46 protein-coding genes are annotated in these 45,235 nt (G+C 70.1%); 29 read left to right on the top strand and 17 right to left on the bottom strand.

Annotated elements, in window-relative coordinates; all coding sequences use genetic code 11:
* Positions 1–114 (top strand): hypothetical protein (locus tag EPO51_RS22425; RefSeq protein WP_293346612.1); only part of this gene is annotated, 114 nt, incomplete at its 5' end.
* On the opposite strand, the gene EPO51_RS22420 is transcribed toward EPO51_RS22425, so the two are convergent.
* The gene (locus EPO51_RS22420; protein WP_293354886.1) at positions 95–907 is read right to left on the bottom strand and encodes an arginase family protein; all 813 of its coding nucleotides are present in this window, start codon (positions 905–907) and stop codon (positions 95–97) included. The genes EPO51_RS22425 and EPO51_RS22420 overlap by 20 nt on opposite strands.
* A gap of 117 nt (positions 908–1,024) precedes the next feature.
* On the opposite strand from EPO51_RS22420, the gene EPO51_RS22415 reads away from it, so the two are divergent.
* On the top strand, positions 1,025–1,660 hold the full coding sequence (locus tag EPO51_RS22415) for a hypothetical protein (protein WP_293354883.1): 636 nt from the start codon (positions 1,025–1,027) through the stop codon (positions 1,658–1,660).
* Here EPO51_RS22415 and EPO51_RS22410 read toward each other — a convergent pair.
* A complete protein-coding gene (locus EPO51_RS22410; protein WP_293354880.1) occupies positions 1,657–1,896 on the bottom strand; it encodes a hypothetical protein in 240 nt (79 codons plus the stop codon). The genes EPO51_RS22415 and EPO51_RS22410 overlap by 4 nt on opposite strands.
* 88 nt (positions 1,897–1,984) lie before the next feature.
* Between EPO51_RS22410 and zapE the strand changes: the two genes are divergently transcribed.
* The 3 genes from zapE to EPO51_RS22395 all read left to right on the top strand — a co-directional run bounded on the left by zapE (position 1,985) and on the right by EPO51_RS22395 (position 6,136).
* The gene (zapE, locus tag EPO51_RS22405) at positions 1,985–3,100 is read left to right on the top strand and encodes a cell division protein ZapE (RefSeq protein ID WP_293354877.1); all 1,116 of its coding nucleotides are present in this window, start codon (positions 1,985–1,987) and stop codon (positions 3,098–3,100) included.
* Between the two features lie 96 nt (positions 3,101–3,196).
* Positions 3,197–5,269, top strand: a complete 2,073-nt coding sequence (locus EPO51_RS22400; RefSeq protein WP_293354874.1) for an ATP-binding protein — start codon at positions 3,197–3,199, stop codon at positions 5,267–5,269.
* A gap of 132 nt (positions 5,270–5,401) precedes the next feature.
* Positions 5,402–6,136 (top strand): PEPxxWA-CTERM sorting domain-containing protein, encoded by a 735-nt coding sequence (locus EPO51_RS22395; RefSeq protein ID WP_293354871.1) that lies wholly within the window; start codon positions 5,402–5,404, stop codon positions 6,134–6,136.
* A 10-nt stretch (positions 6,137–6,146) separates the two neighbouring features.
* On the opposite strand, the gene EPO51_RS22390 is transcribed toward EPO51_RS22395, so the two are convergent.
* On the bottom strand, positions 6,147–7,028 hold the full coding sequence (locus EPO51_RS22390; RefSeq protein ID WP_293354868.1) for a LysR substrate-binding domain-containing protein: 882 nt from the start codon (positions 7,026–7,028) through the stop codon (positions 6,147–6,149).
* Between the two features lie 256 nt (positions 7,029–7,284).
* Here EPO51_RS22390 and sdhC point away from each other — a divergent pair, with 256 nt between their 5' ends.
* Genes sdhC through EPO51_RS22370 form a run of 4 tightly spaced genes read left to right on the top strand, consistent with a single transcriptional unit; the run spans position 7,285 to position 10,669 of the window.
* The gene (gene sdhC, locus EPO51_RS22385) at positions 7,285–7,692 is read left to right on the top strand and encodes a succinate dehydrogenase, cytochrome b556 subunit (protein ID WP_293354865.1); all 408 of its coding nucleotides are present in this window, start codon (positions 7,285–7,287) and stop codon (positions 7,690–7,692) included.
* On the top strand, positions 7,692–8,075 hold the full coding sequence (sdhD, locus tag EPO51_RS22380; protein WP_293354862.1) for a succinate dehydrogenase, hydrophobic membrane anchor protein: 384 nt from the start codon (positions 7,692–7,694) through the stop codon (positions 8,073–8,075). The genes sdhC and sdhD overlap by 1 nt, the downstream gene beginning before the upstream one ends.
* 4 nt (positions 8,076–8,079) lie before the next feature.
* The gene (gene sdhA, locus EPO51_RS22375; RefSeq protein WP_293354859.1) at positions 8,080–9,867 is read left to right on the top strand and encodes a succinate dehydrogenase flavoprotein subunit; all 1,788 of its coding nucleotides are present in this window, start codon (positions 8,080–8,082) and stop codon (positions 9,865–9,867) included.
* A gap of 19 nt (positions 9,868–9,886) precedes the next feature.
* Positions 9,887–10,669: a succinate dehydrogenase iron-sulfur subunit gene (locus tag EPO51_RS22370; protein WP_293354856.1), complete on the top strand. Its 783-nt coding sequence runs from the start codon at positions 9,887–9,889 to the stop codon at positions 10,667–10,669.
* A gap of 75 nt (positions 10,670–10,744) precedes the next feature.
* On the opposite strand, the gene EPO51_RS22365 is transcribed toward EPO51_RS22370, so the two are convergent.
* The gene (locus EPO51_RS22365; RefSeq protein ID WP_293354853.1) at positions 10,745–11,320 is read right to left on the bottom strand and encodes a TetR/AcrR family transcriptional regulator; all 576 of its coding nucleotides are present in this window, start codon (positions 11,318–11,320) and stop codon (positions 10,745–10,747) included.
* A gap of 197 nt (positions 11,321–11,517) precedes the next feature.
* Positions 11,518–12,792, bottom strand: coding sequence for a cytochrome P450 (locus tag EPO51_RS22360; RefSeq protein ID WP_293354850.1), 1,275 nt, complete (start codon positions 12,790–12,792; stop codon positions 11,518–11,520).
* Between the two features lie 200 nt (positions 12,793–12,992).
* On the opposite strand from EPO51_RS22360, the gene EPO51_RS22355 reads away from it, so the two are divergent.
* From EPO51_RS22355 to EPO51_RS22345, 3 genes are all read left to right on the top strand, one after another.
* Positions 12,993–14,225, top strand: coding sequence for an NAD(P)/FAD-dependent oxidoreductase (locus EPO51_RS22355; protein ID WP_293354847.1), 1,233 nt, complete (start codon positions 12,993–12,995; stop codon positions 14,223–14,225).
* A 23-nt stretch (positions 14,226–14,248) separates the two neighbouring features.
* A complete protein-coding gene (locus EPO51_RS22350) occupies positions 14,249–14,569 on the top strand; it encodes a 2Fe-2S iron-sulfur cluster-binding protein (RefSeq protein WP_293354844.1) in 321 nt (106 codons plus the stop codon).
* A gap of 113 nt (positions 14,570–14,682) precedes the next feature.
* Positions 14,683–15,192, top strand: coding sequence for a hypothetical protein (locus tag EPO51_RS22345; RefSeq protein WP_293354841.1), 510 nt, complete (start codon positions 14,683–14,685; stop codon positions 15,190–15,192).
* On the opposite strand, the gene EPO51_RS22340 is transcribed toward EPO51_RS22345, so the two are convergent.
* Genes EPO51_RS22340 through EPO51_RS22330 form a run of 3 tightly spaced genes read right to left on the bottom strand, consistent with a single transcriptional unit; the run spans position 15,189 to position 19,170 of the window.
* A complete protein-coding gene (locus EPO51_RS22340) occupies positions 15,189–17,162 on the bottom strand; it encodes a CHASE2 domain-containing protein (protein WP_293354838.1) in 1,974 nt (657 codons plus the stop codon). The genes EPO51_RS22345 and EPO51_RS22340 overlap by 4 nt on opposite strands.
* Positions 17,159–18,466, bottom strand: a complete 1,308-nt coding sequence (locus EPO51_RS22335) for a FecR family protein (protein WP_293354835.1) — start codon at positions 18,464–18,466, stop codon at positions 17,159–17,161. The genes EPO51_RS22340 and EPO51_RS22335 overlap by 4 nt, the downstream gene beginning before the upstream one ends.
* On the bottom strand, positions 18,463–19,170 hold the full coding sequence (locus EPO51_RS22330; RefSeq protein ID WP_293354832.1) for a response regulator transcription factor: 708 nt from the start codon (positions 19,168–19,170) through the stop codon (positions 18,463–18,465). The genes EPO51_RS22335 and EPO51_RS22330 overlap by 4 nt, the downstream gene beginning before the upstream one ends.
* 288 nt (positions 19,171–19,458) lie before the next feature.
* Between EPO51_RS22330 and EPO51_RS22325 the strand changes: the two genes are divergently transcribed.
* Positions 19,459–20,268, top strand: coding sequence for a PEPxxWA-CTERM sorting domain-containing protein (locus EPO51_RS22325; RefSeq protein ID WP_293354829.1), 810 nt, complete (start codon positions 19,459–19,461; stop codon positions 20,266–20,268).
* Between the two features lie 64 nt (positions 20,269–20,332).
* Positions 20,333–20,530 (top strand): hypothetical protein, encoded by a 198-nt coding sequence (locus tag EPO51_RS22320; RefSeq protein WP_293354826.1) that lies wholly within the window; start codon positions 20,333–20,335, stop codon positions 20,528–20,530.
* A 19-nt stretch (positions 20,531–20,549) separates the two neighbouring features.
* Here the strand turns inward: EPO51_RS22320 and EPO51_RS22315 are convergent, their stop codons facing one another.
* On the bottom strand, positions 20,550–22,070 hold the full coding sequence (locus EPO51_RS22315) for a M20/M25/M40 family metallo-hydrolase (RefSeq protein WP_293354823.1): 1,521 nt from the start codon (positions 22,068–22,070) through the stop codon (positions 20,550–20,552).
* Positions 22,071–22,211: 141 nt separating this feature from the next.
* Here EPO51_RS22315 and EPO51_RS22310 point away from each other — a divergent pair, with 141 nt between their 5' ends.
* Complete coding sequence (locus tag EPO51_RS22310) at positions 22,212–22,685, top strand: universal stress protein (protein WP_293354821.1); 474 nt, start codon at positions 22,212–22,214, stop codon at positions 22,683–22,685.
* Here EPO51_RS22310 and EPO51_RS22305 read toward each other — a convergent pair.
* Genes EPO51_RS22305 through EPO51_RS22295 form a run of 3 tightly spaced genes read right to left on the bottom strand, consistent with a single transcriptional unit; the run spans position 22,655 to position 26,711 of the window.
* Positions 22,655–24,112: an efflux transporter outer membrane subunit gene (locus tag EPO51_RS22305; protein WP_293354818.1), complete on the bottom strand. Its 1,458-nt coding sequence runs from the start codon at positions 24,110–24,112 to the stop codon at positions 22,655–22,657. The genes EPO51_RS22310 and EPO51_RS22305 overlap by 31 nt on opposite strands.
* Positions 24,096–25,637, bottom strand: a complete 1,542-nt coding sequence (locus tag EPO51_RS22300) for an MDR family MFS transporter (RefSeq protein ID WP_293354815.1) — start codon at positions 25,635–25,637, stop codon at positions 24,096–24,098. The genes EPO51_RS22305 and EPO51_RS22300 overlap by 17 nt, the downstream gene beginning before the upstream one ends.
* A 9-nt stretch (positions 25,638–25,646) precedes the next feature.
* Positions 25,647–26,711 carry an HlyD family secretion protein gene (locus EPO51_RS22295; RefSeq protein WP_293354812.1) on the bottom strand — a complete coding sequence of 355 codons (1,065 nt, stop codon included), beginning with the start codon at positions 26,709–26,711 and terminating at the stop codon, positions 25,647–25,649.
* Positions 26,712–26,862: 151 nt separating this feature from the next.
* Between EPO51_RS22295 and EPO51_RS22290 the strand changes: the two genes are divergently transcribed.
* From EPO51_RS22290 to EPO51_RS22280, 3 genes are all read left to right on the top strand, one after another.
* Positions 26,863–27,807, top strand: a complete 945-nt coding sequence (locus EPO51_RS22290; RefSeq protein ID WP_293354809.1) for a LysR family transcriptional regulator — start codon at positions 26,863–26,865, stop codon at positions 27,805–27,807.
* A 40-nt stretch (positions 27,808–27,847) separates the two neighbouring features.
* On the top strand, positions 27,848–28,357 hold the full coding sequence (locus EPO51_RS22285; protein ID WP_293354806.1) for a DOMON-like domain-containing protein: 510 nt from the start codon (positions 27,848–27,850) through the stop codon (positions 28,355–28,357).
* Positions 28,358–28,591: 234 nt separating this feature from the next.
* Positions 28,592–29,629 carry a hypothetical protein gene (locus EPO51_RS22280; RefSeq protein WP_293354803.1) on the top strand — a complete coding sequence of 346 codons (1,038 nt, stop codon included), beginning with the start codon at positions 28,592–28,594 and terminating at the stop codon, positions 29,627–29,629.
* 3 nt (positions 29,630–29,632) lie between these two features.
* Here the strand turns inward: EPO51_RS22280 and EPO51_RS22275 are convergent, their stop codons facing one another.
* On the bottom strand, positions 29,633–31,954 hold the full coding sequence (locus EPO51_RS22275; protein ID WP_293354801.1) for a sensor histidine kinase: 2,322 nt from the start codon (positions 31,952–31,954) through the stop codon (positions 29,633–29,635).
* 129 nt (positions 31,955–32,083) lie between these two features.
* On the opposite strand from EPO51_RS22275, the gene EPO51_RS22270 reads away from it, so the two are divergent.
* From EPO51_RS22270 to mmcB, 5 genes are all read left to right on the top strand, one after another.
* Positions 32,084–32,650 (top strand): hypothetical protein, encoded by a 567-nt coding sequence (locus tag EPO51_RS22270; RefSeq protein ID WP_293354798.1) that lies wholly within the window; start codon positions 32,084–32,086, stop codon positions 32,648–32,650.
* On the top strand, positions 32,643–33,065 hold the full coding sequence (locus tag EPO51_RS22265; RefSeq protein ID WP_293354794.1) for a metallopeptidase family protein: 423 nt from the start codon (positions 32,643–32,645) through the stop codon (positions 33,063–33,065). Before EPO51_RS22270 ends, EPO51_RS22265 begins: the two co-directional genes overlap by 8 nt.
* A 117-nt stretch (positions 33,066–33,182) precedes the next feature.
* On the top strand, positions 33,183–34,310 hold the full coding sequence (locus EPO51_RS22260) for a ferritin-like domain-containing protein (RefSeq protein ID WP_293354791.1): 1,128 nt from the start codon (positions 33,183–33,185) through the stop codon (positions 34,308–34,310).
* 177 nt (positions 34,311–34,487) lie between these two features.
* A complete protein-coding gene (locus tag EPO51_RS22255; protein WP_293354788.1) occupies positions 34,488–35,015 on the top strand; it encodes a lipocalin family protein in 528 nt (175 codons plus the stop codon).
* A 51-nt stretch (positions 35,016–35,066) separates the two neighbouring features.
* A complete protein-coding gene (gene mmcB, locus EPO51_RS22250) occupies positions 35,067–35,516 on the top strand; it encodes a DNA repair putative endonuclease MmcB (protein ID WP_293354889.1) in 450 nt (149 codons plus the stop codon).
* Here the strand turns inward: mmcB and EPO51_RS22245 are convergent.
* Positions 35,513–36,070 (bottom strand): ActR/PrrA/RegA family redox response regulator transcription factor, encoded by a 558-nt coding sequence (locus tag EPO51_RS22245; RefSeq protein WP_293354786.1) that lies wholly within the window; start codon positions 36,068–36,070, stop codon positions 35,513–35,515. The genes mmcB and EPO51_RS22245 overlap by 4 nt on opposite strands.
* 71 nt (positions 36,071–36,141) lie before the next feature.
* Positions 36,142–37,494 (bottom strand): ActS/PrrB/RegB family redox-sensitive histidine kinase, encoded by a 1,353-nt coding sequence (locus tag EPO51_RS22240; protein WP_293354783.1) that lies wholly within the window; start codon positions 37,492–37,494, stop codon positions 36,142–36,144.
* A 51-nt stretch (positions 37,495–37,545) separates the two neighbouring features.
* On the opposite strand from EPO51_RS22240, the gene EPO51_RS22235 reads away from it, so the two are divergent.
* The 3 genes from EPO51_RS22235 (at position 37,546) to EPO51_RS22225 (ending at position 40,399) form a co-directional block, all read left to right on the top strand.
* Positions 37,546–38,157, top strand: coding sequence for an SCO family protein (locus EPO51_RS22235; RefSeq protein ID WP_293354780.1), 612 nt, complete (start codon positions 37,546–37,548; stop codon positions 38,155–38,157).
* Between the two features lie 86 nt (positions 38,158–38,243).
* Positions 38,244–39,575: a polyhydroxyalkanoate depolymerase gene (locus tag EPO51_RS22230; protein WP_293354777.1), complete on the top strand. Its 1,332-nt coding sequence runs from the start codon at positions 38,244–38,246 to the stop codon at positions 39,573–39,575.
* Between the two features lie 71 nt (positions 39,576–39,646).
* Positions 39,647–40,399 carry a M48 family metallopeptidase gene (locus tag EPO51_RS22225; protein ID WP_293354774.1) on the top strand — a complete coding sequence of 251 codons (753 nt, stop codon included), beginning with the start codon at positions 39,647–39,649 and terminating at the stop codon, positions 40,397–40,399.
* Here the strand turns inward: EPO51_RS22225 and EPO51_RS22220 are convergent.
* Both EPO51_RS22220 and EPO51_RS22215 read right to left on the bottom strand, forming a co-directional pair.
* The gene (locus EPO51_RS22220; protein ID WP_363201220.1) at positions 40,396–42,393 is read right to left on the bottom strand and encodes a transglycosylase domain-containing protein; all 1,998 of its coding nucleotides are present in this window, start codon (positions 42,391–42,393) and stop codon (positions 40,396–40,398) included. The two genes, EPO51_RS22225 and EPO51_RS22220, sit on opposite strands and share 4 nt — an antisense overlap.
* A 135-nt stretch (positions 42,394–42,528) precedes the next feature.
* A complete protein-coding gene (locus EPO51_RS22215; protein WP_293354771.1) occupies positions 42,529–43,170 on the bottom strand; it encodes a PEPxxWA-CTERM sorting domain-containing protein in 642 nt (213 codons plus the stop codon).
* A 284-nt stretch (positions 43,171–43,454) separates the two neighbouring features.
* Here EPO51_RS22215 and EPO51_RS22210 point away from each other — a divergent pair, with 284 nt between their 5' ends.
* From EPO51_RS22210 to EPO51_RS22200, 3 genes are all read left to right on the top strand, one after another.
* A complete protein-coding gene (locus EPO51_RS22210) occupies positions 43,455–43,799 on the top strand; it encodes a CC_3452 family protein (RefSeq protein WP_293354768.1) in 345 nt (114 codons plus the stop codon).
* 286 nt (positions 43,800–44,085) lie between these two features.
* Positions 44,086–44,640 (top strand): F0F1 ATP synthase subunit delta, encoded by a 555-nt coding sequence (locus EPO51_RS22205; protein WP_293354765.1) that lies wholly within the window; start codon positions 44,086–44,088, stop codon positions 44,638–44,640.
* Between the two features lie 5 nt (positions 44,641–44,645).
* A partial coding sequence (locus EPO51_RS22200; protein ID WP_465246622.1) for a F0F1 ATP synthase subunit alpha occupies positions 44,646–45,235 on the top strand: 590 nt, incomplete at its 3' end.

Here is a 45,235-nt window from a genome sequence, read left to right as displayed (position 1 = left end):
AACCAGCACGGCATGGAGGGCGTCCGCTTCTACACCAAGACCAAGACCATCACCGCCCGCTGGCCCGAAGGCGCCGTCGAGGACTCCGCCTTCGTCATCCCCACGATGCAGTAGCGTCCGTGCTGATCCTGGCCACGAGTTCCTTCAGGAGCTTGGCGGCCAGGACGGCGGTCATGCCATTCACGTCGCGGTCCGGGTTCAGCTCGACGATGTCGCCGCCGACCACCGGGCCGGGCGTCTTCCAGATCACCTCCAGCACCTCGCGGGTGGTCAGCCCGCCCGGCTCGTGGTGCGACACCCCCGGCGCGAAGGCCGGGTCCAGGCCGTCCAGGTCGATGGAGATGTAGGTCGGTCCGGTCGGCAGGGCGGCCAGCCCCGCCTCGTGCTCATGCGGCGCGAACACCTTCACCCCATAGCGCTTGGCCTGGGCGGTCAGATGAGCGTTGGGGGTGCGGATGCCCAGCTGGACGATCCCGGCCGCCAGCCCGTTCTCCATGATCCGGGCGAAGGGCGAGGCGTGGCTTAGGGGATCGCCCTCGAAGTCCTCGTAGAGGTCCGAGTGGGCGTCGATATGCACAATCTGCGGCGGCGCGATCCCGGCGGCGGCGACCCCGACGAGGATCGGATAGGTCACCGCATGGTCGCCCCCCAGCATCACCGCCGGACCGGCCGCGAAAGCCTGGCCCGCCGCCTCCACCATCCGCTCGAAGTCCTCGACGTCCTCGCGCAGCGGCGCATCGCCCAGGTCTCTCAGGCTCTCCGCGTCCAGCATGAGGCCGTTGGTCGCCGTCAGGTGGCTGTGGCTGGAGTACAGCGCCTCGCGGATCGCGGGCGGCGCCTTGGCCGCTCCCCGGAGGAACGATGAGTGCTGATCGGTGGGCAGGCCCAGCAGGGAGACGCGGCGCATCCGGCGAGGCTAGCCGCCCCGCGCCGGCGAAATAAGAGGCGCTGACGCCCGCGAACGCTTTTCCACATCGCGAACAGCGCCGAAGCTGTGATGTTGATGGCGGACGGAGAGCTCCACATGACCCGAACCCGCGCCCTGGTCGCCCTTGTCCTGGTCCTGATCGCCGCCGCCGTGGGCGGTTGGGCCTTCTGGCATTACGAGGCGCGCTGGTGGCCCAAGACGGTCACCCGCCACCAGGCGCAGATCGTCCGCATCCTGGAGAGCTCGGGCTGGGCCTCGCCGGGACTGCAGGGCAAGCGGCTCTACATGGTGTCGTTCCGCACCTGCCCCGACTGCATCCGCTTCACCGAGGAGGAATTCCCCAAGCTGCACGCCAAGGGGGTGGACACCCGCGTCATCGAGATCGCGCGCCGCGACCGCAACGGCGTGTCGAAGTCCACGCCGGCCGAGCGCGCCACCGTTGCCCAGCTCTGGCTCACCCATGACTGGAAACTGCTGCAGGCCTGGGAGGCCGCGCCCGCCGACGCCTGGAAGGCCCAGGGCATCCCGCCCGCCGACGGTGACATGGCCCGCACGGCCGTTATCGAGGCCGGCCGCAAGATGGTCGATGACCTCACGCCGCTGATGAAGGCCAACGGCGTGAAGTTCGCCTACCCCCTGCTGGTCTGGTGGGACGACAAGGGCCGGATGCGGGCCTGCGCCTGCGAGAAGCGCGAGACCTATCGCTTCGTGCGCCGCGAGCTCGACATCTAGGTCCGCCGGCTGATCTGGTCCTTGGTGGCCTGGCGGGTCTTGGAGCCCTGCCCGCGGTCGAGTTCCGGACGATCCTCGCGCGCGAGATGATTGGCGCCCGACTGCGCCTCGCCTTCCAGGGGTTCGCCCCAGTCCGCTTCGGGCGTGTCGGGTTGGCCCAGCTTGGCCGGATCCACCTTGGCGAGCGGATCGTTATCGGGGTCGGGCTGGAAACTGCGGTCTTCTTGATCGGCCATGCGCGTCTCCCTGGGGTTGGACACCTTCAACCCGCCGCGCGGCCGCCCGTTCCTTGCGCTCCGCCGTCGGCGCGGCTAGGCGGGACCGATGGCCTCCGCCCTGCAAGCCGCCTACGACGCGCGTATCCGCGAAGGCTCGATCCAACCGGACCCGGCGCAGGCGGCTGCGCTCCAGCGGCTCGTCCGGCTGGAGGCCGACCTGGCCGCCGACCCACCCAGGACCGGGCTCAAGAAGCTGTTCCACAAGCCCGAGGGCCAGCGCGGGGTCTACCTCGTCGGGCCCGTGGGACGCGGCAAGTCCATGCTGATGGACCTGTTCTTCGAGACCTCGAAGGAGACGTCGAAGCGGCGCACCCACTTCCACGTCTTCATGGGCGAGATTCACCGGCTGATCGACGCCTGGCGCAAGGGCGACGCCGCGGCGCGCAAGGCGAAGTTCGGCCAGCACAAGGGCGACGACCCCATCCCGCCCGTCGCCGACGTCGTGGCCGGCCAGGCGCGCTTGCTGTGCTTCGACGAGTTCCAGGTCACCGACATCGCCGACGCCATGATCCTGGGGCGGCTGTTCTCGGCGCTGTTCGCGCGCGGGGTGACGCTGGTCGCCACCTCCAACCGCCTGCCCGACGAGCTCTACAAGAACGGCATCAACCGCCAGCTCTTCACGCCCTTCATCGAGCTGCTCAAGAGCAAGGTGGACGTGGTCACGCTTGCCGGTCCCCATGATTACAGGCTGGACCGCATCCGCGCGGCGGGCGCCTGGTTCTCGCCCATCGACCCGGACAACGACCGTTCCTTCGACGCCCTGTGGCGCGAGATGCTGGGGCCGGAGGAGGAAAGCGGCGAGACCCTCGAGGTGCTGGGCCGCAAGGTCCACTTTCCCCACGCCGCCGGCGGCCTGTTGCGGGCCAGCTTCGCCAGCCTCTGCGCCGTGGCGCTGGGACCGAACGACTATGTCGCCATCGCCGAGCGCTTCCACACCGTGTTCCTCGACGGCGTGCCGACGCTCGGCTCCAACCGGCGCGAGGAAGCCCGGCGCCTGGTGATCCTGATCGACGAGCTCTACGAGGCCCGAACCCACCTGATCGTCCTGGCCGACGCCGAACCCACGAAGCTCTATCCCGAAGGCGACGGCGCCTTCGAGTTCGAGCGCACAGCCTCGCGCCTGCAGGAGATGCGCTCGGCCGATTGGCTGGAGGATCGATAAGGGCCGCCGAAGCTTCGCCGCGCCCGCGTCCTTAAGGCTTCGTTCGGGTCCGCCACCTAGGGTCGCGCCGCGTCAATACGCTTCAGGAAAGCTTTCGTGTCCGAGACAGACAGGCGTCGTGCTCCGGCGATCGTCGCCGCCCTGCTGTGCTGCGGCTACAGCCTCAACCTGTGGCTGACGAACGTCCTTCGCGTGGAAGTGGGCGGCGTCGACACGATCTGGACGGCCAACGCCTTCGTCATCGGCGCCATCCTGCTGCTGCCGCGCCGCTGGACGCCGGCCTGCCTCTCCGCCGGCTTCGCGATCCAGACCGCCTGTGTGCTGGCCTTCAGTCATTCCTGGTTCGACTCGGTCGGCTTCTCTCTGCTGAATTCGGTCGAAGCGGTGGTGGTGGCGACGCTGGCCCGCCGGCTGAACGCCGTGCGCCTCACGACGCCGGGCCGGTTCGCGCGGCTGATCTTCCTGGCCCTGCTGCCGATGCTGGTGGTGGGCACGGTTCTGCTCGGCCTTGTCGTCATGGCGATGAAAGGCGAGTTCCCGCTGACCATGGTCGCGAGCCGGCTATCGGCGAAGTTCCTCGGCATGTCGGTCGTGCTTCCCGCGATCCTGCTGCTGGGCCAGAGGAGCGCGGCGGCGACGAAGCGGACCTGGGAGGTCGCCGCCGGCGCGCTGCTGGTCTGCGGAATGACCGGCCTTGTCTTCACGCCGTTCGGAGCCGTGGCCCTGCTCGGCATGTTCCCGGCGATGACCCTGCTGGGCCTTCGTCTCGGACCGCGGGCGCTGACCCTGGCCATGGCCCTCATCTGCGCCGTCATGCTGTCCCTGGCCACGGCCTTCGGGGCGCCGGGCCTGCTCGCGGGCTACGAGGACATCAACCGGAAGGTGGCGATCACCCAGGTCTATCTGGCGATGGTGTTCGCCACCGGCATCATCACCGCCCTGATGGCGACGCACCAGCAGCGGCTTCGCGCCCTGCTCACCAGCCGGGCCCGCGCCGATCGACGCGCGCGTGACCGCGCCAACGCCGCATCGGTCGCCAAGACCGATTTCCTGGCGACGATGAGCCACGAGATCCGCACGCCGCTGAACTCGATCATCGGCTTCGCCCAGGTCCTCGAGCGCGCGTCGCTGCCGGACGCCGCGCGAGACCAGATCGGCGTGATCCGCCGTTCCGGGGCCGCACTGCTGACCGTCGTCAACGACATCCTGGATTTCTCCAAGGTCGAGGCCGGCCGGCTCGAGCTCGATCCCAAGCCGGTGGACCTCGCCCAGGTCTGTCGCGACGTCCTGGCGATCGTGAACGAGACGGCGGAACGCAAGGGCCTCGCGCTCGACATGACCGTCACCGGAGAGCTGGCGGCGGCCTACGTGTGCGACGATCACCGGCTCTGCCAGGTGCTGCTCAACTTCCTCAACAATGCCGTGAAGTTCACGGATGCCGGAGGCGTGACGCTGGCCCTGGGCGTGACGGCCGGCGACGCCGGCGACCGCGTCCGCATCTCGGTGGTCGACACGGGCGTCGGCATTCCGCCGGAGGTGCAGCCCTTCCTATTCGACCGCTTCCGACAGGTCGACAGCTCGATCAGCCGGAACTATGGCGGCACGGGCCTCGGCCTGGCCATCGCGAAGGGTCTGGTCGAGGCGATGGGCGGCCGCGTGGGCGTAACGTCGGCGCCGGGCTCGGGGTCTGAGTTCTGGATGGAGGTCGTGCTCATGCGCGCCGAGCAGGCGACGGGCGCCGGCGCTGAGGACCAGGACGCGGACGAACTCTCCGCCCACGTCTTGCTGGTCGACGACCATCCCGTGAACCGGGACCTGGGCGTGGCGCTGCTGGGCCTGCTCGGATGCACAGCGGAGGTCGCCTGTGATGGGCATGAGGCCGTCGAGGCCGCGCGCCTTCGCCGCTTCGACCTCATCCTCATGGACGTCCACATGCCGGGGATGGACGGCCTCTCGGCGACGCGCACCATCCGCGCTCTCAATGGCCCGGCCGCCCGCACGCCCATCATCGCCATGAGCGCCGATGTGCTTCCCGAGCAGGTCGCGCGCATGCGCGCAGCCGGCATGGTCGACAGCGTCGAAAAACCGATCGACCTCGAGAACCTTCACGCCTGCCTGTTGCGCTGGGTCGGGCGTGACGCCGAAGGCCGGGCGATCGCCGCAGCCTAGGCCGCGCATGACGCGTGAAGCTTCGCCCACAACATGATAGAGTAGCTCTGCAGTAGCTTCGACAGCTTCACTGTAAGAACTCCACTTTGTCCACGAAGGAAATCTGAAACACGAAGGAAGAGGGAGCGTGTCATGAGTAACGCGTTGCATGTGCTTCTTGCGTCTGCCGCCGCGCTGACCGCGCCCCTCGTCTCCATTGCGCCCGCCCAGGCGGCCTCGACGCCCATCGCGGGTCCGGGCAGCTATGGCGTGGGAGCGACGACGTCGGCCGAGGAACCCGATCTGGCGGGCGTCGTGCTCGAAGATCGCCTCCAGCCGTTCACCATCAACGGCGCGGCCGGAGGCGTCGTGAGCGGAACCATCCAGGAGCGCGTCGTCCGGTCGAACGACACCGGCTTCCTGCACTTCTATCACCGGGTCATCCTCGACGAGATCAGCGGGTTCGACATCGGCAGCTATCTCGAGTGGCTCGAACTGGACCCCCTGGCCACCGGTGATCCGCTTGCCGTCGGACGGCGTCCGGATGGGGCTGGCTCCGCCACCTCGAGCAGCTACGACCTTGCGGGCACGGGACAGAGCCGGTTCGATTTCAACCTGCTGGACCTCGATCCGCCCAACGCCGGCTTCGGCACGCAATTCCACTACCTGAAGACCAACGCCACGAACTACGCCCTGACCGGCCAGTTGCGGTTGAGCGGGTTCGAGTTCATCGGCTTTGACGCGGAAGCCATCTCGACGGCCTGGCTTCCGACGTGGGCGCCCGCGGCGGTCCCCGAACCGGAAAGCTGGGCGATCATGGTCGCGGGGTTCGGGATCCTCGGCGCCGCCCTGCGCCGCCGGCGCACATCCGGCTACGTCCGGGGCTAGCGGAGGGAGGCTAGGCCCGCAGGCTGTCCACGAGTTCGCGCGCATAGGGCCGCAGTTCGTCGTCGGCGCGGACGACGATCGTGAGCTCGCGCAGCGCCCAGTCGTCGGCCAGGTCCGTGATCGCCAGCGACATGGCCTTGGCCGCCCGCGTGGCGGTCGTACGCGGCACGACGCCGACTCCCACGCCGGCCTCCACCATCCGGCACACGGCGTCGAAGCTGCGGAGCTGGATGCGGGCGCGCAGGGGCCGGCCCTCGCGGGCGGCCTTGGCGGTGAGGAAGCGCTGCAGCGAGCTGGAGCGCTCGAGTCCGACGAACTCGTACTCCAGCACCTCGGCGAAGGCTGCCGCCGGGCGCGACGCCAGCGGATGGCCGGGCGCCGTCACCACCACGAAACGGTCCGAGCGGAACGGATAGGTCTGCAGGCCGCCCACGTCGACGGTGCCGGCCACGATGCCCACGTCGCCCACGCCCTCGGCGATCAGGCCGACGATCTCGTCCGAGAGCCGCTCCTCCAGGTCGACGCTGACGTGCGGATGGGCGGCCAGGAAGGACGACAGCGCCTCGGGCAGGAATTCGGTCAGGGCGTTGGTGTTGGCCAGCAGCCGCACCTCGCCGGACAGGCCGCCGGCGAAGGCGGACAGATCCTCGCGCATCCGGGCGGTCTGCCCCAGGATCGTGCGGGCGTGCTTTAGCAGCGTGCGGCCGGCGGGCGTCAGGGTCACGCCCTGGCGGGAGCGGGTCAGGAGCGACGCGCCCAGGGCGACCTCCATGTTGCGGATCCGAGTGGACGCGGCGGCAAGCGCGAGCGCGCTCTTATCGGCGCCGGCGGTGATCGACCCTTCGTCCACCACGTCGCAGAACAGCCGAAGATCGGTGAGATCGAAGCGCATCCTTCGCCTTTCGCGAAGGATGCCTAGCGCAATCGCGCATTGCGCCCAAGCCCCCACCTATGAGAATTCGCCGCTCGCGAAGAAGAATTGACGGCATGCCCCGGAATATTTGCGAGCGATTCTCAAGTATGACGCGCCGCGAGTTCGACCGGCGCGATGGAAGACGCCTGTTACGCTTCGAGCGTTCGTTGACACCCCCGGCGCGGTGCTTACAACCGGCGGGGCTGCAGGCTTTGGGGGAGGCGACGGCGCTTCGATGACTACCGTTCCACGCGGACCCGCCGACCGGCCGATGTCGCCGCACCTCCAGGTGTGGCGCTGGCACGTCACCATGCTCACCTCGATCCTGCACCGGGTCACGGGCGTCGGCCTGTACCTGGGCGGCCTGATCGCCGCGGCCTGGGCCATCTCGCTGGCCGCCGGGCCCGAGACCTACGAGACCTTCAAGGCCGTGCTGGGCTCGCCGCTGGGCAAGTTCGTGATGTTCGGCATGACGCTCTCGGTCTTCTACCACCTGGGCAACGGCGTCCGGCACCTGATCTGGGACCTGGGCCACGGCCTGGACCTGAAGAGCGCCAACAGCTCGGCCTACGCCGTCTTCGGCTTCACCATCGCCGCGACGCTCGCGACCTGGGCGATCGCCTTCCAGATCGGAGCGCTCTGATGAGCTTCCGCACCCCCCTTTCCACCGCCCGCGGCCTGGGCTCGGCCAAGCACGGCGTCGGCCACTGGCTGTCCGAGCGCGTCGCCGCGGTGGCCCTGGTCCCCCTGGTGATCTGGGGCGCCTACAGCGTGATCCTGCTGGCGCAGCTCGACTACTACGGCGCGGTCGAATGGATCGGCAATCCGGTCAACGCCACCCTGATGATCCTGACCATCGCCATCAGCTTCATGCACATGTCGGCGGGCGTCCGGGTGATCGTCGAAGACTACATCTACGGCCACCTGACGAAGGCGGCGGCGCTGCTCCTGAACCTGTTCATCTGCGGCTTGGCGGGCGCTCTCGCCATCATGTCCATCCTCAAGGTCGCGCTGGGGGGCGCCTGAACCCATGGCGACGTACGAGTTCATCGATCACAAGTTCGACGTGGTGGTGGTCGGGGCCGGAGGCTCGGGCCTGCGCGCCGCGCTGGGCTGCGCCCAGGCGGGGCTGAAGACCGCCTGCATCACCAAGGTCTTCCCCACCCGCTCGCATACGGTCGCCGCGCAGGGCGGGATCTCGGCCTCCCTGGGCAACATGGGTGAGGATGACTGGCGCTGGCACATGTACGACACCGTCAAGGGGTCGGACTGGCTGGGCGACCAGGACGCCATCGAATACCTGTGCCGCAACGCGCCGGCCGCGGTCTACGAGCTGGAGCACTGGGGCGTGCCCTTCTCCCGCACTGAGGACGGCAAGATCTACCAGCGCGCCTTCGGCGGCATGACCAAGAACTACGGCGAGGCCCCGATCCAGCGCACCTGCGCGGCGGCCGACCGCACCGGCCACGCCATGCTGCACACCATGTACGGTCAGTCCCTGGCGCATCAGACCGAGTTCTTCATCGAGTACTTCGCCCTCGACCTGATCATGGACGAAGGCGTCTGTCGGGGCGTCACGGCCTGGAAGCTGGACGACGGCACCCTGCACCGGTTCCAAGCCCAGCAGGTGATCCTGGCCACCGGCGGCTACGGCCGCGCCTACTTCTCGGCCACCAGCGCCCACACCTGCACCGGCGACGGCGGCGGCATGGCCCTGCGCGCCGGCCTGCCGCTGCAGGACATGGAGTTCGTGCAGTTCCACCCGACCGGCATCTACGGCTCGGGTTGCCTGATCACCGAAGGCGCCCGGGGGGAAGGCGGCTACCTGACCAATTCCGAGGGCGAGCGGTTCATGGAGCGCTATGCGCCCACCGTGAAGGACCTGGCGCCCCGCGACATGGTCAGCCGCGCCATGACCATGGAGATCCGCGAGGGTCGCGGCGTGGGGCCGAAGAAGGACCACATCTTCCTGCACCTGGACCACCTGGATCCCAAGATCCTGGCCGAGCGGCTGCCGGGGATTTCCGAGAGCGCCAAGATCTTCGCCGGCGTCGACGTGACCAAGGAGCCGATCCCGGTGCTCCCGACGGTTCACTACAACATGGGCGGCGTGCCCACGAACTTCTACTCGGAGGTGGTGACCAAGGCCGGGCGCGATCCGGACAAGGTGGTGCCGGGGCTGATGGCGGTGGGCGAGGCCGCCTGCGTGAGCGTGCACGGCGCCAACCGGCTGGGCTCCAACTCCCTGATCGACCTGGTGGTGTTCGGCCGTTCGGCGGCGCTGCGCTGCGCCGACACGATCAAGGCTGGCGCGACCCAGGTCGAGCTGAAGCCCCACATGACTGACGGCCACCTGGCCCGCCTGGACCGCTTCCGCAACGCTAGCGGCGGCACCTCCACCGCCGAGCTGCGGCTGGAGATGCAGATGGCCATGCAGGAGGACGCGGCGGTCTACCGGACCTCCGAAGCCCTGGCCTCTGGCGTCCAGCGCATGAACGCGGTCAGCGCGAAGCGCCCGGACCTCAAGGTGACCGACCGCTCCATGATCTGGAACAGCGACCTGATGGAGACCCTGGAGCTGGACAACCTGATCGGCCAGGCCGTCGTGACGGTGACCGGCGCCCACAACCGCACGGAAAGCAGAGGCGCCCACGCCCACGAGAACTTCCCGGACCGCGACGACAAGAAGTGGATGAAGCACACCCTGGCCTGGTTCGATGACCCGACCGGCAAGGTGAAGATCGATTTCCGCCCGGTCCACGACTACACGATGACCAACGACATCGCCCCATTCCCGCCCAAGGCGCGGGTCTACTAGGCCGAAGGGAAGAGCAGAGATGGTCCAGCTTCGGCTCCCGAAGAATTCCGTCCCCAAGGGCGGCAAGCACTTCCCGGCTCCGCCCGGGGCGACGAAGGTCAAGACGTTCAAGGTCTATCGGTACGATCCGGACTCGGGGATGAACCCGAGCTGGGACACCTACGACGTGGACCTCAGCAAGTGCGGGCCGATGGTCCTGGACGTGCTGATCCACATCAAGAACGACATCGACCCGACCCTGACATTCCGGCGGTCGTGCCGCGAGGGGATCTGCGGCTCGTGCGCCATGAACATCGCCGGGCGCAACACCCTGGCCTGCATCCACGGCCACGAGGAATGCCCAGGCGACAAGATCTCGATCAGCCCGCTGCCGCACATGCCGGTAGTCAAGGACCTAGTCCCGGACCTGACGCTGTTCTACGCCCAGTACGCCTCGGTCGAACCCTGGCTGAAGACCGAGACGCCCGAGCCACAGAAGGAATGGCGCCAATCTCCGGAGGACCGCGAGAAGCTGGACGGCCTCTACGAGTGCATCCTCTGCGCGTGCTGCTCCACCTCCTGCCCCAGCTACTGGTGGAACCAGGAGAAGTACCTCGGCCCGGCCGCCCTGCTCCACGCCTACCGCTGGATCATCGACAGCCGCGACGAGGCCACCGGCGCGCGGCTGGACGACGTGGAAGACCCCTTCAAGCTCTACCGCTGTCACACCATCATGAACTGCGCCCAGGTCTGCCCGAAGGGCCTGAACCCGGCCAAGGCCATCGCCGAGATCAAGAAGATGCTGGTGGACCGGGTCGTCTAAGGACCCGTCGACGTCCGGCGGGATGGGCCGGCCCACGGACAGGCTCCGGGTGAACAACCTTCGTAGCTTCGACACCTAGCGCGGCGGCCGGAACAGGGTCTCCAGCCCAGCGATCACGTCCTCGATCAGTTCGTCGCCTTCGGGGGTGCTGAGGGCGAGGCCGGCGGCGCCGTGGGCGGCGGCCCAGACGGCCAGTGTGATGTGGCGCAGCGGCGGGTCGATGCCCCCCTGGGCCGCGGCCACCTCTTCCACGATGCGATGCAGGACGGCCAGGGCGGCGGCGCGCGCCTCGACCACCTGCGGCTGCGGGGCGATCTCGGCGTCGAACATCAGGCCGAACAGCGCCGGCTCGTGACGGGCGAAGTGGAAGTAGCCGGTGGCCCAGCCCCGCAGGCGGCGCCCCTCCCCCGCCTCGCGGTCGGCGCGCTCGAGATCGCGGCGCAGCTCCATGAAGCCGCTGACCGCGAGCTCGGCCAGCAGCGCCATCTTGCTCTCATAGTGGTGGTACATGGACGCGGCCGTGATGCCGCTCCGGGCCGCCAGGGCCCGCAGGTTGAGCTGCTTGAGGCCGCCTTCCTCCAGCATGTCGCGCGCCTCGCGGACGAGACGGCCGGGTACGTCCCCGGCGTGATAGCGGCGTCCCTCGGACATGAGGGCACTTTAGACGGTGTGCTGGCTATGCCTAGCTCGGCGCGCGCCGCAGGCCCTGTCCTGTTTGACCACGAACCACACGAACCACACGAACGCGCGAAGAATCCAAGACCTCGCGAATGGCGGACACCGTTCGTGTGGTTCGTGTGGTTCGTGGTCAATTATAGCGGCGCTGACGCGCCATGGCGCCAGCCGACCTAGTTCCGGCGCGGGATCATCACCGGCAGGGTCTCGTAGCCCTTCACGAACACCGAGTGGGTGCGCAGGGGCTCGCGGACCAGGCGGACTTCCGGGAAGCGGGCCAGGATCTCTTCCCAGATGATGGTGAGTTGCAGCTCGGCCAGGCGGTTGCCCACGCAGCGGTGGATGCCGAAGCCGAACGACAGGTGGTTGCGCGGCCGCTCGCGCTGGATGTCGTAGCTGTTGGGCCGCTCGATCTGGGCCTCGTCGCGGTTCCCCGAGACGTACCACATCACCACCCGGTCGCCGGCCTTGATGGTCTTGCCATGCATCTCGAAGTCGCGGGTCGCGGTGCGGGCCATATGCGCCAGGGGCGTCTGCCAGCGGATGGTCTCGGAGACCATGTTGGGGATCAGGGCCGGGTTGGCGCGCAGTCGGTCGTATTGGTCGGGGTTCTTGTTCAGCGCATAGATCGAGCCCGAGATGGTGTTCCGGGTCGTGTCGTTGCCGCCGATGATCAGCAGCACGACGTTGGAGTGATAGTCGGTTTTGCTCAGGTCCCGGGTCGCCTCCGCGTGGGCCATCATCGAGATCAGGTCGAACTTGGGCGGCGCGTTGACCCGGTCGGCCCACAGCGCGTCGAAGGCGTCGAAGCAGGCGTCGGCCTGTTCGCGCTTGTGCTCCCAGCTCTTGGCCGGGCCGAAACCTGGGGCGTTGGTGAACATGTCGGACCAGAAGGTCAGCTCGCGGCGCTTCTCCTGGGGATAGTCGAAGAGCGTGGCGAGGGTCATCGCCGTCAGCTCCTTGGAGACCCGGTCGACCCAGTCGAACTCTTCGCCGATCGGCAGGCTGTCCAGGATCTTGCCGGCTTCGGCGCGGATGATGGGACTCATGGCCTGCAGGTTCTGCGGCGCTACCGCAGGACTGACGGTTTTCCGCTGAACATCGTGGCCCGGCGGGTCCATGGCGATGAAGCTGTTACCGCGCGGGCGCTTGTCCGACTCGGCCTTGGCCTCAAGGCTCTGCAGCACGATGCCGTCGGCCGACGAGAACACCTCGTGGTTGGTGTCGACGGCCATGATGTCCTGGTAGCGGGTGACCGACCAGAAGCCGTCGTACTCGTCGCCGCGGGGCGTCCAGTGGACCGGCGACTCCTTCCGGAGGCGCTCGAAGATCGGCCACATGGCCTCGTTGGCGAAGAGGTCGGCCTGGGCCGGGTTGAGCGCCTCGACCGGCACGCTCCACGCCTCGGCGGCGGCGGCCTCACGGAACTCGACAGACCCGTCGTCCATGGTTCTTCCTCCCGACGTCTCGCGCCTTGGGAGCATGGCGCCGATCCAAACACTGTTCGGCAAGCGGTTTCGAACCGGGCCGCAACCGAGGAACATTTGCCCTCCGTAGGGTCACCGGGCAAATAGAGCATCGGCGGGACAACGTGGCGCCGCGCGCCAATGAAGTTGACGCCGGCGTCACTTTTGGGCATCGAACGGATATGAGTGACGCTTCGGCGCATGTGGTGATCGTGGGAGCCGGCCACGCGGGTGGCACAGCGGCGGCGTTGCTGCGCCAGTACGGCCACGAAGGCCCGATCACCCTCATCGGCGACGAGCCGATCGCGCCATACCAGCGGCCGCCGCTCAGCAAGGCCTGGCTGAAGGGCGAGGCCGACGCCGACTCCCTGGCGCTGAAGCCCACCGAGTTCTACGCCGAGAACCGGATCGATTTCCGGCCGAGCGTCACCGCGTACAAGCTGGACCGGGGGGCGAAGACGGTCGCCCTCTCGGACGGTTCGACGGTGTCCTACGACGCCCTGATCCTGGCCACCGGCGCGCGGGCCATCGCCCTGCCGATCGAAGGCGCGGATCTCAGCGGTATCCTCTTCCTGCGCACCGACGCCCACGCCGAGGCGCTGAAGGCGCAGGTGGGACCGGGCAAGAAGCTGGCGGTGGTCGGCGGCGGCTACATCGGCCTGGAGGTCGCCGCCTCCGGCCGGGCGCTGGGCGCCGAGGTGGTGGTGCTGGAACGCGAGCCGCGGATCCTGGCCCGCGTCGCCTGCGGGGCGCTCTCCGACTTCTTCCAGGGCTATCACGAGAAGCATGGCGTCCGCTTCGAGCTGGGCGCCACGGCGGCGGCCTTCGTGGGCGAGAACGGCCATGTCACCGGCGTGAAGCTGGCCGACGGCCGGGTGATCGACTGCGACGCGGTGGTGGTGGGCGTCGGCGCCCACCCCAACGACGAGCTGGCCAAGGACGCGGGCCTGGAGTGCGCCCGCGGCGTGGTCGTCGACCTGGACGCCCGCAGCGTCACCGATCCCGCCATCTTCGCCATAGGCGACGTCTCGCACCGGCCGATGCCGATCTACGACCGCATGTTCCGCATGGAGAGCGTGCCCAACGCCCTGGAGCAGGCCAAGCAGGCCGCCAGCGCCATCACGGGCCGTCCGCGCCCGGCGGGGGAGTGCCCGTGGCAATGGTCGGACCAGTTCGACCTGAAACTCCAGATCGCCGGCTACGCCTTCGACGTGGACGAGATCCTGCTGCGCGGCGATCCGGCCACCGCCAAGTTCGCCGTCTTCCACCTGAAGGGCGACCAGGTGCAGTCCGTGGAGGCGATCAACTCGCCCCCGGAGTTCATGATGGGCAAGCAGCTCATCCTCAGCCGCAAGCCCGTGAACAAGGCGAAGCTTGCAGACCCGTCGGTTTCCATGAAAGAGGTCGCCGCGTGAACGGCGATCGTTGAGGGGCGTCCATGGCCAAGATCACCTACATCGAGCACGACGGCACGGAGCACGCGATCGACGTGAAGACCGGCCTGACCGTCATGGAAGGCGCGGTGAAGAACAACATCCCGGGCATCGACGCCGACTGCGGCGGCGCCTGCGCCTGCGCCACCTGCCACGTCTACGTGGACGAGGCCTGGCTGGCCAAGACCGGGACCAGGTCGGCCATGGAAGAGTCGATGCTCGACTTCGCCGAGGGGGTCCAGGACAACAGCCGCCTCTCCTGCCAGATCAAGGTGTCGGACGAACTGGACGGGCTGGTGGTGACCATGCCGGAGAGCCAGCACTAGGGAATCTGCCCCGGCAGCCGGCCGACCAGCGGCTGCATGTGCGGCAGGCCGCGCACGCTCGCAGCGACCTCAAGGTGCTGGCGGAGCGCCCGGCCCGAGGGTAGGAGGCCGCTATGCGTGTGCAGATCCTAGCTTGCCTTCTCGTGGTGGGTGTCTCCGCCTGCGCGGGCGCTTCGCCGATGGTCCAGACGAGAGTGGCGGGTCCGATCGCGCGGGCGACGTTCCGCATCTCGGCGCCGCCGGGCGAGGGCGATGCGACGGCCCGACCTGTCGAGCGCCAGGTGGCGGCCGCCCTGGTGGGCAAGGGCCTCCGACAGGCCGGCTCCGAGCGGGCGCCGGACTACACGGTCGAGGTGGCCTATTCCGACCGTCCCAACGGCGTCGGGGCCGCGCTACCGCAAGCGCAAGGGCCGGCGGCGCCGGTCGTGGCGCCGCAGCGCCGCACCCTGGCCCGGCCCTTCGTTCGCGGCGCCAGCGCCCTGACCGTCCGGATCGTCGAAACCGGCGCGGGGCGCGAACTCTATGCCGCGAGCGCCACCAGGCCCCATCGCAAGATCACGCCGGATCTCGCGGTCGGTCTCGTCGACGCGGCGTTGAAGCCCCTCGAGGTGACGGCGCCCTAGTCGGCCTGGCCATCCACAGGCAGCGCCAGGACGAAGGTCGCCCCTCCGCCCGGCGTGCCTTCGCAGGTCACGCCCCCGCCGTGCCGCCGGGCCACTTCGGCCACCAGCGTCAGTCCCAGGCCCACGCCGCCGGCGGTCCGCCCCGCGCCGCGGCCATAGGGCGCGAAGAGCGCCGCGCGGTCGCCCTCCGCGACGCCAGGGCCATGGTCGCGGATCGCGAGGCGCGCCATCGGCCGGCCTTCGATTTCGGTCTGGCGGAGCTCGACTTCCACGGCGGCGTCCGGCGGGCTGAACTTGATCGCGTTGTCGATCAGGTTGGCCAGCGCGCGCATCAGCAGCGACCGGTCGCCCATGGTCCACGCGGGGGCCCTCGCGCCCGTGCGGGAGAGCCTCACCGCGGCACGGCGCGCCAGGGGCCAGGCCTCGTCCATCGCCACGTCCAGCAGGTCCGACATGTCGAGCGGTTCGCGGCTGAGGGCGCCGTCCTCCGCCTTCGCCAGATGCACGAAGTTGTCCGCCAGCGACAGGGTGCGTCGAGCGGCGCCGGCGATCCGATCGCTGAGATCGGGGCGAACGGCGCCCGGCTCCGCCCCGTCGAGCAGCGCCAGGATCGAGCTCTGCGGCGAGCGCAGGTCGTGCGACAGCAACTGGACCATCTGCTCCCGCTGGGCGGCGGCGGCGGCGGCCTGTGCGCGCAGGTCCCGCGCGTGCTGGACGGCGCGGCGCATCAGGTGGATCCGACGGCTGATCACGTCGCCGCGCTCGGGTGCGGCCGGGGCGCCGTCTTCCTGCGCGAAGCGCGCGAGCTCCTGCAGCATGTAGGCGTTGGCGGCCTGGAGCCGCAGCCAGCCCCAGGCCGGGAACATCACAAGCAGGGTGATGAGCGCCGGCGCCGGCGGCGTCCAGGTTCTCGCAAGGATCAACAGCGCCCCGCTGAGGGCGACCCCGCCGCTCATCGCCCCCAGCGCGATGGCCAGGTTGCGGCGCGGGGAGGCCAGGCGCAGCGCCGCGAGCTGGATCCAGACCAAGGCCAGCGTGGTCGCCAGCGAGATGGGAAACGGCGCCGGGCGGATCAGTCCGTCGGTCAGCAGCCCCTCCAGAAGATTGGCCTGCAGCTCGACCCCGGAAAGCGTCTCGTCCCGCCGCGAGAGCGGGGTGGCGTGGCGGTCGTGCAGCCCGCTCGCCGTGGCGCCGACCAGCACGTAGCGGCCGCGCACGAAGCTCTCGGGCACTTCGCCCCTCAGGACGCTCGCGGCGGAGACGGTGCGAAAACGGCCGGCGCTTCCCGCGAAGGGGATGAGGACCGGCCCCCGGCGTTCCAGGGCCTCGCCGGGTCGGGCCCGCGGCAGGCTTTCGACGCCCGCGCCGGCGCGACCGGCCCCGACGGCGGCCGCGCACGCCATCAGGTGCGGCACGCTCCGCCGGCCCGCCGCTTCGGCGAGGTTGGCGCGGCGCGAGACGCCATCAGGATCGAACGCCAGGCTGACGTGACCCAGGCCACCGGCGCCGCGAGCGACCGCCGCCAGCGGGGGCGTGATGCGGAAGCTGTCGCCATTCGGTCCAGGAACCTCGGTCAGCACCGGCAGGCAGACGCGCCGCGCCGCCGCCACGGCCCGTCCGAGCGCCTCGTCCGCCGCAGGGTCCACGGAGGGCTCGATGAAGAGCACGTCGTAGGCGATCGCCCTGGCGCCCGCCGCGCTCAGCCGCTCCACGACCCGCGCATGGGTCGCGCGGGACCACGGCCAGGCTCCGGCCTCCGCCAACGCGCGGTCGTCGATCGCCACAATGAGGACGTCCGACGTGGACGTCCGGGGCGCCAGCCGCAGCGCCGCGTCATAGACGAGATTGTCCAGCCGAACCGTCCAGCCGGTGGCCAGCAGCACGACGGCCAGCAGGGTGGCGAGCGCCGAAACCGCCAGCCACTCCCACAGACGTCGGTCGCCGGGAGCGGGACGTCCGGCGAGCCTCAACGCCCGATCTCGAACCGCTGCGGCGGCGACCATTTCTCGAACAGGCGACCGCCCTCGTGGCGGGCCACGGCCACGCGCCAGTAGTAGAGGCCCGGCGGAAGGTCGTTGACGACGATCTGCCGCTCCGCGAGGCCGGGCGCGTCGATCACCGCGTCCGATCCGTCGGCCTTGCGAGCCAGGACGAACCGGAAGGTCTCGGGCGCGCCGCCGGTGCTTCGCCATTTGAAGAGATACTGGCGCTTCGCCCCCGCAACCGTCTGCGGCTCGTCCAGCCCAAGCGCGTTGAGCCGCCGCTCGAAAGCGTAGGTCGCCGGCAGGCCCTCGAGCCCCGCCGCGTCGATCGTCGTCAGGCGGACGAAGAAGGTCCCATTCGGGATGGCGTCGAAGGCCAACAGCGGCCCGGTCGACTCCACCTCGGAGATCAGATCGATGAAGCCGGCGTCACGCGCGATCTGCCCGCGATAGGCGGCGCCGGAGCCCGGGCGCACGGCGAAGGTCACCTGCGGCTCGTCCTGCAGGCGTGCAGGGCTGGACAGGGTCGGCGCGGGCAGCAGGCGCGCGGGTGAGGACACCAGGCCCCGGGCCGCCGACGCGCCGAAGCCGGCGGCTACGGACGTCTCGTTCGGCGCGCCGACCAGGGCCTCGCCGACGCGGCCTTCGATCACTTCCACGGTCGAGCGGCCGGCGCTGTCGTCGTGCCGCACCCGGAACTCGGTGCCGCGCACCGCAGAGACGGCGACCGGTGTCAGGATTCGGAACCGGCTGTCGGGGTTGGGCAGCGGGGTCACGGTCGAACTGGCCCGGCCCTCCTCCAGACTGATGTCGCGCTGCACTGCGCCCGTGAGCAGGACGCGACGCAGACGCCCCAGGCGGACGCGGCTCTGCGACGGCAGGGTCAGCCGTGAGCCGTCCGGCAGTTCGAAGGTCAGAAAGGCGTTGACGCCGGTGGAGAGCTCGAACCCTTCGCGAACGGGCATCTCCAGTCGCAGGGGCCCCGCCCCGGATCCCCGCACGCTGACCGGTCCGCTGTACGCCACGAGGCGCGCCACGACGGGCTCGGTGCGCAACAGGTCCGTGGGAACGTCGAGCGTGCGGCCGATCGGCAGCCGCCGCGGGTCGGCGATGCGGTTCAGCCTCTGGACCACGCCCGCGGCCGACGGGCGCACGAGATAGCGCTGGGCCAGATCGTAAAGCGTGTCCCCCGCCCTGACGCTGTATCGGGTCGGAGCCTCGGGGGCGTCCGCGCTCCAGGCGGCGGCAGGCAGGGCGGCCGCAAGAAGAAGAGGGCCCCAACGCAGGATCATGGCGAGACGCGTCCCTCACCATCGAGATGCTCCAGCCGGTAGCCGTAGCTGTAGACGGGAGCGAGCCGGAAGCCGTTCTCCGGGCGCAGATCCAGCTTTCCGCGAAGGCGCGAGATATGCGCGTCGAGCGTGCGGGTCTGCACATCCGGGCTCCATCCCCAGACCGTCTCCAGCAGGTAGGCCCGCGAAAGCTGCCGATTTATGTTCTTGAACAGGCTCAGCGCCAGCGCGAATTCCCGTTCCGTCAGGGTGACCTCGCCGGCGGGACCGTCCACCGTGAGGCCCAGTGGGTTGAACCGGCGTCCGGCGATCTCGAGGGCCGCCGGTCCACTCGCCGCGGGGTAGGCGCGCCGGATCAGGGCGCGGACCCTGGCGAGCAGGACCGCGGCGTCCAGCGGCTTGGTGACGTAGTCGTCCGCCCCGGCCTCGAGGGCCGCGACCACGTCCTGCGAATCCGTCCGTCCGGTCAGCATGAGGATCGGTGGCGTCGGGCTGAGGTGCTCTCGGGCCCAGGCGATGACCTCCAGTCCGGACACGTTCGGCACGTTCCAGTCGAGGAGGAGAAGATCCACGGTGTCGCGGCGCAGGTGGGCGATCAAGGCGTCGCCGGTGGCGCAGACAAGCGGCACGTGCCCGCCGCCCTCGAGCACCTTGGCGGCGTACTGGGCCTGCTCCGGCTCGTCTTCGAGAATCGCAACCTTCACGCCGATCTCCCGCCAGCTTTCTGCCTGCAACTGGCCGGACCGGCCACCCCTCGTTGTCGACGAAGCCGGCTTTGGGTGGCCCCAGACGACGGTTTTTACCCAGCGTTACATTTCGTTCGCCCCGTGTTCCGACGCCCCGCTGGATCCGTCCCTTGCTGCGGCGCTCCCGAGTCAGACGATCGCGCCAGGCCAGTGTAACGGCTTGTAAATTCAGGGGTTCGCCCACTCCAACTCGCGAACCGGTCGTGCGACGAGCGGGAAGCCGAGGTGTCTCGGCGTGGTGGGTCGATGAGTATGCGTCATATCGGTTGCTTCGCGGGAGTTCGCACGACCCGCGCCCGTTTCGGGGCCTTCGCCCTCGCCGTGCTTGCCGGCGGGTCCGCGCTTGCCGGGCCCGCCCGCGCCGCCTGTGTGGAGCAGATGAGCCGCATGCCCATCGCGGCCGCGCCGGCCGCCGCGCCCGCGTACCGCGCCAACATGATGCGGCGAGGCTTCGCCGCGGCCCCGGCGGCGGCGCCCGCCCGAGCCCGGGCGCTGAAGGTCAAGGCCAGCGGTGGCGTCCGCAAGCGGCGGCCAACGGGCAAGGCCGCCGTCCATGGCGCCGCCCGAAAGGCGAGGCCCGCCCTTCGCCGGGTCGCCGCTATGGCGCCCGTCGCGGCGCCTGCGCTGCGGCGGCCTACGCCCATGCCCGTGGCAGCGCGCGACCTGGCCACCCCACTCTCCTACGCGCTGATCGCCACCACCGTCTGCGAGGCCGGGCCTCCGGCCGCGGCGCCGGTCGTCGTCGCCCTCGCGGCGCCCGTCGGGCCGTTCGACCTGCCGAGCGATAGCTTCATTCCGGGGACCGGCACCGAAACCCTCCTGCCGCCGATCGTCGGTCCGGGCTTCCCGGGCCTGGACGGGCCGCCGGCCGGCGGTCCCGGCACGGAGCCGCCGATCGTTGCGCCGCCGGTCTTCGAGCCCCCTCCCGGGGTTCCGGCGCCGGCCCCTGAACCGGGGACCTGGGCCCTGCTGATCGTGGGCTTCGGTCTGATCGGCGCGAGGCTGCGCAGACCCCGCGCGCGACCCCTCCGCAACCAGGCGGGCCGCCCCGCCTGAGCCGAGAGCCCTTTCCCGGCGAGCGGCGACGGGGCAACCTGGGGCCCCGCAGGGACCAGGGATCATGAGCGCAGACCAATTCCGTGACGCCGACCGCGACCTGGCCGAGGACGCCCTGCGGGAGCTGGTGGCGGCGATCGCGCTGGGCGACTATCGCGACGGGCGGGGCGGGCGGCTCGTCGAGGCGCTGGCGTTCCTGAAGGCCAAGGCGCTGCTGGAACTGCGCGAGACGCTGGGCACGGCGGCGGGCCGGCGGAACTGACCGGTCGCGCGCTGCGCGCCTAGCCGACGGCGGCGACCTGGTAGAGGAAATCGACGAAGCCCAGGGCGGCCTCGTCCATGCCGGCGACCTTGGTCGGGTTGGCGCTCTCGATCAGGTAGAATTCGTTGGGGGCGTGGGCGCCTGTCCCGTAGCCCAGGCCGAACTGGCCGGCCGGCAGGTTGAGTGGCGGGCCGGTGAAGATCACCCCCGGCCAACTGCCCGCCAGGCGCGGATAGAGCGTCGTGGCGGCGCCGAAGCGCCGGTAGGCCGCGAGCTGGGCCTTGGTGAGCGCGGCGTCCTCGGGGGTCTCGGTGGGGCCGTAGCCGCCGGTGACGTTGACCTCCACGTCGTTGAAGCCGCGCTTGTCCAGGTGGGCGCGCAGCTTCTTGACGGTGTCCTCCTTGGTCATGTCCGGCACCATGCGGATCTCGACCTTCGCCGTGGCCTTGCCGGGCAGGATGGTCTTGCCGCCGGGGCCGGTGTAGCCGGCGACCAGGCCCTGGATGTTGACGGTGGGGACGGCGGCGAGGCGTTCCAGGGACTGCTCCCAGGTCATGTCGCCGATCCAGCGCTGGACGCCCAGGCGGGCCTTGGCGTCGGCTTCGCTGGTCTTCGCCGCGGTCATGGCGATCAGCTCGCGCTCGCGGGGGCTGAGCGGGCGGACCATCTCGGGGATCCCGTCGATGACCACGGTGTTGCCGTCGGGGCTGACCAGGGACGAGAGCGCCGCGACCAGGCGCCAGGGCGGGCTGTCGACGCGGGCCTTCTCGCTGGAGTGGATGTCGCCCCTGGGGCCGCGGCCCCATTTCTCGCCCGAGACCACCAGCTCCATCTCCAGCGCGCCCTTGGCGCCTAGGTTGACGGTGACGGCGCCGGTGGAGGGCGACTGGGAGGCGAAGGGGATGATGACGCCGACGGATTTCTTCAGGGCGGCCGCGACCTGGGGGGCGGTGACGATCTCGTGGAAGTTGGGCGAGGCGATCTCCTCTTCGCCCTCGGCCACCAGCACCAGGTTAACCGGCAGCTTGCGGCCGGCGGCCTTCATGGCGTGCAGGGCGGCGAGCACCGTGGTCTCGGGCCCCTTCTGGTTCACCGCGCCCCTGCCCATGACCACCTTGCCGAGGCCGGGGCGGTCGAGGACGCGGGCCTCCAGCGGCGGGCTCTCCCACTCGGCGGGGTCGAACTGCTTCACGTCGTACATGAAGTAGAGGCCGAGCGTCTTCCTGGCGCCGGCGTCCAGGGTGGCGAAGACGCCGGGCTTGCCGGACGAAGGCACGATCTCGGCGTGCTGGAAGCCGGCGTCGAGGGCGAGCTGGCGCATGTACTCGGCGCCGGCCGGGTAGTTGAGGTTCTCCGCAGCGATGGAGGGCAACCTGATCCAGTCCTGCAGCCGCTTCACCGCCGCGTCGTGTCCGGCGGCCAGCGCCTTCTTCACGTCGGGATAGGCGTCCGCGGCCGAGGCCGCGGCGGGCGCGAGGGTGGCGGCGGTCAGGGCGGCGGCGCCGGCCAGCAGCGCACGTCGATCCGTACTGGTAGTCATTCCGCATCCCCCGGTTGGCGCCGGACAAGGCGTATCGCGCCGGACGGGAATCGCAAGCGGCGAGGCGCGGATTTCCGCTGGACGCGGAGGTGCGTGACCGCGCCTCATGCGTTTCCATCAGGACGTGGCAGGGAGCTGGTCATGTATGAGCGCGTGCTTCTGGCCTACGACGGGTCGCGCGAGGGGCGCACGGCGTTGCGCGAAGGGGCGCTGACGGCGCGGCGGTTCGGCGCGCGGGTCTACCTGCTGTGCGTGGTGGCCGAGAGCCCGGGCGTGCGGATCGGCGAGGCCGCCTATGCGGGCGCGGTCGCGAAGGCCCAGGACACCTATGTCGGCCTGTTCGATGAGGCGATGGCGCGGCTGACGGCGCTGGGTTTCCGGCCGGAGGGCAAGGTGGTGACCGGCGAGCCGGCGGCCGAGATCGCCGCCTATGCCAATGCGGTGAAGGCCGACCTTGTGGTGGTGGGCCACCGGAAGAAGGGCCTGTGGGAACGCTGGTGGTCCGGGCAGACGGGCGCCTACCTCTCCGATCACCTGTCCTGCAGCCTGCTGATCGCGCGGCAGGAGGTGGCGGACGAGGCGTTCTATCGCGAGCTGGAGGCCACGGAGGGCTGAGCGCCCCAGTCGGCTGCGGTGGCCGCGTAGAGCTCGACCAGATCGGCGAAGCGCCGGCCTTGCGCCTCGGCGAGCGCGCGGCGGGAACGGCTGAGCTGGCGGCGGGCGTCCACCACCTGGATCAATGGGCCACCGCCCAGGCGATAGGCGTTCTCGGCGTCGCGAACCGTGGCCTCGGCTGCGGTCTGGGCGCGGACGAGCGCGGCGGCCTCCTGGTCGTCGGTCCCCAGGGCGGCCAGCGCATCCGAGACCTGGACGAAGGCGCGCAGCACGGTCTGCTGGTAGCGGGCCAGGGACGCGCGGGCCTCGGCCTCGGCGGCGCGGCGCTCGGCCTTGAGGGTTCCACCGCTGAAGATCGGGGCGGTGACGCCGGAGAGCAGGTTCCAGCCGCTGGACGAATAGTTGAACAGGTTCTCGGGCTTGATGGCGCTCTGGGTCAGGTTCGCCGACAGCTTGATGTCGGGATACTGGTTGGCCACGGCGACCCCGATGGCGGCGGTGGCGGCGTGCAGCTCGGCCTCGGCGGCCAGGATGTCGGGGCGGCGGCGGACCAGGGTGGACGGCAGGCTGACCGGGACCTCGGCGGGCGAGCTCAGTTCGGCCAGGTCGAAGTCCGGCGGCGACCACTCTGCGGGCGACTTGCCGGCCAGCAGGGCCAGCTGGTGGCGGGCGGCGTCGAGCTGGCGCTGCAGTGGCGGGATGAGCGCCTCGTCCTCGGCGAGCTGGGCCTGGGCGCCGGTGGTGGCGGAAGGCGCCTCGCCGCCGGCCTGCTGGGCCCGGCGGACCATGTCGAGCGTGGCGCGGTCGCCGTCGATCACGGCCTGGACGGCGGCGACCTGGGCGCGGAGGCCGGCGACCTTCATGGCCTGGAGCGCGACATTGCCGGAGAGGCTGAGATAGGCGGCGTCCGCCTGGCGGGCGGCTTCCTCGGCGCGGGCCCGCGCCTCTTCCGTGCGCCGCCGGGCGCCGCCGAACAGGTCGAGGTCGTAGCTGACCGTGGCGCCCACCGAATAGAGGCTGATGGTCGGGCTGGGGAAGCCGGTGAAGCCGAAGGCCTGGGTGTTGATCCGCTCGCGCTGCGCGCCGGCGGTGGCGTCGACCTGGGGCTGCAGGGCGCCGCGGGCGGCTCGGGCCTCGGCCTGATAGCGCTCCAGGGTGGCCCTGGCCTCGGCGACGGAGGGGCTGTCGTTGAGCGCCAGCCGGATGGTGCGGTCCAGGTCGGGCGAGCCGAACGCCTGCCACCAGGGCCCGGCGGACCGCGCCTCGGGATCCAGGCGAACGCCGGTCGTCACCGGATCGCCGGCCATGGCGTAACCGGCGGCGGCGGGCGCGTCCGGCGCCTTGAAGTCCGGCCCGACCGTCTGGCAGGCGCCGAGCGCCAGGACGGACGCGGCGGCGAGGAGGCGGAGGCTATTCGACAGCGGCATGGGCGGGCGCTCCGCTCCCACGCCGGGGCTTCCGCATGAGCAGGAGCATCGGCATGCAGGCGATGGTGATGACGAACATGAGTTTGAAGTCGTCGATGTAGGCGACCATCGTCGCCTGGCGGGTCAGTTCGTTGTTGAGCGCCGTCAGCCCCGCCTCCGTGGCGGGGTTGAAGATCGCGGGCAGGCCGTCGCGCACGACGGGGTCGGTCGGGATCACCTTCCCGGCCAGCGAGGCGTGCATGGTCTGGGTGTTCGAGACCAGCAGCGCCTGCATGATCGAAATGCCGACGCTGGAGCCCAGGTTGCGGATCAGGGTGTAGACGCCGGAGCCTTCGGCCCGCAGCTCGGGCGGAATGGTGGCGAAGGCCAGGGTCGACAGCGGCACGAACAGGAGGCCGATGCCCAGGCCCTGGATGACCCCCGAGACGATCAGGGGCGTTGCGGTCATCGACAGGTCGAAGTGCATCATCTGCCACAGGGCCACGGTGCTGATGCACAGGCCGGTGAACAGGATCAGGCGGGTGTCGACGCGCCCGACCAGTTGGCCGACGGCGAACATGGCGACGAAGGATCCGAGCCCGCGCGGCATGCTGACGAGGCCGGAAAGCAGCACGGGATAGCCCATCAGCACCTGCATCATCGGCGGCAGCAGGGCCATGGTCGAGAACAGCAGAATGCCGATGAAGAAGCCGAAGACGCTGGCGGTGACGAAGTTGCGGTCGGCCAGCAGACGGCGGTCGAAGAAGGGATGCTCGGCGGTGACGGTGTGGGCCACGAACACCCACAGGCCGATGACCGCCAGGATGGTCTCGGTCCAGATCTCGGTCGACGAGAACCAGTCCTCGCCGGGGCCGCGGTCCAGCACGAGCTGGAAGGCCCCGATGAACAGGGTGAGCATCCCGAAGCCGATGAAGTCGAACCGCCGGGCCGCCTCCAGCCGGTCCTTCGAGATGAAGAGGAACACGCCAAGGAAGGCCAGGATGCCGATCGGCAGGTTGATGTAGAAGCACCATCGCCAGGAGAAATCCTCGGTCAGGTAGCCGCCCAGCGCCGGGCCGAGGATCGGCCCCAGGATCGCGCCCGCCCCCCAGATGGCCATCGCCTGGCCGTGCTTTTCGGGCGGGTTGATGTCGAGCAGCACCGCCTGGCTGAGCGGGATCAGCGACGCGCCGAACACGCCCTGGAGCAGCCGGAAGGCCACCAGCTCGGGCAGGCTGGTGGCGATGCCGCAGAGCATCGAAGCGGCCACGAAGCCGGCGATGGAGATCAGGAACAGGTTCTTGCGGCCGAAGCGACCCGCCAGCCAGCCGCTGAGCGGCGTCATGATCGCCGCCGAGACGATGTAGGAGGTCAGCACCCAGCCGATCTGTTCCGGCCCGGCCGAGACGCTGCCCTGGATGTGCGGCAGGGCGACGTTGGCGATGGTGGTGTCCAGCGAGTTCATCACCGTCGCCAGCATGATGGCGATGGTGATCGGCCAGCGCCGGGCGGCGTCGACGTGCTCGTGCTCGTGGGTCCGGCTCATCGGCCGCGCCTAGCGGGCCCGGCCGGCCGCACGGACGTCGACCTTCACATCGGCCGAGAGCCCGGCCCGGGCGGCCATCGCCGGCGGGGTTCCGTCGAAGGCGATCCGAACCGGCAGGCGCTGGGTCACCTTCACCCAGTTGCCTGTGGCGTTCTGGGCCGGCAGGGCGGAGAAGGCCGAGCCGGCGCCCGGTGCGAAGCTGGCCACATGGCCGCGCAGGTCGGCGTCGGGATAGGCGTCGACCTTGATGGTGACCGGCTGGCCCACCTTCATGTGCGCGAGCTGGTCTTCCTTGAAGTTTGCCTCGATCCAGGGCTGGCCCGACAGCAGCCAGAAGGCGGTCTGGGAAGCATTGAGGTAGGCGCCAACCGGCATCTGGTCGACACGGGCGACGACGCCGTCCGCGGGGGCGACCACCGTGGCGTAGGAGACGTTCAGGCGAGCGCGCTCGAGCTGGGCGCGAGCCTGCATCACCGCCGGGGCGCTGGCGCCGACGTTGGGATCACCGCCCAGGGCGGCCAGGGCCATGGCCTGCTGCTGGCGGGCGGCGGCGAGCTGGTCGCGGGCCTGCTGGACGGCATGGACGGCCTGGTCCACCTGCTGGCGTGACGAGACCCCGGCGGCGGCGAGCTGGCGCTGCCGCGCGGCCTCGCTGGCGGTGTAGGCGACGTTCTCGGCGGCGGCCGAGACGTTGGCGCTCTCTCGCCGGTAGGCGGCGCGCTGCTGCCGGACGTCGAGTTCGGCGACCGCCACCTCGGCTTGGGCCGCCGCGAGGTTTGCCTGGTAGTCGCGCGGATCGAGGCGGAACAGGACCTGCCCCTTCTTCACCACCTGGTTCTCGCGGACGTAGATTTCGACCACCCGCCCGCCGATCGACGGCGCCACGGCGGTCTTGGCGATCTGGACATAGGCGTTGTCGGTGGACTCGTACCGCCCGCCGGTGAGGACGAAATAGGCCACCACCGCCAGGATCAGGACCGGTCCGGCGACGATCAAAGGCCAGCGCCAGCGCCGCAGGCCCGTGGCCCGGCGGGGGTTCAAATCATGCGCGGCGCTCGCCGATGGGTCGCTCACGTCCCGGCCTCTTACGTATCGATGGCTTGATCAGATCGAACGGGAGGGGCGCGGCGCGCGGCCACGCGGCTTCCGTTGCGTGAGGCTCAGATAGGCAGCGCTCGCCGATGAGCAAAATGGTATGTCGTCACGTGCAGTATGAATCTGATGCATGCCGACCCCTGACCTGAACCTGCTCCGCATCTTCGACGTGCTGCTCGAGGAACGCAGCGTCACCAGGGCCGGCGCGCGTCTCGGCCTCTCGCAATCGGCGGTAAGCCACGCGCTGAACCGGTTGCGCCACATGCTGAACGACGAACTGTTCGCGCGGGGGCCATCCGGCATGCGGCCGACCCCGCGGGCGCTGGAGATCGCCACCCGCATCCACGGGCCCCTGGCCCAGCTCCACGCCGCGCTGGCCCGCAGCGCGTTCGATCCCGCCACCAGCCAGCGGCGCTTCACCCTGGTGGCCGGCGCCTACGGGGCCGCGGTGCTGGCGCCGCCGCTGGTGCGCCGCCTGGCCGAGCTGGCGCCCCAGGCCGAACTCGTGGTCAGCGGCTATGGCGGCGGACTGGTGGACCTGCTGGACGCCGGTGCGGCCGACTTCGCAGTGGCCAGCGTGATCGCCTTGCCCGAGCGCTTCGCCTTCGACCCGCTGGTGACCGAGGACCTGGCCTGGGCGGTAAGCGCCGGCGCGCCGCTGGCCCGCCGCCGGGTCGTCGGGCTCGCCGACCTGGCCGCCACCCCGCACATCGGCATCGAACGCCCGGACCGGACCGGGGACAACGCGGCGCGCGGCTTCGTCTCCCGCGCGAGCTGGGAGGACGACGGCGCCCTGGAGCGGGCCCTGGCGGAGGCGGGGCTTCGCCGGCGGATCGCCGTCACCGTGCCGGACACCTCCACCGCGCTCGCGGTGGCCAGCCGTTCGGAGATGGCGACCCTGGTCCCACGCCGCCTGGCCGGGGCCTGGGCGGAGGCGGGTCTCCTGAAGCTGATCGCTCCGCCCTATCCGTCGCCGCCTGTGGACATCGGACTGCTGTTCTTGAAAGACCGCCTGCAGGAAGCGCCCATCGCCTGGCTGCGCGGCCTGATCCAGGGGCTGGTCCGGGAACTGTAGCCCCCCTGGATCGCCGCAGCGTTCCGGGTAGGCTGACTGCATGCGCCGTCCCCTGATCCTCCACCCCCGCTCGCGCTGCGACGCCGTGACGAGCCTGGCGGTCGAGGCTGAGCGCGCGGGGGCGGGACTGACGCTGCGCTATCTGCTCACGGGCGATGTCGCCCGCCTGGCCGTACCGCCAGCAGCGGGGCCCGGGCGCGTCGACGGCCTCTGGAACCACACCTGCTTCGAGGCCTTCCTCGGCGCGGAGGGCGGCGCCTATCGCGAGTTCAACTTCGCCCCGTCCACCGAGTGGGCGGCCTATGGCTTCGGCGGCTACCGGTCGGGCATGGCGCCGCTGGAGATCGAGGCGCCAAGCATCGGGATCGCGAAGACGGCGGACACGCTGGAAGTCCGGGTCGGGCTGGCGCTGCCGGCGACCGGCCCGCTCCGGCTGGGCCTGACGGCCGTGGTCGAGGAAGTCGGGGGCCGCCTGTCCTACTGGGCGCTGCGCCATCCGGCCGAACAGCCGGACTTCCATCATGCGGGCGGATTCATGTTGGAGCTTTAGCGCAAGGCTAAGGCAGACCGACCCCGGCGAAGGCCCGCCCCCGCCGCCGAACCCGGCCAGGCGAGGTGTTGTTCCAGACCTGTCGGGGCGCCACCGCGGGCCAGACGGCGCGGCATGGCGCGTGCGCCGGACACGACGAGCTTTTCCCCGTGGCCCGTCCGGGCAATACTGGGTTCGCTGGTGAAGGGACGGGCGCTGGCGGTTGAATTTGAGTAGCGCCCAGGACGACTCGCCATGCCGCAAGTGGATCTCTCCACCCTGAACGGGCCGGAGCTCCGGCGATTGCTCGACACCAGCCGCGCGCGCGGTGACGCCTCGCTCTCGTACCAGATCCTGAAGGAGATGGCGGCGCGCCGGGAGAGTCGCGAGGCGCGCGGCCGGTCGGCGATGCGGCGGCCGGGAGAGCCGCGGGTCGTGGCGCTGAACCTGGGCGACCCGATGGAGCCCGAGGACGAGGACGAACCGCCCGCCGAGGTCGAGGCCTCGCCAACGGAGCCGGCTCCGCGCCAGGCGCGCCGCCGCAAGCCGTCGGCGCCGGTCGCCGTGGATGAGGTGGCCCCCGAACCGCCGCCCTCGTCGGAGCTGAAGCCGCCCCGCAGCGTCTGGGACGACGATCCGGCGCCGCCCGAGGACGAGGCGGCGGGCGCGAAGGGTCTGGGCCTGCAACTGCGGCCGCGGGAGCCGGAGCGTCCCGGCCCGGCGCGGGGGCTTCGCCGTGGGCTCGCAGCGGGCTTCGCCGTGGGCATGGCCGCGGGCGTAGCCCTGGGCTGGTGGGCCGGCCAGACCACTCCGGAGGCGCCGGCGCCGCCCGTCGCCCCGGCCGCCGCGCCCATCCAGACCGCGGCGCTGGAGCCGCCGCCCGCGCCGGCGGCGGTGACCGCTGCCGGGTCCGCGTCCGACGTGCAAGCGCCGTCGGCGGACTCCAGCGAGGCCGCACCGTCGCCCGAAGCGGCGGAGGTCGCTCCCGACGACGCCGAGGCGACGCAAACCCCGGCGGCGAGCACCGAAGGCGACGCCTGCACCACGGAACCGACGCCCGCCGACCGGGCGATCTGTGGCGATCCGGATCTGCAACGTCTGCAGGGCGAGCTGCGGCAGGCCTACGCCGAGGCGCTGGACGCCCATGAGGATCGCGAGCTGCTGCGCCAGCGGCAGTTGGCCTGGGCGGACGCCCGCAACACCGTTTCCGAGCCCCGCCGCCTGGCGCGGCTCTACGAGGAGCGGATCCGCAAGCTGAACGCCGCCACGGCCGAGGCGCGGCGGCAGCGGTAGGGCCTAGCGCGCGAAGCCGAGCTCCGGCTGGCTGACGGCGGTGGCGACTTCCGGGAGGTGGCAGGTGAAGGTGGCGCCGGCGCCGGGCTCGCTCTCCAGGGCCACCCAGCCACCGTGCAACTCGGTCAGGGCCTTGACCAGGGCCAGGCCCAGGCCGGGCCCGCCGCGCTCGCGGCCGATGAAGCGGTCGAAGATGTGCGCCTGGACGTGGAACGGGATGCCGCGGCCGGTGTCCGACACCTGAAGCTGCACCTCGCCGCGGGCCTTGCGGGCCGCGAGCGTCACCGTGCCGCCGGCCGGGGTCTGGCCGATGGCGTTCTCCATCAGGTGGTCGAGGACCTGCGACAGGCGGCGGCGGTCGCCGCGGATCACACCCACGTCGTCGGGCCGTTCCAGCATGATGGAGACCTTCGCCGGCTCGGCCTCGGCCCGCCAGCGGCTGGCCACCTCGATCAGCAGGTCGGAGACGTTCACCTGGGTCAGGTCCAGCGCCATCTCGTCGGCGTCGATCTGGGCCATGTCCAACACGTCGTCGATGGAGCGCGCGAGCTGGGTGGCGGCCGACTTCACCGAGGCGGCGTAGCCGCGGGCGCGCTCCGACAACCCGTCGCCGGAGTGCTCCAGCAGTTCGGAGTAACCGATGATCGTGGTGAGCGGGGTGCGCAGCTCGTAGGAGACGTTCCCCACGAAGTCGCGCTTCAGCCGCTCGGCCTCGGAGAGCGCCTGCTCGCGGTCGGCCAGGGCGCTCTCCAGGCGCCGCGCGTCGGTGACGTCCGTGAAGGCGATCAGCGTCGCGCCGTCCGGAAGCGGCCGGGTGCGGTACTCGACGGTGCGGTCGTCGGACGTCTGGGCCTCGCCGGTGATCGGCATGCGGGCGCTGGGGTCGGGGTCGGCGACCCGGCCTTTGAGGTCTTTCCAGAACACCATGTCGTGCAGCTTGTGCACGCAGAGCTCGACCACGCCCTCGAAGTCGCCCGCGGCCTCTATCTGGAGCGGGGTGATGTTCCAGAACTTCTCGAAGCTCTCGTTATGCAGCCGCAGCCGCCCGTCGGAACCGAACACGGCGACCGCGTCGCTGAGCTTGTCGAGGGTCGCCTGCTGCACCTGGATCAGGGCGTTGTATTGCGCCTTCATCTTCAGCTCGCCGGTGATGTCGGCGAATAGCAGCAAGAGGCCGCCCAGCGGGTGCGACTGGCGCACGACACGTAGGGTGCGGCCGTCGGGCGTGCTCCACATGTCGTCGGCCTGCTGCTCCAGCTTTTCGTAGCGGTCCAACTCGCCGGCCTTCCACTTGGCGTAGTCGGCCGTCTCGGGCAGACGGCGGCGCTGGCGCAGGCGATCCAGGATCTCGCCATGCGTTGGCCGCTCCCCGAGCCACGCCGGCTCCAGGCCCCACAATTCGGCGAAGGCTGTGTTGTGAAAGCTCAGGCGCTTGGCCCCGTCGAAGATCACCACCGCGTCGTCCAGGCGGTTCAGGGTCTCGTCGTGGGCCTCGACGTTGCGCTTGGTCTCCTCCCGGGCTTCCTCCAGGTCGGTGAGGTCGTCCGTCCAGACCCCGACGCCGCCGCCTTCCAGCGGCTGGGCGGCGATCAGGAAGGCGCGGCGGCGGCCGCCGAAGCTCAGCCAGCGCAGCGCCTCGCGCCGCTGGCCAAGGTTGGCGGCTTCGCTGGCGATGGCGTCGGCGCCCTTGTCGAAGGCCACGCCACGCTGGACGGCCTCGTCCAGGCTGCCGGCGTCCACGGCCTTGAGCCAGGCGGCGTTGACCCAGACGGGCGATCCGTCCGCCGCGGCGATCCAGGCGGGGAAGACCCGGGCGTTCAGGAGCGCGGCGAAGCGCGGCGCGGTCGGCAGGCCCTGGTCCTCGCCCAGCACCGCCGAGACCCGCAGCCAGGCCAGGGCGCCGGCGGCGCGGCCCTCGACAGTCACCACGCCGGACGGCCCCTTCACCTCGAAGGCGCAGGCCTCGCCGCGCTCGAACAGGCCGCGAAGGCGGCGCGCATGATCGGGATCGGCGCGCATCAGGGCGTTCAGCAGGTATTGCGGATCGGCCTCGGACAAGCCGAGGGCCTCGCAGCAGACCCCCAGGCTCTCCTCGCCGGAGGCCAGCAGGGCCTGGCCGTCCTCGACGGCGAGCAGGGCGGAATCGAAGGCCTCGGCCGAGGCCTGGGCGGTCTCGGCGCCGGTTTCGAGCTGGCGGATGCGCGCCTTCAGCCCGGCGACCCTTCGGTCGGCCGCGCGGCGCTGGGCGAACGCCCAGAGGACGGCGGAGATGGCCAGGCACACCGCGCCCGCCGCCGCCGCCAGCATCAGTTCGTGCGCGCTCATCGACGCCCCGGCGAATCGTTGGGCCCGAGCTTAGGGCCTGCAGGGGTTCCCCGCACGTGTGGCGTCTTCGCGCGTCGCCCCCTCTTGTCGCGCTGGGCAGCCCATGGCCTTTGGGCGAGAATGCGCGCGATGACGGCGATCCTCTATCCCGTGGCGACCAACGCCGAGCAGGCGCTCAGCCGGCCGCTGGGCCGCGCCGCCCGCGAGAGCGAGGCGCGGCGGCGGGCCGGCGAGGCCGTCGCCTTCGCCACCGACCCCGTGGGCCCGGCCTTCGCCACCCGCGAGGCGGCGCTGGACGCCTACGCCGGCCGGCTCGACGACGAGCGCACGGGGACGATGCCCGCCGCCGAGGACCGCTATTGCGGGCTGGTCGAACAGGTTGCCGAGGGCGCGCCGCGACCGAAGGCGATGCAGCCCGTCTATGCCGACGGCCATCGCTGGCCGGCGCCGCCCAAGGCTCCGAAGACGGTTTGGCGGCTCACCGTCTCCTACTGGCGCATCGGCACGGCGGACCGGCCACTGGACGCACCCCAGGCGCGGCAGGCGCGCAAGGCCGGCCAGGACCTGGATCCCGACACCCTGCGCGCCATCGCCCGCACGCCGATGCGGCCGACGAGGCCGCAGCAGCCCCTGGACATCGGCCTCTTCGAGACGCGGCCCCCCGAAGCCCCCCACATCGTGATGCCGGATGAGTGACCCCAAGGACGACCGTCTATTCGCGGGCCGCGCGCCCTCGCTGGACGACATGGCGGAGATCGCCGCGCGCGCGTTCGCCGCCCTGCCGGAGGGCTTCCGGCGGATGGCCGGCGAGGTGGTGTTCCGGGTGGACGATTTCCCCGAGGACCGAGTGCTGGACGAGCTGGGGATCGAAGACCCGTTCGGCCTGACCGGCCTCTACTCCGGCGTCAGCCTGGCCGAGCGCTCGGTGTTCGGGGCCGCGCCCGAGCCATCCCGCGTGTTCCTCTACCGCCGCCCGATCCTGGACGAGTGGGCGGAGAACGGGGAGGTGACGCTGGAGGAACTGGTGACCCACGTCCTGGTCCACGAGATCGGCCACCACTTCGGCCTGTCGGACGGCGACATCGACATGATCGAGGCGGCGGCGGAGTAGGGGCCGACGGCCGGGTATGGTTACGGGCAGGTTGAAAGTTGACGCCCCCGTCACCTTCCTTGACTGATCACTGCTTAGATCGCATGGTGGCTGCAAAGAACAGGTGAGGACTTCCCCATGGCCGCAGACGGCAACATCACCAAGGACATCATCTACGACGCCGTCGCGCCCGACGATTTTGAGTCCATGCTGGAGCTGGACCGATACGGCAACCGCTCGACCGCCTTTGACAAGATCATCTCGGCGACCCACGACCACTTCTGGGACCCGCTGGACAAGCGCTACATCGACTTCGACGAGCCCTTCGACATGGAGAACGAGATGCTCCTGCCGGAGGACATGGTGGTGTCCCTGCAGACGAAGTACGTCTCGGACCGCCTGTCGAACCCGAAGGACCGCATCCGGTTCGTGAACCAGTTCGCCCTGCGCAGCTTCTCCTCGATCCTGCACGGCGAGCAGGGGGCGCTGAACCTGTCGGCCTCGCTCTGCCACGTGCTGAAGGACCAGGGCGCGCAGGAATACGCCGCCAACCAGACCCGCGAGGAAGCCCGCCACGTGACGGCCTTCGCCAAATACATCAAGGCCCGCTGGGGCCGGCCGGTGGAATGTGGCCCGACGCTGAAGGCGCTGCTGGTCGACATCATCGGCAGCCCGGAGGTCTACAAGAAGATCATCGGGATGCAGATGCTGGTGGAGGGCCTGGCGATGGGCGCCTTCGCCACCTTCTTCAAGGTCACCAACGATCCGCTCTGCAAGAAGCTGATGCAGCTGGTGATGACCGACGAGGCCTTCCACCACAAGTTCGGGAAGATCTGGGCCGACCGGACCATCCCGCACCTGTCGGAGAAGGAGCACGAAATCATCGAGCTCTGGGCCGCCCAGTGCTTCCAGACCCTGCTGTTCAACCTGGTGGGCCCGACCCAGCAGCGCAGCCTCTACGAGGAGTTCGGCCTCGACCCGGACGTGGTGATCGCCGAACTGGCGAGCATCATCAACGACGAGAGCCGTCGCGAGGGGATGAAGGAGCAGACCAACATCTTCCGCGTTCTGGTGAAGACGCTGCTGAACGCCGGCATCATCACCGAGCGCACGCGGGCCTTCTACGCGATGTACGTCGACATCGACGAGCTGAAGGCCGAGGGCGACGTGATGGTGGGCGACGCCATCGCCGAGGAGGGCATCCGCTACCTCCAGGAGATCAACTTCGCCGACAAGGCGAAGCAGATCCTGATCGCGGCCGAGTAGGCTTCGCGGCCGAAGCCATGGAACGCCCGCCGGAGAGATCCGGCGGGCGTTTTGCGTCGCCGGCCCGGTAACACTCCTGACCGGACCGTTCAGGCGCTGGTCATCGGGATCGTGCGTCCCTATATCGCGCGCCCAGGGCGTTCATTTTCGCTCAACCTTCGTATATTGCACCGCAACATGATCCAGCGCCTCATCCTCGCGGCCCTCGCCGCCTGCCTGACGCTCGCCCCGGTCGCGGCCCAGGCGGCCGTGGAACCGATCGGCCGCATCGAGATCGCCCAGATGATGGGCCGCTGGTACGAGGTCGCGCGCGTCCCCAACCAGCTGCAGAACGGCTGCCAGGCCGGCGCCTCGGACTGGACGCCGCAGGCGAAGGGCTTCGCCGTGGTGCAGTCGTGCCGCAAGGACAGCCCTACCGGCCCGCTGAAGACCTGGAAGGCCAAGGCCACGGTGGCCGACGCCCGCACCAACGCCAAGTTCAAGATGAGCTTCTTCGGCGGCGTGGTGACCCAGGACTATGTGGTCGTCGAGCACCGCCCGGACCAGGGCTGGCTGGTCCTGGCCACGGCCAACGGCAAGTACCTGTGGCTGATGTCGCAGAAGCCGGTCCTGCCCGCCGCGATCAAGAGCCAGGCCCTGGCGCGTATCCGCCAGCTGGGCTTCGACATCGGCCGCCTGGAATTCCCGCTGCCCGCGCGGAGCTGACGCGGCAGGGCCCGCTTGCCACGGGAACGTAGGCGGAACAATGTGGCGGTCATGGACGTCACCGTCGTCACCGTCTCCCGTCCCGAGACCACCGCCACCGTCACCCGCGGCGCCGCCCGGTTGCTGACCGCGCTGGGCTACGCGCCGCTCACCGAAGTGACCCTACCGAACGGCCGGCGCGCCGACCTGATGGCGCTGGGCCCCAGGGGCCAGGTCTTCATCGTCGAGGTGAAGTCGGGGATCGAGGACTTCCGCGTAGACGTGAAGTGGCCCGAGTACCGCCCCTACTGCGACGCCTTCGCCTTCGCCGTCGCCCCGGAGTTCCCGCGTGAGATCCTGCCGGAGGAGCCCGGCCTCATCGTCGCCGACGGCTTCGGCGGCGCCATCCTGCGCGAGGCGCCGGTCGAACCCCTGGCCGGGGCGCGGAGAAAGGCCCTGACCCTGGCCTTCGCGCGGCTGGCGGCGCTCAGGGCGGGGGGAGCCGTGGCGACGGAGCTTTAGCGCGGGGCGCGTTTCGCCAATATGCGCTGCAGCGTCCGCCGATGCATATTCAGCCGCCTGGCGGTTTCCGAGACGTTGTGGTTGCAGAGCTCGTAGACGCGCTGGATGTGCTCCCAGCGGACGCGATCGGCGCTCATCGGATTCTCGGGCGGGGCCGCGGAGGCGTCGCCGCGGGCCAGCAGGGCGCGGACCACGTCGTCGGCGTCGGCCGGCTTGGAGAGGTAGTCGACCGCACCGGCCTTCACCGCCTGCACCGCCGTGGCGATGTTGCCGTAGCCGGTGAGCATGATGATCTTGGCGTCGGGCCGGGCGTCGCGCACCGCTTCCACCACCTTCAGCCCGGAGCCGTCCTCCAGCCGCATGTCGAGCACCGCATAGGCGGGGGCATGGACCTTCACCGCGGCGATGGCTTCCTGCACGCTGCCGACGAGCGTCGGCTCAAAGCCGCGTTGCTCGAGGGCGCGGCCGAGACGGGTGCGCAACGGCGCGTCGTCGTCCAGAACCAGCAGGCTGCGGTCGGCCAGGGCCGTGACTTCAGCGGACAGATCGGTCATGCGTCGTCCCTTATCGCTTGCGTCAGACTGTCGCACCTAAACGCATTTCTGCAAGCTCTGTCGCGAGCAGGTCAAACTACCTCAACCAATGAGCGAGGCCAGCGGGCAGCAACCACTGCGCCGCGAGGCTTGGCATTGTGGAATGTCACTTCCGCCCCGGTTCGTTCCAGAAGCGTCTTCGAAATGAAGAACCCGAGGCCCATGCCGATGTGCCCGGTGCGTGAGCCTTCGGCTCCCGGCCGGCTGGTGACATAGGGCTCGCCCAGCTTGGCCAGGATCTCCGGCGAGAATCCGGGGCCGTCGTCGCGCACCTCGATGCTGACGCTGTCGGCGTCGAAACGGGCTGAAACCAGGATCTCGGACTTCGCGAAGTCGACCGCGTTCTCCACGAAGGTGGTGAAGGCGTGGGTGATCTCGGGCAGCCGGCGGATGTCGGGGGTCTTCACGTCCTTGGCGCCGGTGACGATGGCCTCGACGCGCACCTCCTTCGAGGCGTTGGCGTGCGGCTGGATCACCTCCTGGACCAGCTGGCGCAGCGACAGGCGCTCGTGAACCTCGTCGGTGGCCTTGTCGGGCGTGGCGGCCAGGCGCTTGAGGATCTCGCGGCAGCGGTCGGCCTGGGCGATCAGGAGTTCGGCGTCTTCCTTCACCTGCGGCTGGGTGGCCTCCCGGGCCATTTCCTTGGCGACGATGGCGATTGTCGCCAGCGGCGTGCCCAGTTCGTGCGCGGCGGCCGCGGCCAGCGCGCCCAGGGCCGACAGCTTCTGCTCGCGGGCCAGCACCGTCTGGGTGACGTCGAGGGCCAGCGCCATGCGGGCGGCCTCCACCACCGACTGGCGGACATAGCCCGCCACGAGGGCGATGCCGGCGACGTTGGCGATGCCGGCGGCGAGGCGGAACTCCAGCGACAGTCGCGGCTCCGCGTGCAGCGAGGGATAGGGCAGCGCCACGACGGCCAGCAGCATCGAGAGCCCCGCGGCCAGGCCGCCGACCACCAGCAGCGGACGCAGCGGCAGGGTCGCGGCGGCGAGGGTCACCGGGGCCAGCAGGATCAGGATGAACGGATTGGCGGTCCCGCCGATCAGGCCCAGCAGCAGCGACATCTGCAGGACGTCCAGGGAAAGCTGCGCCAGCGCCTCGTTGTCTCCCATCACCCGCTGGGGCGGCGACGCGACACCGGTCAGGACGTTCACGAAGGCGCCGGCCGCGACGACGATCGCGCAGAAGAAATAGGGCGCCGGATAGCGAAGCCCGAAGGCCATGGCGGCCAGCAGGGCGATCTCCCCTCCGATCACCATCCAGCGGAGGGTGACCAGCGTGCGGACCCGCAGGTGGCCGCGCCGGATGGCGGCGGTGTCCCAGACGTCTTGCGCCCCGGAAGTCGGGGCCGTATCGAGGCGGTCGGCCTGCGGCTGGACGCTCATGAGCGACGGCCCCGCCGCGCGCTCGGATCGCAGACAGCAAGGAATGCACCCATGTCCAGGCGGATCCTGGCCCTCATCGCGGTCCTGGCGCTCGCGCTGGCCATACTCACCGGTCTCGCCGTCCGCAAAGGCGTCCTGGGTCCCCAACCGCAAACCGCCGCCGTGGGCGGTCCGTTCCAGTTGATCGACACGTCGGGTCGCACGGTCAACCAGGACTTGCTCAAGGGCAAGTGGAGTGTGGTTTTCTTCGGTTTCACCCACTGCCCGGACATCTGCCCGACCACGCTGTTCGAACTGGGCCAGGTGGAGCCGCTGCTGGGCGCGGACGCCGACAAGTTCCAGGCGGTGCTGGTCTCGGTGGACCCGGCGCGGGACACGGTGGCCCAGATGAAGGCCTATGTCGCCAACGACGCCTTCCCGAAGCGGCTGATCGGCCTCACCGGGTCGGCCGCCCAGGTGGACGCCGCAGCCAAGGCCTATCGCGTCTACTACCAGAAGGTCGGCGAGGGCGACGACTACACGGTCAACCACGCCGCCTACAGCTACCTGATGAACCCCAAGGGCCGCTTCGCCTGCGTCCTGCCCTACGACCTGACGCCCGAGCAGACCGCCGCCAAGATCAAGGCCGCCATGAAACAGGGCGCCAACGCGGAATCCTGCTGAACGCCTGCGGCGTTCCGCACCGTAGAGCTTGCGGAGCCTATTAACGTTCCGCATGTTATGCTGCGGCGCAACAAGGCAGGGTTCGAATGCTCTATACGATGTACGAAGCCGGCTACTATGCCGCCTCGCCGATGCGGTTCGCCGCGCTCGCCGCCCGCAATTTCTGGAGCTCGCCGCTGAATCCGGCGGCGGAGAGCGAGCTGGGACGGCGGATCTTCGCCACCTCGGACCTCTTCGCCAATCTGACGCGCCGCTACGGCAAGCCCGAGTGGATGATCGACAGCGTCCAGATCAACGGCCGCCGGGTGGGCGTGCGTCCGACCACCGTCTGGTCGACCCCCTGGTGCAAGCTGACCCACTTCGCCCGCGACATGAGCGACCTGCGTCGCGCCGGCAAGACCGAGATCGAGCCCGCAGTGCTGATCGCCGCCCCGCTTTCCGGCCACTACGCCACCCTGCTGCGCGGCACGGTCGAGGCCTTCCTGCAGGACCACGAGGTGTTCATCACCGAATGGACCAACGCCCGCGACGTGCCGATCGTCGAGGGCCGCTTCGACTTCCACGACTACATCGACCACATCCGCGAGATGCTGCGCCATATGGGGCCGCGCCCGCACGTGGTGGCGGTCTGCCAGCCCGGCCCGCCGGTGCTGGCGGCGGCGGCGCTGATGGCCGAAGACAAGGAAGAGAGCCGCCCGGCCTCCATGACCTTCATGGGCTCGCCGATCGACGCGCGCCTGTCGCCGACCGTCACCAACAAGCTGGCCGAGGACCGGCCCTTCGCCTGGTTCGAGAGCAACATGATCTACAACGTGCCGCCGCCCTACCTGGGCGCGGGCCGGCGCGTCTATCCGGGCTTCGTGCAGCTCGCCAGCTTCATGTCCATGAACCTGGACAAGCACCAGGAAGCGCACCGCAAATACCTGGCCCAGCTGATGGCCGGCGACGGCGACAGCGCCGACAAGCACCTTGAGTTCTACGACGAGTACCTGTCGGTCCTGGACCTGACGGAGGAGTTCTACCTCCAGACCGTCGACGTGGTGTTCCAGCGCCACCTGCTGCCGAAGGGCGAGCTTTATCACAACGACCGGCGCGTCCGGCCCGAACGGGTCACCGACATCGGCCTGATGACGGTCGAGGGCGAGAACGACGACATCTCCGGCATCGGCCAGACCCAGGCGGCGCACTTCCTCTGCCTCGGCCTGCCGCCGGAGTTGAAGGAGGACTACATCCAGCCGCACGTCGGCCACTACGGGGTGTTCAACGGCAAGCGCTTCCGCGAGGAGATCTATCCGAGGGTGCGCGAGTTCATCCAGCGGATGGAGCACTCCACGATGGTCCACGGCGCGCGGCCCAAGCCCCAGCCGCGCCCCGCGGCCGAGGTGGTCCCGATCCGTCCCCGCGCCGCCAAATCCTGACCGCGGCGTCGGCGCGCAGCGGTTCCGCTCCGCGCTTCGCGAAACGGCGCTGACACCCTAGATTCAAGGCGATGAGTCTGTTCGGCCGCGCGCCTCCCGCGAAGACCTTCTCCGACGGCGATCGGCTGGACGTGGCCGGCGCGGCCGTGCGGCTGAAGGTGAACCAGCGGGCGCGCCGGGTGTCGCTGCGCCTGGACCGGACGCGGCGCGAGATCGTCGCCACCGCGCCGTCCCAGCGCCGCCTGCCCGAGGCCGCCGCCTTCGCCCGCGAACGCGCGAGCTGGATCGCCGAGCGACTGGCCGAGCTGCCCGACGCCGCCCCGCTTTCGCCCGGCATGCTGATCGAGGTGTTCGGCCGCCCAGTGCGCCTGGAAACGGGCTCGGGCCGCGCCCGCTGGATCGAGCCCATCGACGGCTCCACCCCGCGCATCACCGCCATGGGCGAGGGCGAGGGCTATGCCCGCGCGGTGATCCTGGTCCTGAAGAAGAAGGCGCTGGAGGTGCTGGGCGCCCGCACCGCCCACTACGCCCAGCGCCTGGGCGCCCCAATGCCGAAGGTGACGGTGGCCGACGCCAAGTCGCGCTGGGGCTCCTGCAAGCCCGGGCCGCGTGGGACGGCGGGGAACATCCGCTATTCCTGGCGCCTGGCGCTAGCCCCGTTCGAGGTGGCCGACTATGTGGCCGCACACGAGTGCGCCCACCTGTTGGAGCTGAACCACGGCCCGCGGTTCTGGGCCCACGTCCGCGCCCTGGTCGGCGACGAGCGCCGCCACCGCGACTGGCTGCGGGCCGAGGGGGCCCGGCTGCACGCCTTCGGGCGCTAGAACGGCGGGTCCTGCCTTGGGCGCTCCCGCGGGGGCGGCGCGCGGCTGTCGAACTCTGACGGCGGGGGTTCGTCGCGGTCGCCGCGGAAGAGGTCGCCGACGCCTTCGAGGATCTGTTCGATCGGCCCCTGCTCCTCGACCTGCGGCAGCACGCCGCCCGGGATCGGCTGGACCTTCAGGCGCGGCAGGGCGGCGGTCATGTAATCGCGCCAGATGCCCGCCGGGGCGCCGCCGCCGGTGACCTTGCGCATCGGCTTGTTGTCGTCCTTGCCCACCCAGACGGCGGTGACGAAGCCGCCGGTGTAGCCGACGAACCAGGCGTCGCGGTAGTCGCTGGTGGTGCCGGTCTTGCCGGCCAGGTCGTAGCCCGGGACGTTGGCGCGCGTGCCGGTGCCGTGGGTGACCACGCCGCGCATCATGTTGACCATATAGGCCAGGGCCGGCTGGCCGATCACCTGCGCGCGGGGGGCGCGGTCGACGCCGCGGTCGTAGAGCACCCGGCCGGTCGCCGTGCGGATCCGCTCGATGCCGTAGCCCTTGGCGAAATAGCCGCCGTTGGAGAACGGCGCATAGGCCTGGGCCATCTCCAGCGGGCTGACCTCGACGGCGCCCAGGGCCATGGAGGGGTCGAGCTGGATCGGCGAGGTGATACCCAGCCGCCGCGCGGTGGCGGCCACGTTGGAGGTGCCGACTTCGTTGGCCAGGCGCGCGGCGACGGTGTTCACCGACTGGGCCAGGGCCGTGCCGATGGTGATGGGCCCGAGGTAATTGCCGGTGTAGTTGCGCGGCTCCCAATTGCCGATCTTCACCGGCTCGTCGACCACGGGGGTGTCGGGCGTACGGCCGGCTTCCATGGCGGTGAGGTAGACGAAGGGCTTGAAGGCCGAGCCGGCCTGGCGCCGGGCCATGGTCGCCCGGTCGAACTGGGTCTGTAGGTAGTTGGTGCCGCCGACGTAGGCGCGGATGCGGCCTTCGCCGTCGAGCGAGATCAGCGCCCCCTGCTCCACGCCCTGGCCCTTGGCGGCGGCGACGCCGGACTGCACGGCCTGTTCGGCGCTGGCCTGCAGCGGCAGGTCCAGGGTGGTCTCGACGACGAGGTCCTCGGTGGGTTCGCCCACCAGGGTCCGGGTCTGGTCGTCCACCCAGTCCGTGAAGTACTGCGCCCGCTGGTTGGCCAGGACCGGATTGACCCGGACCTTGGTGCGGATCGCCTGGTCCCGCTCGGCCGGGGTGATGAACTTGGCCTGCACCATCTCGTCCAGCACGATGGTGGCGCGCCGGGCGGCGCGGTCGGTGGAGGCCACGGGCGAATAGCGCGACGGGCCTTTCATGATCCCGGCCAGCAGGGCGCTCTCGCCGAGGGTCAGCTCGCGGGCGGGCTTGCCGAAGTAGCGCTGGGAGGCGGCCTCGATGCCGTAGGCGCCGGCGCCGAAATAGACCCGGTTCAGATAGAGCTCGAGGATCTGCTTCTTGGAGAACCGCGCCTCCAGCCAGACGGCCAGGATCAGCTCCTGGGCCTTGCGGCGGTAGTTCTGGTTGGGCGTCAGGAAGAGGTTGCGGGCGAGCTGCTGGGTGATGGTCGAGCCGCCGCGCAGGGGGCCGCCCTCGCCCTTGTGCTGCATATTATAGAGCTGGCTGCGGGCGATGCCCCACGGGTTGAACCCGAAGTGCCAGTAGTACCAGCGGTCCTCGATGGCGATGAACGCCTTGGGCACGTAGGGGGGCAGCTTGTCCAGGTCGACCGGTGGCGCGTACTGGCTGCCGCGCACGGCGAGCAGGGCGCCGGAACGGTCGAGGTACGAGACCGATGGCTGGCGCTTCACGTCGTAGAGCTTGGACGTGTCGGGCAGGTCGACGGCGAAGACCGCGAAGAACGCCACCAGGAAGATCAGGCCCCAGACGCCCAGCACCAGGGTCCAGTAGATCAGGGTCTGCAGGGGCGTGCGTCGGGCGCGCGGTTCGCGTCCGCGGCGCGGCGGCTGCGCATTGGCCATGAATTACGTCGTCCTACCGGTCTCGAAGCCGCCCGCCGGCCCTATAGCTCAGGGTAACGGAACGCCAAACATGATTGACGGTGTATGAACGAACGTCGCGAGCGCCCCAGCTGGAGGCCGGGGCGCTCATTGTCGTCAGGCGAACCGCGCCGCGGCCCGGCGGCGAAGCACCGCCCCGGTCGCGCCGAAGCCGGCGATCAGCAGGGCCCAGGAAGACGGTTCCGGCACGGCGCCGAACTTCACCTCGGAGAGGCCGATGGGCGAATAGCCATAGGTCTCCGGATACTGCTGGTGGTTGCCCGCCAGGTTCAGCTGCACGAACCGGGCCTGCCCGGCGAAGGCGAAGGTCTCGGCGGCCAGGGGGCCGCCCGTCCCGCGCGCGAAATTGCCGGCGAGCACCTGGGTGAAGTTCACGCCGTCCAGCGAGATGGCGAGGGTGAAGGCGTTGGCCGCGCGGTCCAGGGTCGAGGCGAACTCCTCGACGCCGAAGTTGTAGTTCCAGACCTGCAGGCTGGAGAGCTGGACCAGTCCGCCGAGATCGAAGGTCAGGGTCGCCTCGTCGACCGAGAGGTCGGTCATCCACATGTTGGCGTAGTTGGCGTCGTGGAGGCCGTTCACGAGGCCGCTATCGTTGATCAGGTTCTCGGCCTTGTACTGGCCGAAGAACGGGAAGGTGTCGGAGGCCGTGACGGCCACGGGCGTGACCGTGAGGGCGGCGGCGGGGGACGCGACCGCAAGGACGGCGAGGGCGCAGGACAGCGCGAGGGTCTTGAACATGGAAGCTCCGGGGTTACTCGAACACCAGAGCCATGGCGTGTGGCGGTGTCGCCATCGTCACGCTTCCATGAAGGATCGACGGCGTGAACGCTGAGCCGGTCTGCATTTCCGCATAGCCGAATAGAACAAATAGCTATTGCGCGGCCGATCTTAACACCGTTATCTTAGCATTGCTCAGTTCGAAGTGCGCCAAGGGAGGGGATACCCGAGGCGGGCAAACGCGGCGGACCGGGCCGGTACTCAAATCCTTGACGCCGACAACTCCCCGAACGCTGGAGGGCTCAATGAAGCTCCAAATCCTTGCGGCCTGCGCCGCCCTCGTCACCTTCTCCGCCGGCTCCGCTCTGGCGGGCGATCCCGTCACCGCGAAGCTGGCCTCGCCGGTCGCCGAAAAGACCAAGTTCATCGCCGGCGGCGCCATGTTCAACTGCGAAGCCGACGCTTGCGTCGCGCTCGCTCCGACCTCGCAGACCTTCGCCGCCTCCACCTGCAAGGCGATCGCCGACAAGGTGGGCGTGGTCGCCTCGTTCGAAGGCCGCAAGACCCTCGACGCCGACAAGCTGGCCGGCTGCAACGCCAAGGCCGTGGCCAAGGCCGGCGGCGCCGGCACGCAGCTCGCGAAGCAGTAGCCGAACAGTCTCCCAGCAGCTCGTACCTTGAGCTTCTGTCGCACTGGCCCGCCGGGAAACCGGCGGGTCTTCTTTTTTGCGCTTGAGACAGGCGCGAGTCTGCCGCAGCGGAACCCCCCTGCCTCGGTTGCGGCGCACAACATCGCGTGCTAGTAGGCGCGCGGCTTTGGGCCGGGGGCAATATAGAGCCCCAGGTCCGATGTGCTTTTTTCAAGCGCTTTCAAGCCTTTAGTCGCAGCGGATCGCTCCGTTTGCGGCACGTGAAACGCGACCCGGGCGGATAATAGTGGCGGACGACACCTCTCTATCGAATGTGGGCTCGCGGTATGCCCAAGCCCTGTTCGATCTTGCGAGCGATCAGAAGCAGGTGGCCGCCGTCGAAGCCGATCTCAACTCGCTGAAGAAGGCGCTGGCGGAATCCAAGGACCTGCGCGTCCTGCTGGCCGCGCCGACCTTCAGCTCCGAGGACAAGGCCAAGGGCCTGGTCGGCGTGGGGGCCAAGGCCAAGTTCAACATGACGACGCTGAAGTTCCTGGGCCTGTTGGCCGCGAACGGCCGCGCCGCCGCCCTGCCCGAAGTCATCACCGGCTTCGCCAAGCTGTCGGCCGCCGCCCGCGGCGCCGTCTCGGCCGAGGTGACCACCGCCATCGCGCTCTCGGCCGCCCAGGCCAAGGGCGTCCAGGCCGCGCTCCGCCAGGCGCTCGGCAAGGACCCTGAAATCACGACCCGCGTCGATCCGGCCCTCCTGGGCGGGATCAAGGTCAAGGTCGGTTCCCGTCTGTTCGACGCTTCGCTGCGCTCGAAGCTCGACTCCCTGAAATTCGCCCTGAAGAGAGCGTAAGATCCATGGATATCCGCGCCGCCGAAATCTCGGCCATCCTCAAGTCCCAGATCGCCAACTTCGGCGAGGAAGCCGACGTTTCCGACGTCGGTTCGGTGCTGTCCGTCGGTGACGGCATCGCCCGGGTCTACGGCCTCGACAACGTCCAGGCCGGTGAGATGGTGGAGTTCCCCTCCGCCGGGGTGAAGGGCATGGCCCTGAACCTGGAACGCGACAACGTCGGCGTCGTGATCTTCGGCCAGGACCAGGCCATCAAGGAAGGCGACGAAGTCCGCCGCCTCAGCGAGATCGTGGACGTCCCGGTCGGCAAGGGCCTGCTGGGCCGGGTCGTCAATCCGCTGGGCGAGCCGATCGACGGCAAGGGCCCGATCAAGAACGTGGCCGAGCGCCGCCGCGTGGACGTGAAGGCCCCGGGCATCATCCCGCGGAAGTCGGTCCACGAGCCCGTACAGACCGGCCTGAAGGCCATCGACACCCTGATCCCCGTCGGCCGCGGCCAGCGCGAGCTGATCATCGGCGACCGCCAGACCGGCAAGACCGCCGTGGCGATCGACACCATCCTGAACCAGAAGTCGATCAACGCCGGCGACGACGA

Source organism: Phenylobacterium sp. (assembly GCF_004297125.1).
Classification (GTDB): Bacteria; Pseudomonadota; Alphaproteobacteria; order Caulobacterales; family Caulobacteraceae; genus Phenylobacterium.
Note: the sequence above shows the minus strand (reverse complement) of the source record. Positions and strands in the feature narration are given on the sequence as shown.

What these genes read in the sequence shown, in the direction of transcription:
- EPO51_RS22265 (WP_293354794.1), top strand. Translation starts at nt 32,643, where the DNA reads ATGAGTGACCCCAAGGACGACCGTCTATTCGCGGGCCGCGCGCCCTCG.
- EPO51_RS22285 (WP_293354806.1), top strand. Translation starts at nt 27,848, where the DNA reads ATGCGCCGTCCCCTGATCCTCCACCCCCGCTCGCGCTGCGACGCCGTG.
- EPO51_RS22230 (WP_293354777.1), top strand. Translation starts at nt 38,244, where the DNA reads ATGCTCTATACGATGTACGAAGCCGGCTACTATGCCGCCTCGCCGATG.
- EPO51_RS22335 (WP_293354835.1), bottom strand. Translation starts at nt 18,466, where the DNA reads ATGATCCTGCGTTGGGGCCCTCTTCTTCTTGCGGCCGCCCTGCCTGCC.
- EPO51_RS22365 (WP_293354853.1), bottom strand. Translation starts at nt 11,320, where the DNA reads ATGTCCGAGGGACGCCGCTATCACGCCGGGGACGTACCCGGCCGTCTC.
- EPO51_RS22270 (WP_293354798.1), top strand. Translation starts at nt 32,084, where the DNA reads ATGACGGCGATCCTCTATCCCGTGGCGACCAACGCCGAGCAGGCGCTC.
- EPO51_RS22280 (WP_293354803.1), top strand. Translation starts at nt 28,592, where the DNA reads ATGCCGCAAGTGGATCTCTCCACCCTGAACGGGCCGGAGCTCCGGCGA.
- EPO51_RS22350 (WP_293354844.1), top strand. Translation starts at nt 14,249, where the DNA reads ATGGCCAAGATCACCTACATCGAGCACGACGGCACGGAGCACGCGATC.
- EPO51_RS22275 (WP_293354801.1), bottom strand. Translation starts at nt 31,954, where the DNA reads ATGAGCGCGCACGAACTGATGCTGGCGGCGGCGGCGGGCGCGGTGTGC.
- EPO51_RS22260 (WP_293354791.1), top strand. Translation starts at nt 33,183, where the DNA reads ATGGCCGCAGACGGCAACATCACCAAGGACATCATCTACGACGCCGTC.
- EPO51_RS22300 (WP_293354815.1), bottom strand. Translation starts at nt 25,637, where the DNA reads ATGAGCCGGACCCACGAGCACGAGCACGTCGACGCCGCCCGGCGCTGG.
- EPO51_RS22245 (WP_293354786.1), bottom strand. Translation starts at nt 36,070, where the DNA reads ATGACCGATCTGTCCGCTGAAGTCACGGCCCTGGCCGACCGCAGCCTG.
- EPO51_RS22360 (WP_293354850.1), bottom strand. Translation starts at nt 12,792, where the DNA reads ATGGACGACGGGTCTGTCGAGTTCCGTGAGGCCGCCGCCGCCGAGGCG.
- mmcB (WP_293354889.1), top strand. Translation starts at nt 35,067, where the DNA reads ATGGACGTCACCGTCGTCACCGTCTCCCGTCCCGAGACCACCGCCACC.
- zapE (WP_293354877.1), top strand. Translation starts at nt 1,985, where the DNA reads ATGGCCTCCGCCCTGCAAGCCGCCTACGACGCGCGTATCCGCGAAGGC.
- sdhD (WP_293354862.1), top strand. Translation starts at nt 7,692, where the DNA reads ATGAGCTTCCGCACCCCCCTTTCCACCGCCCGCGGCCTGGGCTCGGCC.
- EPO51_RS22235 (WP_293354780.1), top strand. Translation starts at nt 37,546, where the DNA reads ATGTCCAGGCGGATCCTGGCCCTCATCGCGGTCCTGGCGCTCGCGCTG.
- EPO51_RS22370 (WP_293354856.1), top strand. Translation starts at nt 9,887, where the DNA reads ATGGTCCAGCTTCGGCTCCCGAAGAATTCCGTCCCCAAGGGCGGCAAG.
- EPO51_RS22315 (WP_293354823.1), bottom strand. Translation starts at nt 22,070, where the DNA reads ATGACTACCAGTACGGATCGACGTGCGCTGCTGGCCGGCGCCGCCGCC.
- EPO51_RS22215 (WP_293354771.1), bottom strand. Translation starts at nt 43,170, where the DNA reads ATGTTCAAGACCCTCGCGCTGTCCTGCGCCCTCGCCGTCCTTGCGGTC.
- sdhC (WP_293354865.1), top strand. Translation starts at nt 7,285, where the DNA reads ATGACTACCGTTCCACGCGGACCCGCCGACCGGCCGATGTCGCCGCAC.
- sdhA (WP_293354859.1), top strand. Translation starts at nt 8,080, where the DNA reads ATGGCGACGTACGAGTTCATCGATCACAAGTTCGACGTGGTGGTGGTC.
- EPO51_RS22320 (WP_293354826.1), top strand. Translation starts at nt 20,333, where the DNA reads ATGAGCGCAGACCAATTCCGTGACGCCGACCGCGACCTGGCCGAGGAC.
- EPO51_RS22305 (WP_293354818.1), bottom strand. Translation starts at nt 24,112, where the DNA reads ATGCCGCTGTCGAATAGCCTCCGCCTCCTCGCCGCCGCGTCCGTCCTG.
- EPO51_RS22415 (WP_293354883.1), top strand. Translation starts at nt 1,025, where the DNA reads ATGACCCGAACCCGCGCCCTGGTCGCCCTTGTCCTGGTCCTGATCGCC.
- EPO51_RS22345 (WP_293354841.1), top strand. Translation starts at nt 14,683, where the DNA reads ATGCGTGTGCAGATCCTAGCTTGCCTTCTCGTGGTGGGTGTCTCCGCC.
- EPO51_RS22210 (WP_293354768.1), top strand. Translation starts at nt 43,455, where the DNA reads ATGAAGCTCCAAATCCTTGCGGCCTGCGCCGCCCTCGTCACCTTCTCC.
- EPO51_RS22420 (WP_293354886.1), bottom strand. Translation starts at nt 907, where the DNA reads ATGCGCCGCGTCTCCCTGCTGGGCCTGCCCACCGATCAGCACTCATCG.
- EPO51_RS22255 (WP_293354788.1), top strand. Translation starts at nt 34,488, where the DNA reads ATGATCCAGCGCCTCATCCTCGCGGCCCTCGCCGCCTGCCTGACGCTC.
- EPO51_RS22325 (WP_293354829.1), top strand. Translation starts at nt 19,459, where the DNA reads ATGAGTATGCGTCATATCGGTTGCTTCGCGGGAGTTCGCACGACCCGC.
- EPO51_RS22410 (WP_293354880.1), bottom strand. Translation starts at nt 1,896, where the DNA reads ATGGCCGATCAAGAAGACCGCAGTTTCCAGCCCGACCCCGATAACGAT.
- EPO51_RS22355 (WP_293354847.1), top strand. Translation starts at nt 12,993, where the DNA reads ATGAGTGACGCTTCGGCGCATGTGGTGATCGTGGGAGCCGGCCACGCG.
- EPO51_RS22310 (WP_293354821.1), top strand. Translation starts at nt 22,212, where the DNA reads ATGTATGAGCGCGTGCTTCTGGCCTACGACGGGTCGCGCGAGGGGCGC.
- EPO51_RS22220 (WP_363201220.1), bottom strand. Translation starts at nt 42,393, where the DNA reads ATGGCCAATGCGCAGCCGCCGCGCCGCGGACGCGAACCGCGCGCCCGA.
- EPO51_RS22395 (WP_293354871.1), top strand. Translation starts at nt 5,402, where the DNA reads ATGAGTAACGCGTTGCATGTGCTTCTTGCGTCTGCCGCCGCGCTGACC.
- EPO51_RS22290 (WP_293354809.1), top strand. Translation starts at nt 26,863, where the DNA reads ATGCCGACCCCTGACCTGAACCTGCTCCGCATCTTCGACGTGCTGCTC.
- EPO51_RS22225 (WP_293354774.1), top strand. Translation starts at nt 39,647, where the DNA reads ATGAGTCTGTTCGGCCGCGCGCCTCCCGCGAAGACCTTCTCCGACGGC.
- EPO51_RS22390 (WP_293354868.1), bottom strand. Translation starts at nt 7,028, where the DNA reads ATGCGCTTCGATCTCACCGATCTTCGGCTGTTCTGCGACGTGGTGGAC.
- EPO51_RS22240 (WP_293354783.1), bottom strand. Translation starts at nt 37,494, where the DNA reads ATGAGCGTCCAGCCGCAGGCCGACCGCCTCGATACGGCCCCGACTTCC.